The following is a 57054-nucleotide window of genomic DNA, read 5'->3' as shown; positions in this document are numbered from 1 at the left end:
GTTTCACCATTCTGGTGCCGACCCTTGACGACAGCGAGGTCGAAAACGCGGAAAGCCTGGTGCTGAACGTGGGCGGCGTGGCCGCCACCGGCACCATCACCGATAACGACAGCATCGGCGTGAGCGCGGTGCTGGCCGAGGACGCGGCCAATGCCGGCGCCATTCCGCTGGACAGCGCCGTCATCGAAGGCGCGGCCCTGCAGTACACCGTCACCCTGAGCGCCGCCGGCCCCTACCCGCTGGAACTCAGCCTGGCGCTGGGCGGCAGCGCCGACGCCACCGACCTGGGCGCCATCAGCTTCAGCGACGGCGTCGCCTGGAAGAATGGCGATCCGGGCACCGGCCTGCTGGTGGTCCCGGCCGGTATCGGCAGCTTCCGCATCCTGGTAGCGACCGTGGACGACAGCGCCGTCGAGGCGAACGAATCCCTGGTCCTGACCGTGGGCGGAGTGCAGGCCACCGGCACCATCACCGACAACGACGCCGTGAACGTGGCCACCGTGATCGCGGAAGACGCTGGCAACGTCGGCCTGTCGCCGGCCGATTCGAGCATCGTCGAGGGCGGCATCCTGCGCTACAGCGTGCACCTGAACACCGCCACCATCGCCGCCACCGAGTTCACGCTCGCGGTCGGCGGCACCCTGGCTGCTTCCGAGCTGGCCGGCATCGTGTTCAGCGACGGCGTGACCTGGAAAAACAACGATCCGCTCAGCGGCATCGTGGTGGTGCCGTCCGGCGTGGGCAGCTTCAAGGTGACCGTGGGCGTCTTCGACGACGCCGAGATCGAGCTCACCGAATCGCTGGCCCTCACCGTCGGCGGTGTCATGGCCTCCGGCACCGTCACCGACAACGACAGCCAGAGCATCGCCAGCCTGGTGGCCGAGGACAGCGCCCACCTCGGCGCCACCCCGGTCGACAGCAGCGTGGTCGAAGGCACGGCCCTGCTGTTCACCGCGCGCCTCAACAGCGCCAGCCCGGCGCCCACCGAGTTCACCCTGAGTCTGGGCGGCAGCGCATCAAACGCCGACCTGGGCCAGATCGTCTTCAGCGCCGGCGTGGCCTGGAAGAACGGCAACCCGGCGAGCGGCATCATCGTGGTGCCGCCGGGCGTGATCGGCTTCACCGCCACCCTGCCGACCGTGGACGACGCCCTGATCGAAGCCACCGAAAGCGCCATCATGAGCATCGGCGGCGTGGCCGCAAGCGGCACCATCGCCGACAACGACAGCCTGAACGTGGTCTCGGTGGTGGCCGAAGATGCCGCCAACCTGGGCCAGAACCCCTTCGATTCCGTGGTGACCGAGGGCGCCACCCTGCTGTATACCGTCACGCTCAACGGCGCGGCGGTGGCGCCGGCCGAGTTCAGCCTGGTGCTGGGCGGCACCGCGTCCGCCAGCGACCTGGGCGCGCTGGTCTTCAGCAACGGCGTGAGCTGGAAGAATGGCGATCCGGCGACCGGCATCGTGGTGATCCCGGCCGGTGTGGCCGGCTTCACGGCCACCCTGGCGACCGTGGACGACAGCCTGGTCGAATCCTCGGAAAGCGCGCTGCTGTCCGTCAACGGCGTGCATGCGACCGGCACCGTGGTGGACAACGACTCCCTGCCGCCGGTGGTGCAGCCTCCGGTCGTACAGCCTCCAGTGGTGCAGCCCCCGGCCCTGCAGACCGGCCTGGATCCAGACACCGACGACGGCGCCAGCAACACCGACGCCGTCACCAGCATGCGCACCCCTGAGTTCAGCGTCGCCGCCGGCCAGCTGCTCACCGCGGGCGGCAGCGTGCGCCTGCTGGCGCCGAACGGCGCCGTGGTCGGCACCAGCGCCGTCACCGCCGCCGACATCGCCGCCGGCAAGATCAACGTGGCCCCGGGCGCCCTGGATGACGGCGTGTATACATATACCGTGCAGATCATGGACGCCAGCGGCCAGGTGGTCGGCTCGGCGCCGGTGAGCGTGACCATCGTCACCGACCGCGACGGCGTCATGCCCTCGGTCGAACTGGCCGCCTACAACGGCGACTACAACAAGGACGGTGTGCTCGACTGGCAACAGAACGGCGTCGCCCTGCTGCCCCTGGGATCGCTGGCCGACTTCGCCAAGGGCGTCAACGCTCCGCTGTCCTCCTTCGGCGCCGTGATCGCCGGCTCGGTGAGCGGCGAACTGGACGCCGTCCAGCTCACCAGCGGCGCCCAGTTGCGCGACCTGAGCCTGACCGACTTGCCGGCCGCGCTGCCGCAGGAGCAGCGCGCGGCCTCGCCGGTGTTCAACTTTACCGTCACCGCCGCCGAAGGCGTGGCCGGCCTGCCCGATCTCGCCCCGAACCGCGCCGGCCTGCAGACCCGCGTGGTGATCGAACTGGGCCAGACGGGCGTGGCCTCGAACGACTTCCTCAAGTTCGACAAGGCCAGCGGCGCCTGGTACAGCTTCCTGGACGACCAGGATCTGGCCACCTTCGACGACGGCGCCACCCTGGTGGACCTGAACAACGACGGTCGCGTGGACCGCATTGTGATCACCCTGACCGACGGCGCGCGCGGCGACGAGGACGGCATCGTCAACGGCGTCATCGTCGACCCGGGCCTGCTGTCCTTCGACAAGACCTTGCCGGACCAGGTGTACAGCGTGCGCATGGCAAACGGCGAGCTGTATTACACCGGCGACGTCAAGGACGCCATGAGCCACGCCAGCGGCACCGGCAACGTGTTCCAGGGCGTGGTCTTCGATTCCATGGTCGGAGCGCCGAGCGGCAAGCACGCGTCGGCCTATTACCAGCCCTTCACCCAGGACACCACCTTCGCCATCGACGGCGGCGCCATGCCCTACGCCTGCTACGAGCTGGTCAAGGGCTCGCCGGGCTTCACGGTCCTGGGCGCCAACAGCGGCCTTGGGGTCAACGTGAACCTGTACCAGGACGCCTTGGGCCGCACCGAGCTGGCGACCGTGGCCCAGGCGGCCCAGCTGGGCCTGGGCGCCAAGGGCTACGCCAACCGTGGCGCGGTGTTCAGCGCCACCATGGATAATGCCTTCACGTTCGACGCGGAAGGCTACCTGATCGCCAACCACGACAACGCCTCGGTGCAGGCCCTGGTCCAGCAGCTGGCGGCGACCTACCAGTCGACCAGCGCGGCCGGCTTCATCGACGCGGTCGAACAAAATTACTTCCAGCAAATCCAGCTGGTCGGTGTCGCCCACGGCACCGCGGCCACTGCCGCGGACCTGAACGCGATGTTCGGCACCGGTTTCGGTATCTAAGGAGGACGGATGAGCAACTTGAAACTTGCAGGCCTGGCGCCGGTGGTCTCCCTACTTGCGCTGGTCTCCGTGCAGGCCAATGCGGCCGAGCCGGTGAAGTACTGGGGCGTGCACGCGGGCGCGAACACGCTGGACGAGATGAATGCGCGGATCGACTTCGGTTCCGGCACGCCCTTCGACGGCCACGCGGACCTGAAGCGCGGCCTGCACGGCGGCCTGATGGTCGGCCGCCAGTCGGAGCATGCGCGCTACGAGCTGGAGGTCGAACAGGGACTGTTCAAGGTGGAGCGCCTGAGCCTGGGCGCGGTGAGCGAGCCGAAGGATGCGCGCGGGCGCTACCAGGTGCTGTTCGCCAATGCCTACCGCACCGACCGGCTGAGCGATTCGATCGACAGCTTCTTCGGCGCCGGCATTGGCTGGGGCAGGATCAAGCTGCCGCGCCTGGGGCTGGGCGCCAATTGCGACTGCTTCGGACCGGCCTCGAAGAGCGGCTTCGCCTGGCAAGTGCGCGCGGGGCTGGGGTACAGGGTATCGGAGCAGGCCAGCGTGTCCTTGCAGTACACGCTGCTTAAGCTGCCGACCCCGGAAGCGGGCGGGCCGCCGGAGATCCGCTACGAACGCAAGCGCTTCGGAGCGGTCTCGCTGGGCTACTCGCGGCAGTTCTGACGCACGGCGGACCGTCTTCCTTTTGTCGATATCACCTGGCTTCGTTCCCCTGTAGCGGTACAGCAGAAAAGAACAGGCCATTGTTATCTTCGATAAGGATGCGCTTCCGGCTGACCGGATAGATGGTCCCACATTCCGTTGCGACGGCAGTCAGCTTGTCGGGCAACGGTAGTCTCGCAAAGTCGCTCCGCCAGTCGCCGCGGAAATACGCGCTCTTTGTCTCCTGGCTTCGCTTGTAGGATGGCCGGTCGCAGACGTGCTCGTAGTAGACGAATCTGCCGGCATCGATATACACCGGCATCCCCATCAGCATCTTCGCCTGTTTCTGAGTCAGTACACGTCCCTTTTCCCACGTCACCCCATCGATAGTCCAGGCGCCGAAGATATCGGCATTCACACCGCTGTCCGCTTTGGCTCGCATGGCCGATGCGGTGCCGCCGCCAGCCGCAGCGCCAAGCCGTACCGCCTCGAAGAAAACGCCGTCCATCGCGATGATCAGGCGATTCTTGTCTATCGGGTATATGAGATAGTGATCGCACGTGACATCCACAACAGTGACCCTGTCACCCAAGGGGAAGTCGCTGGAACTCACACGCCACTCTCTATAAAAATACTCAACGGTATCGTCGACACTACGCTTATATTCCGGACGACGGCACTCGCTGCCATTGAACGCAAATTTATCAGGACCGATCGCAGCTGTTTTTCCAATCACGGCACGGATCTGCTGCTCGCTCTTTGAAGTGATCGAACCTTCCGGAGTCAGATCCTTGATGACTCGCCACTTGCCGTAAACGCCTTCATTTGCCTCGTCGGCTTTGGCCCAGCCGAAGCCGACGAGGCAAAGCGGCAGCAGGAAGATCCGGAGTAGCCGCACCCAAAAGATTCTCATGGTGTAAGGTTCCTTTGCTTCTGGGTCGGCGCCGTCAAGAAAGGCGCACTCTCCTCGTTGCGACGGTCTATCAGACCACGTGCAACGATCGAGACTAACTTCCCCTTCTTTCGGACTCTGACTGCTGTACTCTTGAGCATCTCCTGTCCAGCTGCATGCAACTCTCCACGGTTGATCAGCCTATAGACCGGTCGCGCTCCGGTCGGGCCGCGGTTGAAGGTATAGCTCACCAGTGCATCAAACTGAGCCTGCGTAAGCGATACCTGCACATTCCTCTCGACCGCCCGTTCCGCCTCCCTCAGGTTGGCGGAAAAAAGGCTCATCACCAGCTCGTGGGTTACGGGCGTCTTTAACTCTTCATCTGTGCATGGATTCTTATGGACCAGAGAACCGTAGCCGACAGTACAGTTACCCTTGCCCGGCCCCATGTCGTCGTAATAGGCCATGACTTTCTTCTCGCGATTCTGCAATCTCAGTTTTCCGGCGCTACTCATGTTCATGATGCCCTCCTGTGCTCGCGCTGCACGGCGATCAGACTATTTTGTTGGCGGCAAGGTCCCAGCCCCCGGCAGTATTACCGCCGGAACCTCCGCCGATTTTCTGCTGCGTGTATTTCCACCTGATCTTGGAGAACTTCAGTCCAATGCTCTCGGCCAGGATGTCGCCGGGCTGGATCGCCGCTTGCACGTGCCCGATCAGCACATTCTCCAACTCGACTTCGAAATATTTAATCCGCACACCCTGCCCATCGGCGCGCATGAAGTCGAGTCTCGCTTTTGGGATGGTTTTGCCCATCGAGCAGGTCTGCATGAGGATGGGAGATGCCAGGTCAGCGTATTTGACGAGGGTCACTTCATCCATGACGACCCTTTCGGCGGTGTGGCCACCGCCCGTCGAAGCGGTGGCGCTTCTCGGCTGCAAGACACCCCATTCGGCTGAGGTGCATTCGATCCAGTCGTGGTGCTTGTCGTCACTCGACTCACCTTTGATACCGTCGATTTGCAGATACACGTCGATTGCCATCGCTGCCACCCCATCAGAAAGTCCAATGACCGGCAGAGATTGTTATTCGATTGGAAGGGAAGCAGATTGGTGCGCGTCAATGATGAGTGAGCGCCATTGAGGGGTGCCGGGTGCACGGTGCTGGTCACCTGCAGCACCCGGTGAAACGATGATCAGTTCAGCGGCGTCAACGCTTCGGCGCCACGCGCCACACCACGCCGCCGGCGTCGTCGACCACCAGCAGCGCGCCATCGGCCGCCACTTCCACGCCGGCCGGTCGACCCCACACGTCGCGGTCGCTCAGCACCATGCCCGTCATGAAGTCCTGGTACTGCCCGGTGGGTACGCCGTTCTTCATGAACACCCGCACCACCTTGTAGCCGGTGCGCACGCCGCGGTTCCACGAGCCGTGCAGGGCCACGAACACATCCCCTTCATATTCCTTCGGGAAGGCGTTCTTCGCGCCTTTCGGCGCGTGATAGACCGCCATGCCCAGCGGCGCGGAGTGCGCCTGCAGCAGCACGTCCGGCGCGATGGCCTTGCCCTTCAGGTCGGGACGCTGGCCCGCCAGGCGCGGGTCTTCGTGGTCGCCGATGTAGTACCACGGCCAGCCGTAGAAGCCGCCCTGCTTCACGCGCGTGACGTAGTCCGGCGGCAGGTTGTCGCCCAGCGCGTCGCGCTCGTTGACGTTGCACATCAAATCGCCCGTGGACGGATAGACCAGCATGCCGACGCAGTTGCGCAGACCGGTGGCGTAGGTGCGGCGGTTGCGGCCGTCCAGATCGAAAGCCATCACGGTGGCGCGGTCGGTTTCCACGCCCCAGGCGCCGCCGACGCCATGCTTGGCTTCCCATTGCGGCAGCGGTTCCGGCGGCGTGGCGCCGATCTCGGTGGCGATGTTGGTCGCCGAGCCGATCGATAGCAGCAGGGTCTTGCCATCCTTCGAGAAGGCCAAGGTGCGGGTGGTATGGCCGCCGCTCGTGTCGCTCAGGTGCGGCACCACGACTTCGGGCTCGCCGCGCGCCTTCAGGTCGCCGTTGCGGTAAGGGATGCGGACGATCGAGTTGACGTTGGCGACGTACAAGTATTGCGGGTTGGCGCCCGATGGGTAGAGGGCCATGCCGTAGGGGCGCGACAGGCCGCTGGCGAACACCTCGGACGTATCCGCCTTGTCGCCCTTCTTCGACCGCAGCACCTTGATCTCGCCCTTGGCGGTGGCGGCCAGGAAGATGTCGCCGTTCGGAGCGCGCAGCGGCAGGCGCGGCTTGTCGGCGTCGCTGGCGAACACGCCGACCGTGAAGCCGCTCGGAACGACGGGCATGGAGCCGTTCGGACGCGCTTCGACGCGCGGGCCGTTGCCGGCGCTCGCGGTGGCGAATGGCTTGGCCAGGTCGCTGACTTTGATGTGGTGGATCTTGCCGGGCTGGTTCTCGTCCCAGGCGCCGTCGCGTTCGGCCGGCGCGGCGGCTGCCGGTGCGGCTGCGGCGGTCACCGCTCCCTGCAGGCTCGCCAGGTAGTCGATCAGCGCGGCGCGGGCCTGCTTGTCCGGCACGCCGACCGGCATCGTGGTGCCCGGCACCGCCTTGCCCGGATCGAGCAGGAAGACGTCCAGCTCCTCGCGGGTCCAGGTCTTGCCGGCGGCGCCGGCCTTGCTCAATGCGGCCGAGTAGTTATAGCCGGGGACGGCCGCCGCCTTGCGTCCGACGAGGCCGAACAGGCCCGGACCGGCGCGCGAGGACAGGTTGGCGTCGACGCTGTGGCAGCTGGCGCAGTTGTTGTCGAAGACAGTTCGGCCACTGAGGGATTGCGGGGCGGCGTGGACGCTAGTTACCGCTATCATACTGGCGAGCAGCAGGGCGTGCGACGGCGAAGGCTTGGCTTGCAAAGACGTCTCCTGATTTGAATAAATGGCAATCCGTCATGATAGGACAGATCGCGCAGTCCGTCAGCCGTTTGCCAGATAGCCGTCCAGTTCGTCCCTGCTCAGGCTCCGCTCGGCCGTTCCGTGGAAGGCGCAGGCAAAGGCCCCGCTGATGGCGCCGGCCCGCATGCAGGCGTCCACCGGCTGGCCGGCGCGCCAGGCGTGCAGGAAGGCGGACGAAAAAGCGTCGCCCGCGCCGTTGCTGTCCACGACCGGCAGGTCGAGCCGGGCGGCCGCCGTATGGCGCACCTCTTCGCTCCCGCGTTCCAGCACATAGCTGCCGTCCGCGCCGGCCGTGGCCACCACCACCTGCGCCCTCCCCTGCCGGAGAATGGCGCGCATCACCTCGAACACGCCCGCGCCCAGTACGGCGCTGCTGAGGAAGACCAGGTCGGACCGGTAGGCGAAGTCGTGGTAATAGGGATTGCAGCCGTCCCAGTCGTGCAGGTCGGTCGATACCGGCAGGCCGAGCGCCTGGGCATCGTCATAAAGTTCGCGCGCCCAGGGCACGATGCTCAGGTGGACGTGCTCCGCCTCGCGCATGCGCGGCAGGTAGAACGCGCGCGGCATGCGCAGCGTGTCCGGATGGCGGCCGTCGTACAGCGACAGGCGGCGTCCGTCCGGGCCCACCAGGTTGACGCTGCGCCGGGTGCCGCTCTCGTGGACCAGGTAATCGAATTCCAGGCCGCGCTCGCGGTAGCGGGCCAGGATCAGCTCCGCCTGGGGATCCTCGCCGATGAAGTCGATCAGCAGGGGGCGGTGGCCGAGGGCCAGCAAGCCCAGGGCCACGCCGTTGCCGGTATGCGCCACGTAATCCATCACGGGCGGCACGTGGATCGAGTCGGCCATCGCCAGCGGCAGCGACGGCACGCGCACGATGGTGTCGATGCCTACGCCGCCCGCCACCAGCACGTCTACCATTCGATGACCGCCGAGGTCATGGGCGGCAGGGCCAGCGGCGCGTTGAGGTCCACGCTGGCGCCGGTCAGGACGTTGCGCGCCTGGCGCGCCTTGCCGATCACGCCGGCGAAACGCTTCAGGTCGAGCTGGGTTGGTCCCGCGTTTTTGTTCAGCACCACCATCACCGTCTGCTTGCCGTCGTGGCGGAAGTAGACATAGGTCCCGTCGGCGGGCAGGTAATGGGTCAGCTTGCCGTGCTTGACGGCGGAGCTGGTCTTGCGCCAGTTGAACAGAGTGCGCACCAGCTGCTGCATGTCGCGCTGGCTGGGGGACAGGTTCGCGCCGGTGAAGGCATTGGTCGTATCGCCCGCCCAGCCGCCCGGCATGTCGGCGCGCAGCACGCCGTCCTCGCGCTGCTTGGGACTGCCGATCAGGATCTCGGTGCCGTAGAACATTTGCGGGATGCCGCGCGTGGTCGCCATCAGGATCAGATTGGTCTTGGCCAGATCTATGTTGTTGTCGACTTGCGCCAGGATGCGCGGGCGGTCGTGGTTGTCCGGGAAGACCATCAGCTTCATCGGATCGGCGTACAGGTAGTCGGCCGCCAGGATCTCGTAGATCCGGATCAGGCCCTGGCCGCTGGACTCCGGCGCGGTGAGGGCCAGGGGCGCCGTGTCGCTCAGCGGGAAGTCCATCACGGTCGGCAGTTCGGACTTGTAGCCGTCGCGGTTGACCACGCCCTTCTGCCAGTAGGCGACCATGTGCGGCCGCGCATCCATCTCCTCACCGACGATGTTCAGGTTCGGGTATTCGTCGAACACGGCGCGGTTCCACTCGTTGAGGAAGGCCGGGTCGGAGTAGGAATAGGTGTCCTCGCGGATGCCTGCCAGGTTCGCGTACTCGATCCACCACAGTGTGTTCTGGATCAGGTAGCGCGCCACCAGCTTGTTGCGCTGGTTCAGGTCCGGCATGGTCTCGACGAACCAGCCGTCGAAGAAGCGCGCCTTCTCTTCCGGCGCCACGTGGATGTCCTGGGCGACGGTGTGCTGGTTGTTGGTCGGCTTGAAGGTCTTGCCGTGGTTGATCCAGTCCTTGGCCGGCATGTCCTGCATCCACCAGTGACCGGTGCCGATGTGGTTCAGCACCACGTCGTGGATCAGGCCGATGCCGCGTTCATTGGCGGCCTTAACGTAGTTGCGGAAGTCCTCGTTGCTGCCGAAGCGCGGGTCGATCTTGTAGTAATCGGTCAGCGAATAGCCGTGGTAGGAGTAGGTCGGCTGGTTGTTCTCCAACACCGGCGTCGGCCAGATCATGGTGAAGCCGAGGCCGCGGATATAGTCGAGCTGGGCCTGCATGCCGGCCAGGTCGCCGCCGTGGCGCACGTTAGGCTGCTTGCGGTCGACGCCTTCCAGCATGCCCGCCTGGTCGTTGGCCGGGTTCGCGTTGGAGAAGCGGTCCGGCATGATCAGGTAGATCGCATCGGTGGAATCGAAGCCGCGCCGCTGTGCCGAGCCGGGGCGGCGCTGTTCGAGCCGGTAGGGATGGCTGGCCACTGCTTCCTTGCCGCGCATGAGCTGGAGCGTGAATTCGCCGGGTTTGGCCGAGCGCTCGATCTTGAGGTTCACGAACAGGAAGTTCGGGTTGTCGGTGCGCTCGGTGCCGACAATGCGCACGCCGGGGTAGGACAATTTCGGCTGCAGCTCGGCGATGCGTTCGCCGTGCACCATCAGCTGGAGGTCGGTGCGCTTCATGCCTGTCCACCAGTTCAGCGGTTCCACGTGCTGGATCTGGTATGGCGCGCCATGGGCGCACAGGGCGGTCGTCTGGGCTGAAATGGCGACTACGAATTTAAGCACGGCTCCTCCAGTTGATTGTTATAGCGATCCCTTGTAGTAAAGTAACACGAAGGAAAGCAGGTATTCAACCAACTTTAGCCATAAATGTAGTTTTACTTCTTATGAATACGGCGGGAGCTGATCGGTCACCTTGACGATCAGTTTGCCGAAATTGCGCCCTTGCAGGAGGTCGATGAAGGCTTCTGGTGCACGTTCCAGGCCGTCGACGATGTCTTCCCGGTAGCGCAGCTTGCCGTTGGCGATCCACTGCTCCGCCTCGCGCAGGAACTCGGGGCGCAGGTCGGCGAATTCGCGCTGGATGAACCCGCGGATCAAGAGGCTTTTCTTCAGCACGTCGCGCATCAGCAGCGCGAGCCGGTCCGGACCCGGTTCGGCCTGCGGCAAGGCGTTGTACTGGGAGATCAGTCCGCACACGGGCACGCGGGCGAAGTCGTTCAGGAGCGGGATCACCGCATCCCAGATCTTGCCGCCGACGTTTTCAAAGTAGATGTCGATGCCCTGCGGGCAGGCGTCCGCCAGCCTGGCGGCGAAATCGGGCGCGCGGTGGTCGATGACGGCGTCGAAGCCCAGCTCGTCGTGCACGAAGGCGCATTTGTCCGGCCCGCCGGCGATCCCTACGGCGCGGGCGCCGCGGATGCGGGCGATCTGCCCTACCACCGAGCCGACCGCACCGCTGGCGGCGGCCACCACCACGGTCTCGCCGGGCTTGGGGCGGCCGATCTCCCTTAATCCTGCCCAGGCGGTAAAACCCGGCATGCCCAGCACGCCCAGCGCCGTGGTGGGCGGCACCAGGGTCGGGTCGAGCTTGCGCAGGTTCTCGCCGTTCGACAGCGCATAGCGCTGCCAGCCCGCATGCGACAGGACGATATCGCCCGCCACGAATCCGCCGTGGCGCGACGCGGCCACGCGCGCCACCGTGCCGCCCTCCATCACCTCGCCGATGCCGGCCGGCCTGGCGTAGGACTTCGCATCGTCCATGCGGCCGCGCATGTAGGGGTCGAGCGACAGGTAGAGGATTTCCAGCAGCAGCTCGCCGTGGCCTGGAACGGGAATGGGTTCCTCGACGAGCCGGAAATTCTCCGGCCGCGGCAGGCCTTGGGGGCGGGAAGCAAGCACGATCCGCTGGTTCAGCGCTGGGTTCATCGTCGGTCCTCCTGAAGAGCTGGATCGGACATGGTACGCCGGATCGGCGTTTTCTTCAGATGGCTCCCTGGAATGAAAAAACGCCCGGCTGGCGTCGGCCAGGCGGGCGTTCTCGGGTGCGTGTTGGACGCTGATCAGTCCCAGCTCAGGGTACCGCCGGTCTGGTACTCGGTCACGCGGGTCTCGAAGAAATTACGCTCTTTCTTCAGGTCGATCATCTCGCTCATCCACGGGAACGGGTTCTCTTCGTTCGGGAACAGCGGATCCAGGCCGATCTGCACGGCGCGGCGGTTGGCGATGAAGCGCAGGTAGCTCTTGAACATCGGGGCGTTCAGGCCCAGCACGCCGCGCGGCATGGTGTCTTCGGCGTAACGGTATTCCAGTTCGACGGCTTTCAGGAACAGTTCCTTGATCTCGTCGCGGAAGGCCGGGGTCCACAGCTGCGGGTTTTCCATCTTGATCGTGTTGATCAGATCGATGCCGAAGTTCACGTGCATGGACTCGTCGCGCAGGATGTACTGGTACTGCTCGGCGGCGCCAGTCATCTTGTTCTGGCGGCCCAGCGCCAGGATCTGGGTGAAGCCGACGTAGAAGAACAGGCCTTCCATCATGCAGGCGAAGACGATGATCGACTTCAGCAGCTTCTGGTCGTTTTCGACGGTGCCGGTCTTGAAGTCAGGGTCGGTCAGGACGTCGATGAACGGGATCAGGAACTGGTCCTTGTCGTGGATCGATTCGATCTCGTTGTAGGCGTTGAAGATCTCGCGCTCGTCCAGGCCCAGCGATTCGACGATGTACTGGTAGGCGTGGGTGTGGATCGCCTCTTCGAAGGCCTGGCGCAGCAGGTACTGGCGGCATTCCGGCGCGGTGATGTGGCGGTAGGTGCCCAGCACGATGTTGTTCGCGGCCAGCGAGTCGGCGGTCACGAAGAAGCCCAGGTTGCGCTTGACCAGACGGCGCTCGTCTTCGGTCAGGCCGTTCGGGTTCTTCCACAGCTCGATGTCGCGCTGCATGTTCACTTCCTGCGGCATCCAGTGGTTGGCGCAGCCGGCCAGGTACTTGTCCCATGCCCACTTGTACTTGAACGGGACCAGCTGGTTCACGTCGGTCTGGCCGTTGATGATGCGCTTGTCGTCGGCGTTGACGCGTTTCGCCACTTCGGCGGCCGGTGCTGCGCCTTCCGAGGCTGCGGTTTGCGGGGCGCGCGGGGCGCTGGTCGGTTCGTCGTCCCAAGAGAGCATGTCTTTAATCCTTCAGTCGAAACCTCGTCGCGGGGAATCGCGCATGAGGTCACGGGTATATGTTGATAGTCGTCGGTTTCTGGTGAACCCCAAGCGCTGGCGGTGTGCTGCGAACTTGGGTTCCGGCCTACGCCGGAACGACGGTTTTACGGGTAGTGGTACTAACGGGGAAGCCTGCGTTCAAGCAGGCTTCCCCTATTCAGCGAATTACTGGCAGGCTTCGCACTCGTCGAAGCCGGCGTCGCCCGGACGCAGGTAGCAGGCGGCGCCTTCCACCACGTCGGCTGCCGGAGCAGCTGCCACCGGAGCGGCGGCTGCCGGAGCGGCGTGACCGGCCTGGATGCCGCCCGAGACCGGCACGGCGTTCAGGGCGCCGGTGCGGGTGGTCGACTTCTCCATGTGGGTCGCGGCGATGGTGCGCAGGTAGTAGGTGGTCTTCAGGCCACGCAGCCACGCCAGCTTGTAGGTCTCGTCCAGCTTCTTGCCCGATGCGCCGGCCATGTAGATGTTCAGCGACTGGGCCTGGTCGATCCACTTCTGGCGGCGCGAGGCGGCTTCCACCAGCCACTTCGGCTCGACTTCGAACGCGGTGGCGTAGATGTCGCGCAGGTCTTGCGGCACGCGGTCGATCTTGCTCAGCGAACCGTCGAAGTACTTCAGGTCGGCGATCATCACTTCGTCCCACAGGTCGCGTGCCTTCAGGTCGCGCACAAGGTAGGAGTTGATCTCGGTGAATTCGCCCGACAGGTTCGACTTCACGTACAGGTTCTGGAAGGTCGGCTCGATGCAAGCCGACACGCCGATGATGTTCGAGATGGTCGCGGTCGGGGCGATCGCCACGCAGTTCGAGTTACGCATGCCGAACTGCTTGATGCGCTTGCGCACCACGCTCCAGTCCATCGATTCGCTGGTGTCCTGCTCCAGGTAGCCGCCGCGCTCTTCCGCCAGCAGCTTGATCGAGTCCTGCGGCAGGATGCCGCGGTCCCACAGCGAACCTTCGTAGGTGTCGTAGCGGCCGCGCTCTTCCGCCAGCTCGGTCGACGCCAGGTAGGCGTAGTAGCAGACGGCTTCCATCGACTTGTCCGCGAATTCGACGGCCTTGTCCGAAGCGAACGGCACGCGCATCATGTGCAGGCAGTCCTGGTGACCCATGATGCCCATGCCCACCGGACGGTGACGCATGTTCGAGTTGCGCGCCTTGTCGACAGCGTAGTAGTTGATGTCGATGACGTTGTCCAGCATGCGCATCGCGGTGCGGATGGTCTTCTGCAGCTTGACGTGGTCCAGGCCATCGCCCTTCATGTGCTGCGGCAGGTTCACCGAGCCCAGGTTGCAGACGGCGATTTCGTCGGCGTTGGTGTTCAGGGTGATCTCGGTGCACAGGTTCGACGAGTGCACCACGCCCACGTGCTGCTGCGGCGAACGGATGTTGCACGGATCCTTGAAGGTGATCCACGGGTGGCCGGTCTCGAACAGCATCGACAGCATCTTGCGCCACAGGTCCAGCGCTTCGATCTTCTTGAACACGGACATTTCGCCGCGCTCGGCCTTGGCTTCGTACGCAACGTAGGCTTGTTCGAAGGCCTTGCCGGTCAGGTCGTGCAGGTCCGGGGTTTCCGACGGCGAGAACAGGGTCCAGCTGCCCTTTTCCATCACGCGCTTCATGAACAGGTCCGGAATCCAGTTCGCGGTGTTCATGTCGTGGGTGCGGCGGCGGTCGTCGCCGGTGTTCTTGCGCAGGTCCAGGAATTCTTCGATGTCCAGGTGCCAGGTTTCCAGGTAGGCGCAGACCGCGCCCTTGCGCTTGCCGCCCTGGTTGACCGCGACAGCGGTGTCGTTGACGACCTTCAGGAACGGGACCACGCCCTGCGAACGGCCGTTGGTGCCCTTGATGCGCGAACCCAGCGCGCGGACCGGAGTCCAGTCGTTGCCCAGGCCGCCGGCGAACTTCGACAGCAGCGCGTTTTCCTTGATCGCGTCGTAGATGCCTTCGAGGTCGTCGCCGACGGTGGTCAGGTAGCAGGACGACAGCTGCGAGCGGCGGGTGCCCGAGTTGAACAGGGTCGGGGTCGAGCTCATGAAGTCGAACGACGACAGCAGGTTGTAGAACTCGATGGCGCGGGCTTCGCGGTCGGCTTCGCGCAGGGCCAGGCCCATCGCGACGCGCATGTAGAAGGCCTGCGGCATTTCGATGCGCACGTCGCGCACGTGCAGGAAGTAGCGGTCGTACAGGGTCTGCAGGCCGATGTAGCCGAACTGCAGGTCACGGTCGGCGACCAGGGCCTTGGCCAGGCGCTCCAGGTCGTACTTGCCCAGCTCTTCGTCCAGCAGCTCGTTCTCGATGCCCTTGGCGATGTACTTCGGGAAGTAGGTGATGTACTCGGCGGCGGCGGCGGCTTGCGCGACTTCCTTGCCGAAGACTTCCTTGCGGATGGTGTGCAGCAGGATACGGGCGGTCACCTGGCTGTAGGCCGGGTCCTTTTCCATCAGCGCGCGGGCGGCCAGGATGGCGGACTTGTGCAGCTCTTCGACCGGCACGCCGTCGTACAGGTTCTTCATGGTCTCGGCCAGAATCGCGTCGGCGTCGACGTGCTTTTCCAAGCCGGCGCAGGCGGCGTTGATCAGGCTCGAGACGGCGTTCAGGTCCAGCGGACGGCGCTCGCCGCCGTCGACCACGTGGATCTGCGGAGCCACGACGGCGGCACCGCCGGCGGCTTCCTTGGCGGCGCGGCGCTCTTCCATGCGCTTGGCGCGGTACAGCACGTATTCGCGGGCGACATCGTGTTCGCCCGAACGCATCAGCGACAGCTCGACCTGGTCCTGCACGTCTTCGATGTGGAAGGTGCCGCCATTCGGCTGGCGGCGCACCAGCGCGGCCACGACGTTGTTGGTCAGCTGTTCCACCAGCTCGCGGATGCGGGCCGAGACGGCGCCCTGCCCGCCGGCGACGGCGAGGAAGGCCTTGGTCATCGCGACCGAGATCTTGTTCGGCTCGAACGCGACCACGGCGCCATTGCGGCGGATGACACGGTAATCACCGCGCGCGACGACGTCGGCCGGCGTGGCGCCGTTCGACGTCGTTCCTGGGGTGACGTGCGGGTTGATCGAGATGTCTTGTGCTGTTTGCATTGAGCCTCCAGGATGGCAGCCGTTGCCGCCGATTTGTTATCGCTTCAGACCGTCGTGCGGTCCGTTGACAAAATTAAAAGCAAAACGATACCCCGCCAGCCGGTGGCCTAAGCTGGCAAACCAGATATGCAGGGTAAAGGTTACGTCAATGATTCGTGCCGGAAGCTGAGCTTGCCGACTGCCGGAGGACCTAGTTGCTTGTTGTCTACTACCACTAGATCTAGTGTCCGGCCTTGAGATGAGACTAATTGTAGTACCTCGTTTGCGATACAGGCAAGTAAATAAATTCTCAATTTTTGAGAGGAATCGTGGTGCGGAGTCTTGACTTTTGCAGTCATCCGAAAGATGCGGAGCGCGCGGTGAGCGAGCACTAACATCAGTGTTTTCGGCTGCCTAAGCGGTAATCAGAATAGGTCGTTGTTGCACTGCAGAAGTGCATTTTGCACCAGATTAATTTCAAGATAATGAAGGGGTCAGCGGACCCCAGCCACTAGATATAGGGGTGCGGCCCGGTGAGGCCTCCGTATGTACAGCGGTCATGCTTGCTGCATTCAATCTTCCGGCGCGCTGATCTCCAGTTTTTGCATCGAATAGCGCAGCTGGCGCACGCTGATGCCCAGCAGGCTGGCCGCCTGGGTGCGGTTGAACTGGGTCTGCTGCAGGGCGCGCTGGATGACCTCGCGCTCGACCTGCTCCAGGTAGGCCGGCAGGTTGCTCGGCAGCTCCGCCGGTCCCAGGCTCACCGGTCCTGGCGCCGGAACTGTGGCCGCGGCCGGCACAGCCGGCGCCGGCTCGGGCGTCACCGGCAAAGCAGGGATCACGGGCGGCGCCACCGGCTCGCGCACACCCGGCTCGCCGGGCCGCGCCGCCTTCAGCGACAAGTCGCCGACTTCGATCACGCCGTCATTGGCAAAGGCCAGCGCCCGCTCCAGCACGTTCTCCAGCTCGCGCACGTTCCCCGGGAAGGAATAGGCGCGCAGCGCCTCAAGCACGCCCGGTCCGAGCGCAGCCTTGCCCGGTCCCGCCAGCCTGGCCAGGATCGCGTCGGCCAGCAACGGCAGGTCGTCCAGGCGCTCACGCAGCGGCGGCAGCGCCAGCTCGATCACGTTCAGGCGATAGAACAAGTCTTGCCTGAATTTGCCGGTCTCGACGCAGCGCGCCAGGTCCTGGTGGGTGGCGCTGATGATGCGCACGTCGACCGGCTCTTCGACGGTGGCGCCGATCTTGCGCACGCGCCGCTCCTGGATCGCGCGCAGCAGCTTGACCTGCATCGCCAGCGGCAGGTCGGCCACCTCGTCCAGCATCAGGGTGCCGCCGTCGGCCGCCTGGAAGAAGCCTTCGCGCTCGTCCGCTGCGCCGGTGAAGGCGCCCTTGCGGTAGCCGAAGAACTCGGCCTCCATCAGGGTCTCGGGGATCGCGCCGCAGTTCACCGCCACGAAGGGCTTGGCGGCGCGCGAGCTTTGCGCATGGATCTCGCGCGCGGCCAGCTCCTTGCCGGCGCCCGATTCGCCGGTGATCGACACCGGCGCGTTCGAGCGCGCCAGGCGCGCGATCTGGGCGCGCAGCGCTTGCATGGCCGCCGAATTGCCGATCAGGCGGGAGGCGCCGGCGTTCGCTTCCGGCTGCCCCGCTCCGCCTTCGGTCAGTTTCAGGGCCGAGCGCACCATCACGCGCAGGGCGTCCAGCGCCACCGGCTTGGCGATGTAGTCGAAGGCGCCGGCCTTGAGCGCCACCACCGCGTTCTCCGCGCTGCCGAAGGCGGTGATCACGGCCACCGGCGTGCCCTTGCCCGAGGCGCTGATCTCGCGCACCAGTTCGATCCCGAGCCCGTCGGGCAGGCGCATGTCGGTCAGCACCAGAGAATAGTCATGTTCCTCGAACAGGCTGCGCGCCTGGCGCAAGGTGGCGGCGCTGTCGACGTCCAGGCCCATCTTGAGCAAGGTGATCTCGAGCAGTTCGCGCAGGTCGGCTTCGTCGTCGACGACCAGGATACGTGGTGCGGTCATGGCTCTCCCTGTTGGTCCTTGGTTCTTCAGGCCGGCTGCACGAAGCTGATGACGAAACGGCCGCTGGCCTTGCGCGGTCCCATCGCGGCCTGGTCGAAGCGGTATTCATAATCGAGTTTCGCATCGTTGTTCAGGCACAGCTCGCGCGCCAGGTAGAGTCCCAGCCCGGTGCCCTTGCTCGATGTCGTGTAGAAGGGCTCGAACAGGTGGGCGCGCACTTCGGGCGTGATGCCGGGGCCGTCGTCCTGCACGTGCAGCTCGAGACGCCCGGCCGCGTCGCTGGACGGGAAGATCCGGATGCTGGCCGGCTTGCGGCTGGCGTAGCGGATCGCGTTGTTCAGCAGGTTGAGCAGCACTTCGTGCAGGTGCAGCGGATCGAAGCGCACGGTGGCGCCGCCGGCGTTGCCCAGCCAGACTATATCACCGTCCAGCGCATGGATTTCGCAGAATTCGGCCTTCAGCTCGGCCAGGAAGCTGCTCAGCTGCACCGGCTCGGTGTGCGGCTGGGCCTTGCGCGACAGCTGCAGGATGTCCTCGACCATGCGGTTCACGCGCGCCACGTTGTCGCCCACGATCTTCAGCAAGCGCACCTCGGCCGGCCCATGCAGGTCTTCAGCCAGCAGCGCGGTGGCGTGGCCGATCGCCGACAGCGGGTTGCGCACCTCGTGGGCGATGCTGGCGGTCAGGCGTCCCATCGAGGCCAGCTTCAGCTGCTGCGCCTCGTTCTCGATGGCGCTCACGTCCTGCATGAAGATCACGCTGCGCCCGCCCGCCTGGTTGCCGGTGTCGACGCGCGCGAAGCGCAGCTTCAGGTGCACCGGCTGGTCGCGCCGGCCGCGCACGACGGCGGCGCCGCCGTCCTCGCTGTCGCCCTGCTCGTGCCAGGGCTTGATGGTGACGAAGGCCGCTTCCTCGTTCGGCGCCGCGCGCCAGCCGGCGTAGGCCTGGGCCACCGGCTCCAGCGCCGGAACCTCGCCCAGCAGGAAGCCTTCGGCCTCCCCTTCCAGGCCCAGCATGCGCCGCGCCGCCGGGTTGCCGGTGTACAGGCGGCCTTCGTCACCGACCACAAGGATGCCGTCGCCGACGTCGGCGATCACGATGTGGTTGATGGCTTGCTGGATGCGCAGGTCAGCCCCGCGCTGGGCCGCCAGTTCTTCCTGGCCGAGCAGGCGCGCCGCCAGCCGGTTCACCATCAGCACCGCCGCGAAGAAGGCGGCGCCGTACATCCCGGCCTGCATCAGCGGCGGTTCGCGGTCGCTCATGAAGATCTGCCAGACACTCTCCAGCAACAGGAAGATGGCCGCGAGCGAGGCCGAGAACAGCGCCAGCACCAGCGGCGCCAGGATGGCGGCGCCGGCCAGCGGGAACAGATACAGGATGCCCAGGCCGCTGCGCATGCCGCCGGCGGCCAGGTAGAGCAGCGAGATCGCCGCCAGGTCGGTGGCGATCTGCGCGCCCAGCTGGACGATGAAGCGGCGCCGCCAGCGCGCCGCCACGACCGCGAACACGAGGGCCGCCGCCGCGTAGGCGAAGCAGGTTTCGGCGTTGACGGGATCGGTCTTGATGCGGCCGCTCTCGACATCGAAGCCGAGGTAGAGCAGCAGCACCAGCGCGATGACGATGCGCGTGACCGTGAAGGTCTGGAGCGAGCGCCACAGGGTGACGTGCGCCTCCGCCGACAGCGCACGCGCCAGCACCTTCGAAGCCGCCATCGGGGCTTACCGGGGCGGCAGGCGCACGTGGCCTGGCGAGCAGTAATCGAGGCCGTCGGCGCGCACCGCTTCCGACGAGGGGAAATACATGCCGCAGTGGGCGCACTGGGTCATGGCTTCGATCTCGGCCGGGTGGGACGGGGCTGGGCGCTGCTGTTGTTGCGCTTCCATCTGGCTGCGGCGCACGGCGGCGCGCAGCTTGCTGCGCACGGCCATGATCACCAGCGCGATCAGGGCGATCCAGAACAGGATGCGGCTCATGCTACCCCCCGGTGCAGGACGACTTCCAGCACGAAGCGGCTGCCGACATAGGCCAGCGCCAGGGTGGCGAAGCCCGCCAGGGTGAAGCGCAGCGCCGTCTTGCCGCGCCAGCCCTGCCATTTGCGCCCGGCCAGCAGCGCGGCGAACAGCGCCCACGACAGCAGCGCGAAGATGCTCTTGTGGTCGAGCAGCATGGGGCGGCCGAACACCTGTTCCGAGAACACGATGCCCGACAGGACGGTAAGGCTGAGCAGCACGAAGCCGATCCAGATCACGCGGAACAGCAGCTTTTCCATGGTCAGCAGGGCCGGCAGCTGGTCGAGGGCCGATCCGAACCAGCCGGCATTGGGGCCGGCCGGGCGGGTATGCAGCCGGGCTTCCTGCAGCGCCATCAGGACGGCGTGGAAGGCGGCGATGGTGAGGGTGCTGTAGGCCAGCACGGCCACGGCGATGTGCCAGCCGAAGGCGGCCGGTCTGCCGGCCAGCGGCATCAGGCTGCCCGGGAACAGCACCGGCAGCAAGGTCGCGCCGAAGGCGAAGGGCATCACCAGGCGGCGCAGGCCGTCGAGGGCGAAATTGCGGTTCTCCAGCCAGTAGGCGGCCACCGAGACCCACAGCGCGGACGACAGCATGACGGCGAAACCGACGCGCAGGTTGCCCGGCAGGACCACGTCGAGGCCGAGCGCCGCGCCGTGGATCAGCCAGGCGAGCGCGGTGACGGCGGAAATGGCAGCGCCCTGGCGCGACGGCAGCAGGGCGCAGACCGCGTACAGCAGGGCCGCGGCGAAAAAGAGGGTGTTCTGCATAATGGAAGTCTACACCATCGGCCAGCGCCGGTGGCACCCTGCCCCCCTCCCTGGCAGCCGGCTTCAGTCGACGGCCGCCATCTTCAGCTCGTCGGTATGATGCCGCTGCTGCTCTTCCATGACCAGCATCCCCAGCTCGCGCTTGAGGGCGTTGAACTCGGGCGCGGCCGGGTCGCGCATGCGCGGCAGGCCCACCAGCAGGTCGCGCTTCACCGTGCCCGGGCGGTAGGTCATCACGACGATCCGGTCGGCCAGGTAGATCGCCTCTTCGATGCTGTGGGTCACGAACAGGATCGTCTTCCCGAGCTCGGCCCAGATGCGCAGCAGCTCGTCCTGCAGGTTGCGCCGGGTGAGCGCGTCCAGCGCGCCGAAAGGCTCGTCCATCAGCATGATCGGCGAATCCAGCGCCAGCACGCGCGCGATCGCCACCCGCTGGCGCATGCCGCCCGACAGGTCCTTGGGATAGCGCTGGCGGAAGTCCAGCAGCGACAGCATCGTCAGCAGCCGCTCCACGGCCTCCGCTACCTGGGCCTTGGGCATGCCCCGGATCTCCAGGCCAAAGCCGATGTTCTGGGCCACCGTCATCCAGGGAAAGAGCGCGTACTCCTGGAACACCATGCCGCGCTGCGGTCCGGGCGCGGCCACCGGCGCACCGTCCACCGTGATCGCGCCGCTGCTGGGCGGGGCGAAGCCGGCGACCGCGTTCAGCAGGGTCGACTTGCCGCAGCCGGAAGGCCCCAGCAGGCAGGTGAACTGCCCGCGCGGGATCTCGAGATGGATGTCCTTCAGCGCATTGATCTCGCGGCCATCGCTGGCGAAGACCTTGTTCACGGCGTCGATGCGGATATGCGGTACGTTCATGTCAGTGCTCCAGGCCGCGGTGCCAGCGCAGCAAGTGTTTGTTCAAACGGTCCATGCCCAGGTCGATCGCCAGGCCGAGCAGGCCGATGCTGATCATCCCGGCGATGATCTTGTCCGACCAGAAGTACTCGCGCGCCTCCAGGATGCGGAAACCCAGCCCGCTGTTCACCGCGATCATCTCGGCGACGATGACGACGATGAAGGCGGTGCCGATGCCGATGCGTACGCCCGACAGGATGTAGGGCACGGCCGCCGGCAGGATCACGCGCACGAACATGGTGACGCCGCCCGCGCCCAGGTTGCGCGCGGCGCGCAGGTAGATGCCGTCCACCTGGCGCACCCCGGCGATGGTGTTCATCAGGACCGGGAAGAAGGCCCCGATCGCGATCAGGAACACGGCCGGCGGGTTGCCCAGCCCGAACCACAGGATGGCCAGCGGGATGTAGGCGATCGGCGGAATCGGCCGCAGCAGCTGGACCAGGGGATTCATCCAGGCATAGACGGCGCTGCTCGCGCCCATCGCCAGCCCGAGCGGCAGCGCCAGGCCGGCGCCGATGGCGAAACCGACCACCACCCGATACAGGCTGTTGGCGGTATCGACCACCAGTTCGCCCGACAGCGCCCAGGCCAGCCAGCCGGCCTGGCCGCCATGTCCATCATAGGCGTCGAGCGGAAGCAGGTAGGCGATCCACTTGCGCGCCACCTCCAGCGGCGCCGGCAGCACCTGCGGGTTCACCAGCCCCGCCTGGGCTACCGCATGCCAGAGCGCGATGGCCAGCACCGGCGCCACCAGGCCCACGCCAATCTCGTTCCAGTTGCGCGGTGTTGCGCGTGCGCGGCGGCGGCGTTCAATCAACATGTGCGCTCCTCCTGGCCGAGGCCAGCAAGTCCAGTTTCACCCAATCCGCCGCCACCGGCGGCCTGGCCATGCGCCCTACCCCGGTCTTGGCCATGATGTCGGTCGTCACCTGGATGTGCGAGGACGTGATGTCGAGCGTGTAGGGCGAATTGGCGATCGCATCCCGGAAGTCTTCCGATGAAATCTGGTTCTTGAAGATCGTCTCGCGCACGTACTTCTCGGCCTTGTCCGGATGGTCGATGAAGGTCCGGGTGGCCTGGACGAAGCAGCGCATGAACTTCTCGGCCAGCGGACGGCGCTCGCGGTAGAACTTCTCGGTCATCACCAGGGTGCGCACCGGCTCGCCGATCAGGGTGCCGTAGGGCTTGAGCACCTCCACGCCGAAACCCTTGTTGATCGCCTGCGAGGACTGCGGTTCGGACTGCATCATGGCGTCGATCTGCTTGCCGAGCAGCGCCTGGTTCAGGTCCGGGTAGGACAGGTAGACCAGCTGCACGTCCTTGCCCGGTGCGGCGTCCGCCTTCAGGCCGTAGCGGGCCAGTTCGGCCATCAGGAGCACTTCCTGGATCGCGCCGCGCGTCACGCCGACCCGCTTGCCCTTCAACTGGAGCACGTTCCTGATGTTCAGCTCGGGCCGCGCCACCAGGCGCGCGCCGCCCTTGGCGAAGCCGGCCACCACCAGCACGGGCGCGCCGCCGGCCCGGCCCTGGATCGCCGCTTCCGAGGCGGTGCCGCCGACATCGAGCTCGCCGGCGATGATGGCCTGCATCACGTCCAGTCCTTTGGGGAAGACCCTTTCCTCGACCTTGATGCCGCAGCTCGGAGCGATTTCCTTGATGTACGAGACGGCGCCGAAATGCGCCAGCTTGAGGTTCCCGAGCCGTACCACGTCCTGGGCCTGGACCTGGCTGGCCGCCAGCAGGGAGAGTGCCACGAGGGCCTTGCGAAACACCTTGCTCATGCCTATCCTCCATTCAACTTCAAATGCTCAGTGGAAACACGAGGGTGCATGAGAGGAGGACTTGGAAACTTGCGTTGAGACAACAAACCCGGGAATTGCTGAAAATTTGTGCTCTTGCCGGCCCTGGAGGCGAACGGCGGAGCCTGCGCAAGGTAAAATGGAGGTTTGACTCAACTCGCCTTATATATATTAGGTAACCATGCTAGATAATCTGACCCAACGCCTTGCCAAGGTCGTCAAGACGATGCGCGGCGAGGCTCGCCTGACCGAGGCGAACACTGCCGAGATGCTGCGCGAAGTGCGCATGGCCCTGCTCGAGGCGGACGTGGCGCTGCCGGCGGTGCGCGAATTCATCGCCAAAGTGAAGGAAAAAGCGCTGGGCGAAGAAGTCATCGGTTCGCTCAGCCCCGGCCAGGCGCTGGTCGGCGTGGTGCAGCGCGAGCTGGCCGCCCTGATGGGCGCCGACCTCGGCCCGGACGCCACCCAGCTCTCCTTCGCCCAGCAACCGCCGGCGATCATCCTGATGGCCGGCCTGCAGGGTGTCGGTAAGACCACCACCGTCGGCAAGCTGGCCAAGTACCTGAAAGAGCAGAAAAAGAAGAAGGTGCTGACCGTGTCGGCCGACGTCTACCGTCCGGCCGCGATCGCCCAGCTGGAGTCCGTCACCAAGCAGGTCGGCGCCGACTTCTTCCCCACCACCGCCAGCGACAAGCCGGTCGACATCGCCCGCAATGCGCTGGACTGGGCCAAGAAGCACTACCACGATGTCCTGATCATCGACACCGCCGGCCGCCTGGGCATCGACGAAGCGATGATGCAGGAGATCGCCGCGGTGCACACCGCCGTCAAGCCGGTCGAGACCCTGTTCGTGGTCGACGCCATGCTGGGCCAGGATGCGATCAACACCGCCAAGGCCTTCAACGACGCCCTGCCGCTGACCGGCATCGTGCTGACCAAGCTCGATGGCGACTCGCGCGGCGGCGCGGCGCTGTCGGTGCGTCACGTGACCGGCAAGCCGATCAAGTTCGCCGGCGTGTCCGAAAAGCTGGACGGCCTGGAAGCCTTCGATCCGGCGCGCATGGCCAACCGCGTGCTGGGCATGGGCGACATCCTGGCGCTGGTGGAAGAAGCGCGCAAGGGCGTGGACGCCGAAGCCGCGGCCGAACTGGCCAACAAGATCAAGGTCGGCGGCCGTTTCGACATGAACGACTTCAAGGCCCAGCTGACCCAGATGAAGAAAATGGGCGGCATGTCCGGCCTGCTCGACAAGCTGCCGGCCCAGTTCCAGCAAGCCGCGGCGGGCGCCAACATGGACCAGGCCGAGAAGCAGGTGCGCCGCATGGTCGGCATCATCGACTCGATGACGCCGGCCGAGCGCGCCAAGCCGGAGCTGATCAAGGCCAACCGCAAGCGCCGCATCGCGGCGGGCGCGGGCGTGCAGGTGCAGGAAGTGAACCGCATGCTGACTCAGTACGATCAGATGCAGACCATGATGAAGAAGCTCAAAGGTGGCGGCCTGATGAAGATGATGCGCGGGATGAAAGGCATGATGCCCGGCCTGCGTTAAGCTTCGGCCGCATCAAAGTAACCGTGTACGGCGCTGGCTGTACACGGTTTTTTTACGTCTTTTGTCAGCGCTTTCCGCTTTAAATGCGTTCGTAGGTGCGATGGCACGCATTTCGGAGCGTTTCAGAGTGAAAAAATGTCGAAAAAGACTTGCATGAACAGTAAAACGCCACCAATATAAGCCGTGCGTTAAATTGCGCAACTTTCCAATGTGTCCGTTTTAGGAGGCTCGAAGATGGCAACAGCCAAAAAATCCACTGCAGCGCCAGCCAAGAAAGCCGCTGCCAAGCCAGCTGCAGCGGCCAAGCCCGCAGCAAAGAAGGCAGCACCAGCAAAAGCAGCAACCGCCGCCAAGCCGGCCGCGGCACGTAAGCCGAACGCCGCTTTCATGAAAGAGATGACTCCGTCGTCCACCCTGGCCGCCGTCGTGGGCGACAAGCCGCTGCCACGCACCGAAGTCACCAAGAAAGTCTGGGACTACATCAAGTCCAAGGACCTGCAGGACGCATCGAACCGCCGCATGATCAACGCCGACGACAAGCTGAAGGCTGTCTTTGGCGGCAAGGCGCAGGTCTCGATGTTCGAGATGACCAAGCTGATCTCGGATCACCTGAAGTAATCGCTGGCTGGCTGTCCAGCACTGGCCCGAGCAAAAAGGCCCCGGTTGATGCCGGGGCCTTTTGTTTTTGGTATTGGCTGCGCTGAGAAACTTGGGTTCCGGCCTTCGCCGGAACGACGGCTCGAAAGTAAATGGCAAGCGCCAGCACGGCGCCCCGGCGAAGGCCGGGACCCAAGTTCGCACCATAGCCGCGATCAAAACCCGAAGGCCGCCTTCATCAAGTGAAACACCTTCGTATTCTCGATCGTCCCCTTGAACGGCGCCGACCCCGCCCCCACCGCATACAGCTTCACATCCCCGCCCCCGTGCGATTCCCACTCCGCGCGCACGCCGGCTTCCTGGTGGTAGCTGTCGCTCAGCACCGTCGCGCTGTCCACGTCGGCCCTGACATCCGGCCGGTTCGGCCCATTCCCGAACAGCAGCGTAGTGAAGGTCTTCCCATCCGCATCCTTCTTCGGCTGTCCGCTGGCGTAATCGCGCAGCACGTCGTGCACCGGGTTGCCGCGCTTCGGATAGCCGCTCATGACCATCGTGTGGTCGTGATCCGCCGTCACCACGATCAGGGTGTTTTCCAGCCCCGGATCGATGGCGCGCATGCGCTCGAGCGCGGTCTGGATCGCTTCGTCGAAGGCCACGGTCTCGGCCAGCGCATCCTTGGCGCGCGTGTCGTGCAGCGCGTGGTCGATCTTGCCGCCTTCGACCATCAGGAAGAAGCCGTCCGGGTCTTTCGACAGCAGCTCGATCGCCTTGGTGGTCATCTCGGCCAGGGTCGGCTGCTCCGGCCGGCGCGCGCGCGCGTAGTCGAGGTGGCTGGTGGCGCTGTAGACGCCCACGAACTTGCGGCCAGGGCGCGCCGACATCATGTCCGCGCGCGTGTTGGCGACGAAGTAGCCCTGTGCCGCGAACTCCTTCATCAGGTCGCGCCCGTCCGGACGGCCCTTCGGATTGCCGGCGCCGCGCGGCGTGAAGTGGTCGCGCCCTCCTCCCATCAGCACGTCCACGCCGTCGCCAAGCGCCGCGTTGTAGCCGGCGCCGCCCGGCACGATCTGCTGCGCGATGGTGTACACGGCGTCGCGGTGGCACACGTGCGAGAAGGTCGAGGCGGGCGTCGCGTGGGTCAGCTCGGTGGTCGTGACCGCGCCGACAGCCTTGCCGCGCGCCTTGGCCAGTTCCAGGATGGTCGGCGCGGCCGCGCCATTGCCGGCGCCGCATTGGTCGACGCCGTCGCTGGACGGGTCGATGGCGCGCGCGTCCTTCATCGAGATCACGTCGTTGTTGATCTTGATGCCGGTCATGTACGAACCCATCGAGGGCGCGCTGTCGGTGGTCTGGAAGTCGTTGGAATAGGTCTTGATGCGCGCGGTGCGCTCCAGCCGCTCGAAGTTGAGCAGGCTGTCCTCGCCGCCTTTGTAGATGCGCGCGGCGGTGATGGTGGTCGGGCCCATGCCGTCGCCGAGGAAGAAGATGATGTTCTTGGCCTGCGGCGCGGCGCTAGCATTGGCGGCGGCCAGGGTGCAGGCGGCCAGCAGCGGAGAGAATCGTCGGAATGTCATGATGGCTCCTCGAGGCTTACAGACCGGCCGCGGTCTTGATCAGGCTGAACACGCGGGTGTTGTCGATGGTCCCGCGGAACAGTTCGGACCCGGCGCCCACGGCGCCCAGGTAGACGTCGGCGCCGCCATGGGTCTCCGCGCCCTTGTTGGTGCGGACCACGGCTTCCTGGTGGTAGTCGTCGCGCGTGACGATGTCGTCGGTCAGCGATCCCTGCTTGGCGCGGTTGCCGGCGTAGCGGTTCTCGCCGGTGCCGAAGCCGATGATCGTGTAGGGCATGCCGTCCTTGTCCAGCTTCGGCTTGCCGTCCAGGCCGCGCACCAGTCCCAGCACGCCGGGGTTGCCCGGCGTGGTCTTGCCGGTGCGGGCGGTGTAGCCGTTCAGGAGCAGGGTGTGGTCATGGTCGGCGGTGGCGACGATGAGCGTGTTCTTCAGGCCCGGATCGATGGCCTGCATGCGGTCGATGGCCGCCTGCAGCGCGGCGTTGTAGACCACGGTTTCCTGCAGCGCGCGCTTGGCCAGGGTGGCGTGCAGCGCATGGTCGATCAGGCCGCCCTCGACCATCAGGAAGAAGCCGTTCGGGCTCGGGGCCAGCATGTCGATGGCCTTGCGCGTCATGTCGGGCAGGCCGGGCTGGACCATCGGGTTGCGCGCCTCGTGGTAGTCCAGGTGGTTCTGGGCGAACAGGCCGATGACCGGCTGGCCCGGGCTCAGGGCGTTGAACTGCGCGGTGTCGCGCGCGACGCGGAAGCCCTGGGCGCTCAGTTCGCCCAGCAGGTCGCGGTTGTCGGCGCGCTTGCCGCCGGCCGCGAAAGGCGTGAAGAACTGCGCGCCGCCGCCGAACACCACGTCCAGCCCGCGCGCGCCGAGCGCCCCGTTGTAGCCGGCGCCGCCCGGCACCAGCGAGGCCGCGATGTCGGTCTCCAGCTTGCGGTGGCAGGCGTGGGCGTAGGTGGAGGCCGGGGTGGCGTCGGTGACGCTGGTGGTGGTGACCACGCCGAGCGCCATGCCGCGGCGCCTGGCCAGTTCCAGCAGGGTGTCGACCCGGCTGCCGGTGGTGCAGCGGCTGACCAGGTTGTTGCCGTTGGCGTCAGGGCCGGGCGAGACCGAGATGGTGTCGGTCGACATCGAGATCACGCCGTTGTTCTGCTTCACGCCGGTCATATAGGCCGCCATCGAGGCGGCGCTATCGGTGACCTGGGCGTTGTTGGAGAAGGTCTTCACGAAGGCCGATTCGGGCAGCGAGTCGATGGCCAGTTCGCCGTCTTCGCCGACGGAATAGATGCGGGCCGCGGTCAGGGTGTTGATGCCCATGCCGTCGCCGAGGAAGAAGATGACGTTCCTGGCGCGTTCGGCGGGCTGGGTGCCGGCCTGCAGCGTCGGCGCGGCGGGCGGGGTGGCTGCGCAGCCGGCAAGGAGGGCCAGCAGGGCGGCGGTGGCGAGAGTGGTCGGTCGCATGGGTGCCTCACGGGGGAAAGCGGTGAGTCTACACTGTGCGCGGTGGGGATGGCGGGATGATATGTTGCGGGTTTGTATAGCGTGGGCTGGTCGTTACGCGTTTAGTATCCGCAGCCTCAAAACCGTCATTCCCGCGCAGGCGGGAATCCAAGTTTTACGCGCACCCACTACCATCAAGCGTAGTAGGCGGCGCAACGAACTTGGATTCCCGCCTTCGCGGGAATGACGGTTCAAAGGGTGACGGGAGGAATAATGGTGCGGCTGTTCAAACAGAGGGCTTGAATTCCCACTTCTTCCACGCCGCGAACACCGCATTCGGATACTGCGGCTTCCCCCGGCTGCCGTTATACCTCCCCAGCGCGAGGTAAAGATCGCCCTTCTCCATGTCGATGTACATGCGCAGGATCGAGCAGCCGTAACGCAGGTTGGTCTGCATGTGGAACAGCTTGCGCCGGTCCCCATCGCCGATCACCCTGGTCCAGAACGGCATCACCTGCATGTAGCCGCGCGCTCCCGCGATCGAGATGGCGTACTTGCGGTAGGCCGACTCCACCTGGATCAGCCCCAGCACCATCGCCGGATCGAGCCCGGCGCGGGTCGACTCGTACCACACCGTTTCGAGGAATTCGGTGCGCGAGAATGCGTCCGGGATGCGCTTGGCCAGACGCCGCGACATCTCGTCGAACCACTGCTGGTAACGCTGGCGCGCCGCCTCGGTGCGCAGCACCGGCTTGGGAGGACGGGCGTCGGCGATGGCATTGGCCAGCGCCAGGCGCACCGAGTCGGCCATCGCCTCCTCTTTCTGGTTACCGGCGTGCGCCGCCCCGCCGAGCACGAGCCCGGCTGCGAGCAGCACGCCTCCCAGCCAGGAGGCAGGACGGACAAGCATCACTTGCCCAGCTTGTCCTTGATGAAGCCGACCATGTCGCCGACGGCCACGCTGGTCGCTTCGGCATCGCGGCGGCCCTGGTATTCCAGGTTGCCTTCCTTGAGGCCGCGCTCGCCGATCACCACGCGGTGCGGCACGCCGATCAGCTCCCAGTCCGCGAACATCGCGCCCGGACGCAGGCCGCGGTCGTCGACGATCACGTCGACGCCGGCCGCCTGCAGTTCGGCGTACAGCTTCTCGGTCTGCTCCTTGACCATCTCGCTGCGATCCAGGCCCATCGGGCACAGGACCAGCTCGAAGGGAGCGATGGCGTCCGGCCAGACGATGCCCTTGTCGTCGAAGTTCTGCTCGATCGCCGCGCCCAGGATGCGGGTCACGCCGATGCCGTAGCAGCCCATCTGCAGCGCCACCGGCTTGCCGCCTTCGTCCAGGTAGGTCGCGCCCATCGCTTCCGAGTAGGCGGTGCCGAGCTGGAACACGTGGCCCACTTCGATGCCGCGCTCGATCGCCAGCACGCCCTTGCCGTCCGGCGAGGCGTCGCCCTCGACCACGTTGCGCAGGTCGGCCACGATCGGCTCGGCCACGTCGCGGCCCCAATTGGCGCCGGTGTAGTGGTAGTCCGCCTCGTTGGCGCCGCACACGAAGTCGGCCATGTTGGCGACGGTGCGGTCGGCCACGACCTTGACCGGCAGCTTGGTGTTGATCGGGCCCAGGTAGCCCGGCACGGTGCCGTAGGCTTCCTGGATCTCGGCTTCGGTCGAGAAGCGGAAGTCCTTCAGGCCCGCCACCTTGGTGACCTTGATCTCGTTCAGCTCGTGGTCGGCGCGCAGCAGCAGCAGCCAGTATTCCTTCTTGCCTTCGTTCTCGACGGTCAGGGCGATGCTCTTGACGTGGTGCTGGAGCGGGATGTTCAGCAGCTCGGCCACGGCTTCGCACTTGGTCTTGCCCGGGGTCGAGGTCTTGGTCAGCTGCTGGGCGGCCGCGCCGCGTTCGCCCAGGGCCAGCGCTTCGGCGGCCTCGATGTTGGCCGCGAAATCGGAGGTCGGGCAGTACACCAGCGCGTCTTCACCGGTGCTGGCGATGACGTGGAATTCATGCGAGCCGGTGCCGCCGATGGCGCCGTTGTCGGCCGCCACCGCGCGGAACTTCAGGCCAAAGCGGTTGAAGATCCTGGTGTAGGCGTCGAACATGGTCTGGTAGGACACCTGCATGCCGGCGACGTCGCGGTCGAAGGAATAGGCGTCCTTCATCGTGAACTCGCGGCCGCGCATCAGGCCGAAGCGCGGACGGCGCTCGTCGCGGAACTTGGTCTGGATGTGGTAGAAGTTGATCGGCAGCTGGCGGTAGGACTTCAACTCGCTGCGCACCACGTCGGTGACGACTTCTTCCGAAGTCGGCTGGATGGCGTAGTCGCGGCCGTGACGGTCTTTGACGCGCATCAGTTCCGGACCCATCTTGTCCCAGCGGCCGGTTTCCTGCCACAGTTCGGCCGGCTGGACGACCGGCATCAGCAGTTCGATCGCGCCTGCACGGTTCATTTCCTCGCGGATGATATTTTCGACCTTGCGGATGATGCGCAGGCCCATCGGCATGTAGGTGTAAATACCGGAGCCCAGGCGCTTGATCATCCCGGCGCGCATCATCAGCTGGTGACTGACGATCTCGGCATCGGAAGGCGCTTCTTTAAGAGTTGAAATAAAAAATCGTGAGGCGCGCATATCGGTGAATTCTTTTTAAAAAGAGAGAGTTATAATCGACCTTAATTTTAAAGGATTAGCCGGCTGATGCGTCCAAACTTTCTACAAATGGGTTCGAGACAGGCAGCGCCTGCCGCGCAAGCGGTGCGGGCCCTTCCAAGGGCGCTGTATTTGTAGGTAAAAATATAAGGATCGTACCGCCGGCAGAAAGTTTCGAGGTGCACTTATGCTCGATCGTGAAGGGTTTCGCCCCAACGTCGGCATCATCCTGCTGAACGCCAACAACGAGGTGTGGTGGGGCAAGCGGGTGCGCGAGCACTCGTGGCAATTTCCGCAAGGGGGTATCAAATACGGCGAGACGCCGGAACAGGCGATGTACCGCGAGCTGGAGGAAGAAATCGGCTTGCGCCAGGAACATGTAAAGATCATTGGCCGCACCCGCGACTGGCTGCGCTACGAAGTGCCCGACCACTTCATCAAGCGCGAGATTCGGGGGCACTACCGCGGCCAGAAGCAGATCTGGTTCTTGTTGCGCATGGTAGCGCGCGACAACGACGTGAACCTGCGCCTGACCGACCACCCCGAATTCGACGCCTGGCGCTGGCATGACTACTGGGTGCCGCTGGACGTGGTGATCGAATTCAAGCGCGACGTCTACCAGCGCGCGCTGCAGGAATTGTCGCGTTTTATCACCTGGCCGAAGGGTGGCCATGGCGAGCGCCGCCATTCGGCGCGCTACCTGCGCCAGCCGCACGGCCGTGGCCAGGGGGGCGCCAAACCGTCCCAGCAGCAGCCTGCCATGGCGGCTGCCGCGGCGGGGCCGGCAGCGCCGGACTCGCTGGTGTTGGCGCCGGACAAGTAATTAGGCGCCAACAGTCATTCATGCGCGCGCCGCATGATCGGGAGTGAGGCAGGCAAGACCGCTTCATTCCCTTCTTCTCTGGGATTCCGCTCGGAATCTCCGGATGCCCTTCCTTACGCTCAGCTGAGTCGGGAGGGAGGAGCCGGCAGCCGGCGCGCCATCGCGCTACAATGCCGGCTTCCCGTCTTTTTACACTCCCCCAGCCATGTTCACACCGTCCTCGCATGACGTGCGCCGCTTTTTCTGCGAAGCCCTGCGCAAGCACCGCAACGGCGAGATCCTGACCCCGATGGACGCGATCGCGGCCGACTGGATCGCCCAGCATCCCGAATACCACGAGGAGCTCGAGGACATCGAGGCGGCCATCGCGCGCGACTATTCGGTCGAAGGCGGCAAGCCGAATCCCTTCCTGCACCTGTCGATGCACCTGTCCATCGTCGAGCAGGTCTCGATCGACCAGCCGCGCGGCATCAAGGCCGCGCACGACGCCCTGGTGGCCAGGCGCGGCGAGCATGACGCCCACCACGAGATCATGGAATGCTTGGGCGAGATGATCTGGGCTTCGCAGCGCAACGGCGTCCCCCCGGACACCGAGAGCTACATCGAGTGCGTGCGCCGGCGCGCCTTCGCCTGATGTCGTTCAGCCCAGCTTATTGTCCGCGACGTGGTAGCGCGGATCCTCCAGCACGTTGACCTCGACCATGTCCCGCGCCTTGTCCAGCAGTTCCCGGCAGTCCGGGCTCAGGTGGCGCAGGTGCAGGCGCTTGCCCAGCTGGCGGTAGCGCTCCGCCAGCGCGTCGATGGCCTGGATGGCCGAATGGTCGGCCACGCGCGCACGGCGGAATTCGATCACCACATCCTCGGGATCGTCCCTGGGCGTGAACAGCTGCTGGAAGTTGCTCACCGACGCGAAGAACAGCGTGCCCTCCAGCTCATAGACCTTCCATCCCTGCGCGTCGGCGAAGGCCCCCGCCCTCACCTGCTTGGCATGCTGCCAGGCGAACACCAGGGCCGAGACGATCACGCCGGCCAGCACCGCCACCGCCAGGTCGAAGGCCAGGGTGACGCCGGCCACCAGCACGATCACCAGCGCATCCGCGCGCGGCACCTTGCCGAACAGGCGGAAGGTGCCCCATTCGAAGGTCTTTTCGCACACCACGAACATCACGCCGATCAGGGCCGCCAGCGGGATCTGCTCGATCCAGCTCGAGCCCACCAGGATGAAGGACAGCAGGAACAGCGAGGCGGAGATGCCGGACAGGCGCCCGGTGGCGCCGCTGTTCACGTTGATCATGCTCTGGCCGATCAGGGCGCATCCGCCCATGCCGCCGAACAGCCCGGTGACCACGTTGGACGCGCCCAGCGCCAGGCATTCGCGGTTCGGCTGGCCGCGGGTGTCGGTGATCTCGTCGATCAGGGTCAGGGTCAGCAGCGACTCGATCAGGCCGACGCCGGCCATCACCAGCGCGTAGGGGAAGACGATGCGCAAGGTCTCGAGCGTGAACGGCACCTCGGGCAGCGCGAAGGACGGCAGGCCGCCAGCGATGGAGCCGAGGTCGCCCACGGTCTTGGTCTCGATGCCGAGCAGCGCGCAGCCGGCGGTGGCGGCCAGGATGCCGACCAGGGTGGCCGGCACCGCCTTGGTGATGCGCGGCGTCAGGTAGATCACGGCCATGGTCACGGCCACCACGCCGAGCATGGTCGCCAGCGCGGCGCCTTCCATCCACTGGGGCGCGCCGTCCGGGCCGGGAGTCTTGAAGTGGCCGAACTGGGCGATGAAGATCACCAGCGCCAGGCCGTTGACGAAGCCGAGCATGACCGGATGCGGCACCATGCGGATGAACTTGCCCAGACGTGCGGCGGCGAACAGCAGCTGCAATACGCCCATCAGGACCACGGCGGCGAACAGGTATTGGGGGCCATGCTGGACCACCAGCGCGGTCATGACCACCGCCAGCGAGCCGGCGGCGGCGGAGATCATGCCGGGGCGGCCGCCGAAGGCGGAGGTGATCAGGGCGACCAGCACGGCGGCATACAGGCCGGTGAGCGGCGAGACGTGGGCGACCAGGGCGAAGGCGATGGCTTCGGGGACCAGGGCCAGGGCGACGGTGAGGCCGCTGAGCAGGTTGGTTTTGAGGTGGGTGGGGGATAACACGGGGACTCCAGGTGATTCGGTGCGCGCAAGAGCTGGCTGTATTTACGCAAACCAATACCGTCCGCAGCAAAGGGCCCGTATGTTACCAGCCCAACGCCTTCCGAAACGCCAGATAATCTTCCGCCACCTGCCGGTCCCGCTCCAGCATCGGCAAATGTCCCACCCCCGGCATGACGATCACCTTCGCCTGCGGCATCGAGCGCGCGAGCGCCGCGGCCCCCGACACGTGCAGCACGCGGTCCTGCGCTCCCCACACGATCAGCGCCGGCGCCTTCACGGCGCCCGGCGCCGGGCTGCGGTTGACGTCCACGAAGATCCGCTCATGCAGCGCCTGATAGCGCAGCGATTCCTGCGCGATCACATTCCTGACGAAGCCCGGCATGAAAGGCGGATCCGCCATCACCACCTCGAACAGCTCCGCGAACTCCTCCTCGTTTTTGGCCATCAGCACATTGCGCCCGCCCGCCGCGACGCTCCTGGCCACTTCGCCCGGCTCGGCCCCCGGCACGCCGTTCGGCGCCAGCAGCCACAGGCTGCGCGTCTGTTCCGGATACAGCGCGGCATAGTGCAGCGCGATCTGCCCGCCCATCGAGCTGCCGCCCAGGTGCGCGGCATCGACGCCAAGCTGCCGCAAGAACGCATGCATCCTGCGCGCGTGCGCCGCCGGCGTGTAGTCGGCTCCCGGCGGATGACCGGATTCGCCGAAGCCCAGCAGGTCGGGCACGATCACCCGGTAATGCCCCGTGAGGGAACGCGCCGTGCGCGTGAAGTGGTCCTTGTTGCCACGGAATCCGTGCAGCAGCAACAGGGGTTCGCCCTTCCCGCCCTCCAGGTAGACGATGCGCTCACCACCGGGCAGCACCAGCTCCTTGCGCTCGAGTCCCGACAGCTTGCGGTCCAGCGTGAAGAGGGTTTCGGCCACCTGTACCGGCGTGAAAAAGGCCAGGGCGGCGAAGGCGGCCAGCACCGCCACGACGAGGAGATGGATCGAAGGCAGGCGCGTCATGGGCTTATCCCGAATGAATGGAGCGTAAAAACGACAAACCCCTCCGGTGGAGGGGTTCGCAGTGCCGCAGCCGGAACAGCCGGCTTATTTGCTCGTGACGAGCTGCGACGGCAGGCTGGCCAGGTAGGCGCCGATGTCGGCCATGTCCTGGTTCGACAGCGGCTGCACCTGGGCCGCCATGATCGGGTTGACGCGGCCGTTGGTGCCGTTGCCGCGCTTGTAGGCGCGCAGGGCGTGGGCCAGGTAGTCCGCATGCTGGCCGGCCAGCTTCGGATAGGTCGGGTCGATCGGCTTGTTGTAGTCGGCGCCATGGCAGGCGGCGCAGTTGTACTTCTTGACCAGGTTCTCGCCCTTGGCGACGTCGGCCGCCGATGCGGCGCTCATGCAGAAGGCGCCAACGATCAGCGCGGAAATCAGTTTTTTCATGGCTGTCCTTATCGCTTGGTGGCTTCGGTCTGCTGGGCGTAGTAGGCCGCCACGTCGGCGATGTCCTGGTCGCTCATGGACGAGGCGATGCCGGTCATCGAGGGATGCTTGCGGTCGCCCTTGCGGTAGGCCTTCAGGGCGGATTCGATGTACTTGGCGGACTGGCCGCCGATCTTCGGAACCTGGTACACCTCGGGGAAAGCGGTCTTGTAGCCGCCGGGGATACCGTGGCAGCCGATGCACATTTCGATTTTGCTGCGTGCGGACTTCGGGTCTCCGACGACGTCCGCTGCTGCCGCGGCGCTGGCGCACGCGGCCAGTACCAATACTGCTACAAAGTTTTTCATGGTGTGGCTCGTTAGTTGTAATTCGAATACCGCAAACGCACAAAAAGTTAGCAAATGGTCCACCAACCTGTCGATTCTATCTGAAGAGTTGGCACCAGTCTACAAACCGTGCGTAGGGTAACGGGGTCCGTTCTGGCATATACTCGATGTCATTTCATTCTCATTTGTCACCCGCGATGCAAGCTTCCCAACGCTTCGAAGGCAGCGACAACTACGTCGCCACCGCCGACCTGAAACTGGCCGTCAACGCCGCGCTCACCCTCGGCCGTCCCCTCCTGATCAAGGGCGAACCCGGCACCGGCAAGACCATGCTGGCCGAGGAAGTGGCGGCCGCGCTCGACATGCCGCTGCTGCAGTGGCACGTGAAGTCGACCACCAAGGCGCAGCAGGGCCTGTACGAATACGACGCCGTCTCGCGCCTGCGCGATTCGCAGCTGGGCGACGAGCGCGTGCGCGACATCCACAACTACATCGTCAAGGGCGTGCTGTGGCAGGCCTTCACCGCGCCGGAGCCGGTGGTGCTGCTGATCGACGAGATCGACAAGGCCGACATCGAGTTCCCGAACGACCTGCTGCGCGAACTGGACCGCATGGAGTTCTATGTCTACGAGACCCGCGAAATGGTCGTGGCCAGGCACCGCCCGCTGGTGATCATCACCTCGAACAACGAGAAGGAACTGCCGGACGCCTTCCTGCGCCGCTGCTTCTTCCACTACATTAAATTCCCGGACCGCGAGACGATGGCCGACATCGTCAAGGTCCACTTCCCGACCCTCAAGCAGGACCTGCTGGCCGCGGCGCTGCAGAGCTTCTACGAGCTGCGCGAGGTCGCCGGCATCAAGAAGAAACCCTCGACCTCGGAATTCCTCGACTGGCTCAAGCTGCTGCTGGCCGAGGACATCCCGGCCGAGGCCCTGCGCAGCCAGGATGCGAAAGCCGTGGTGCCGCCTTTGGCCGGCGCCCTGCTGAAGAACGAGCAGGACGTGCACCTGTTCGAGCGCCTGGTCTACATGTCGAGGACCAACCGATGATCCGCGTGACCCCGGTCACCCTGGAATTCAACGGCGTCCGCCTGGAACCGCTGGCGATGCACCACGCCGAAGCCTTGCGCGCCGCCGCCAGCGACGGCGAACTGTGGAAGCTGCGCGTCACCAGCGTGCCGGAACCGCACGACACCGAGCAGTACATCGCCACCGCGCTCGACACGCGCAACCGCCTGGCCTTCGCCGTCATCGATGCCGCATCAAGCACGGTGCTGGGCACCACCAGCTACCACGACATCGTGCCGGATATCGGCCGGGTCGAGATCGGCTACACCTGGTACGCCAAGCGGGTGCAGCGCACCCACGTCAACACCAGCTGCAAGCTGCTGCTGATGTCGCACGCCTTCGACACCCTCGGCTGCGGCGTGGTGGGCTGGCGCACCGACTGCGAGAACTTCGCCTCCCAGGCTGCCATCGAGCGCCTGGGCGCCAAGAAGGACGGCGTGCTGCGCCACCACCACATGCGGCGCGACGGCACGGTGCGCGACACCGTCATGTACAGCGTCGTGCGCGCGGAGTGGCCGGCGATCAAGTCCTACCTGCACGAGAGGCTGGCGCGCCACGCGAGGTAAGCACATGCTGATCGATTTCTTCTACGCCCTGCGCGACGCCAAGGTGCCGGTCACGATCAAGGAATTCCTGACCATGCTCGAGGCCATGCAAGAGCAGGTCATCGCGCCCTCGCTCGACGAGTTCTATTTCCTTGCGCGCCTGACGCTGGTGAAGGACGAGGCCCACTTCGACAAGTTCGACCGCGCCTTCGGGGCTTATTTCAAGGGCGTGAACGCGGTATTCGACGAGAAGGCCGAGATCCCGCTCGACTGGCTGCTCAAGCGCTTCGAGCGCGAGCTCACGCCCGAGCAGAAGGCCCAGCTCGAAAAGCTCGGCTACGACAAGCTGCAGCAGCGTCTGGAAGAACTGCTGAAGGAGCAAAAAGGGCGTCACGAAGGCGGCAACAAGTGGATCGGCACCGGCGGCACCTCGCCCTTCGGCAACGGCGGCACCAATCCGGAAGGCATCCGCATCGGCGGCCAGGGGCGCAACCGCACCGCCGTGAAGGTGTGGGAGCAGCGCAGCTACCGCGACTACGACGACGAGCGCGAGCTCGGCACGCGCAACATCAAGGTGGCGCTGCGGCGCCTGCGGCGCTTCGCGCGCACCGGCGCGGCCGACGAACTGGCGCTGGACGACACCATCCGCGCCACCGCCAGCAATGCCGGCTACCTCGACATCCGCATGCAGCCCGAGCGCAAGAACCGCATCAAGGTGGTGATGCTGCTGGATGTCGGCGGCTCGATGGACGACCACATCGAGCGCGTGGAGGAACTGTTCTCGGCGTCGAAGAACGAGTTCAAGAACATGGAGTTCTATTACTTCCACAACTGCGTCTATGACTACCTGTGGAAGAACAACCGGCGCCGCCACAGTGAGCGCTTCCCGACCTGGGACGTGCTGCGCAAGTATCCGTCCGACACCCGCGTGATTTTTGTCGGCGACGCCACCATGAGCCCCTACGAGGTGCTGGCGCCGGGCGGTTCGGTCGAGTACAACAACGAGGAAGCCGGCGCGGCCTGGCTGGCGCGCTTCACCAATGCCTTCCCCAAGTTCGCCTGGCTGAACCCGGAGCCGGAGAGCCTGTGGCAGTACCGCCAGTCGATCGCCGTGATCCGCCAGATCATGAATAACCGGATGTTCCCGATCACCCTCGAAGGCCTGGAACGGGCCATGCGCCTGCTGAGCAAATAGGCAGCAAATAAGCAGCAGATAAGAGCACTCCTACGCGCAATCGTGCGCGCGGGCTTCCTTGTAAAATTGGCAAAACCTTATTCCGGGGGATGCCAATGCCTGACCTGCTGTCCGTGTTGACAAGTCTTGCGTGGCCGCTCGCCATGGCGCTCGCCTGGCTGGCCGGCGAATTCGGGCAGCGCTGGACCGGCCTGCCGCGCATCAGCTTCTATGGCCTGGTCGGCTTCGCGCTGGCCCATCCGCAGATCGGCGTGCTGCCGATGCCGGACGCGGGCGCCATCTCGCTGCTGGCGGACATCGCCTTCGGCCTGATCCTGTTCGAACTCGGCTACCGCATCAACCTGCGCTGGCTGCGCATCAATCCCTGGGTGGGCGTGGCCGGGCTGGCGGAAGCCGGGCTGACCTTCATCGCCGTCTACCTGGTCGCCATCGCCTTCGGCAGCGCCGAGATGACGGCCCTGATGATGGCCGCGCTGGCGATGGGCACTTCGCCCGCCACCGTGGTCCGCATCGTCAACGAACAGCGCAGCTCGGGCCAGATGACCGAGCGCGTGCTGCACCTGTCGGCCCAGAACTGCGTGCTGGCGGTGTTCGCCTTCAACGCCATCGTCGGCTACTGGATCTTCCGCACCTATGAAGCGGTGCCGGAAGCGCTGTGGCAGAGCACCGTGATGCTGGCCGGTTCGATCCTGGTGGGCGCACTCTTCGGCATCGTGGTGCCAGCCCTGCTGCGCGCGATCCGGAACCCGGGCCACGACGCCACCGTCGCCTTCGCGCTGACGGTGGTGCTGGTCGTCGCGATCTGCGACGTCGCCTCCCTGTCGCCGGTGGTCGCTTCGCTGGCCTTCGGCCTGGCCGCGCGCCACCGCCGCATCGCCTTCAGCCAGGCGCAGCGCAACTTCGGCCCGCTGGGCGAACTCCTGACCGTGCTGCTGTTCCTGTACGCCGCCTCGACCCTGAACTGGCGCACCGTCATGGAAGGCAGCACGCTCGCGGTGGCCGTGGTGCTGGTGCGCATGCTCACCAAGACTGTCGGCGTGACCGCCTTCGCGCACCTGTCGGGCATATCCTGGCGCAAGGGCGCGCTCACGGGCCTGGGCCTGGCGCCGCTGTCGGTGTTCGTGATCCTGCTGCTCGAGCATGCGCGCCATGCGGGCGTGACGGTGGTGGAAGAATTGCGGGCGATGGCGGGAGTGACCATGCTGCTCGAAGTCTTCGGCCCGATCATCATCCAGCGCGCGCTGTTCTGGGCGCGCGAAGCACCGGAGCCCAACCATGCCGCTTGAAGCCTTCGCCGCCTCCCAGCCGCTGACCTTCGGGGTCGAGCTGGAACTGCAGCTGGTCAGCCTGTCCGACTTCGACCTGACCGCGGCCAGCCCCGACCTGCTGCACCTGCTGAACCGCAAGCCCTTCCCGGGCAACGTGACGCCCGAGATCACCGAGAGCATGATCGAGATTAACTCGAGCGTGCAAACCGCCTACGGGCCGCTGCTGGCCGAACTGATCGAGATCCGCGACACCCTGGTGGCGGCCAGCGACACCCTCAACATCGGCATCGCCGGCGGCGGCACTCACCCCTTCCAGCACTGGTCGGAACGGCGCATCTCGGCCAAGCCGCGCTACGAATACCTGTCGCAGCTGTACGGCTACCTGGCCAAGCAGTTCACCGTGTTCGGCCAGCACGTGCACATCGGCTGCGCCAGCGGCGACGATGCGCTGTTCCTGCTGCATGCGCTGGGGCGCTACATCCCTCACTTCATCGCCCTCTCAAGCTCCTCGCCTTTCGTGCAGGGGCACGACAGCGGCTTCGACTCGGCGCGCCTGAATTCCGTGTTCGCCTTTCCCATGAGCGGACGCGCGCCCTTCATGCTGTCCTGGCAGGAGTTCAACGAGGTCTTCTTCGCCAAGATGGAACGTACCAAGATCATCAAGAGCATGAAGGACTTCTACTGGGACCTGCGGCCCAAGCCCGAATACGGGACCATCGAGCTGCGCGTGTGCGACACGCCGCTCACGGTGGAGCGCGCCGCCGCGCTGGCCGGCTACCTGCAGGCGCTGTGCCGCCACCTGCTGGCGCGCGGCGAGGAGGCGCCGGTGGAGGACGATTACCTCGTCTACAACTACAACCGCTTCCAGGCCTGCCGCTTCGGGCTGGAAGGGACGGTCACGCTGCCCAAGAGCTACGAGAACGTCTCGCTGCGCGAGGACATCCTGGCGACCCTGGAAAAGATGGTGCCGCATGCGGAGGCGCTGGGCAGCATGGATGCGCTCCAGCACCTTGCCGCGGCGGCCAGGGAAGGCACGGACGCCTCGCTGCTGCGGCGCTATTACGAGCGCGATGGCAGCGTGGAGGCGATGGTGAATGCCGCCATCGGGCGTTTCAGGGGCGAGCGGCGTTTTCGCTGACCTTCGCTCTACCTATGCGCCAGCCGCGAATCCGGCGGCGCCTCGTCGCGCTCGTGCAGGCCGTAGTCGCGCAGTACCGCGGCCACGCGCAGCCGGTAATCGCGGAAGATGCCTCCCCGCCCTGCCGCCTGGGCTTCGCGGTGCGCGTCCAGCGTGCGCCAGCGCTTGACCGCTTCCTCGTCGCGCCAGAAGGACAGCGACAGGATCCTGCCTGGCCGCGACAGCGATTCGAAACGCTCGATCGAAATGAAGCCGTCGATGGTTTCCAGCTGCCCTTTCAGGCGCGCCGCGATGTCGAGGTAGGCCTGGCGCTGCGCCGCTTCCGGCTCGACCTCAAATATGACCGCGATCACGCCAGCCTCCCGGGCGCAGGGTGTTGTCGACCACCTCGGTGAAGGTGCGCTGTTCGCGCAGGATGAAGCGCTGCTCCTGGGCCATGGCGAAGTTGGCGCGCGCTTCCTCGTCCGTCCTCAGGCGGGCGCGGTAGGCCTCGTAGGCGGCCAGGCTGTCGAAGGCGATCAGTCCCCACGCCTCGTCGTTGGTGCCTTCGTGCGGCAGGAAGTAGCCGAGCAGGTCGCCGCCGCAGCGCGGAATGATGCGGCCCCAGTTTTCGGCGTAGCGGCGGAATTGCTCCTTCTGGAAGGGATCGATCTGGTAGCGGATGAAGCAGGTGATGGTCATGTGGACTCCTTGTGTTCTGGAGGCACTACTGTAGCCCTTGGCCCCTGCGCGATGCTTCGGCTAAGATCGAAGCATGAGAGACGGACCAAACATCACTGCCATCGCCGCCTTGATCGGCGACCACGCCAGGGCCCAGGTGCTCAACCTGCTCATGGCGGGGAAGGCGCTCACCGCGACCGAGCTGGCCGACGCGGCCGGCGTCACGCGCCAGACCATCAGTACCCACCTGGCCAAGCTGGTCGATGCCGGCTTGCTGGAGGTCGAGGCCCAGGGGCGGCACCGCTACTTCCGCATCGCAGGCGCCGACGTGGCGCAGATGCTGGAGTCGCTGATGGGCGTGGCCTTTGGCGTCGGCTCGCTGCCGCTCCAGCCGGGGCCGCGCGAACCCGCCTTGCGCAAGGCGCGGGTGTGCTACGACCACCTGGCGGGGGAGCTGGGGGTGTTGGTCTATGAACGGCTGGCGGCGCGCGGCGCATTCGGCATTGGGGCGGACGGCATCGTGCTCACGGAAACGGGAGAACGCATGGCCGCCGAACTCGGGATTGAACCGGGAGCGTTAAGCAAAGGACGGCGGCCGGTTTGCCGCACCTGCCTGGATTGGAGCGAGCGGCGCCATCATCTGGCCGGGCTGCTCGGCGGCGCGATCCTGGATCGCTGCGAGCAGCTGGGTTGGGCGCGGCGGCTGCCGCAAACGCGGGTGATGACGTTCAGCGCGGCCGGTGAGGCGGCCTTGCGCGATTGGCTCGGTTAGCGTTTCCCAACTTACATTTCTACCTTTAACCTCAAGACCGTCGTCCCGGCGAAGGCCGGGACCCAAGTTTTGCGTGCGTATCGGCTGCTCAACGAACTTGGGCCCCGGCCTTCGCCGGGCGACGGTCTTACTGCTAATGGACAAAAATAGGTCAGCTAGCCTGCGACCGCAGCAGCCTTTCCCGGCCACGCGCCCTTCATGAACCGCGCCAGCAGCGGCGTCTTGCTTGGCGCCGGCAGCTTGGCGTCAACCAGCGCAGCCCACTTCTCCGTCAACTGCTCGCACGTCGCGCGCAGCACCGGATCGACATCCGGCAAGCGCGCCAGCGCACACAGGTGGCGCTCGATCACCGAAGCCAGCTTGACGCAAGGCGCTTCCCCCTCTTCCCGCGCCGTGTAATGCGACATCAAGTGCAACAAAGATGCGACCAGCAGTGCGTCCTGGCTGCGCCCGGCCGGTGCCGCTGGTAGTTCGTCTGCAAAGAAAGAATTCATGCAAGCCTCTCTGGAAAACATTGCCGATTCATTTGATGAGAATGATTCTCATTCAATTATGAAGCGAAAGCAAGCGTTTTCGACAAGGCGATGGGGATTACAGCCGGGTTTCGCGGGCCGCGCGCAGGAATTCGTCGAGCACGGGCGTGCAGTCCAGCAGGTCGACGCCGCCGGCGCGGTGGAACTCGGGATGCCACTGCAGCCCCATGACGAAATCGGCGCGGCGGTAGCGGATGGCTTCGACGATGCCGTCCGGTTCGGAATAGGCCTCGACCACGATGTCGCGCCCCAGTTCCTTCACCGCCTGGTGGTGGATCGAGTTGACCACCGCCTTCTTCACATCCGGGAACATGCGGCTCAGCGACGAACCCTGGGGGAAGACGATGTCGTGGCGGTGCGCGTCGTACAGGTCGTGCACGTGAGCCAGTGCGTCCGGCACATTGGTGGCCACGTCCTGGTACAGGGTGCCGCCGAAGGCGACATTGATCAGCTGGCAACCGCGGCACACACCCAACACCGGTTTGCCGGCGTCGACGAACTCGTGCAGCAGCTCCAGCTCGTAGACGTCGCGCGCGCGGTCGCCCGCCCATTCGGGCCGGGTCGGGGTTTCGGAATAGGTTTGCGGCGCCACGTCCGCCCCGCCCTGCAGCACCAGCCCGTCCAGGTGGCGCGCATAGTGGCGTAGCGTAATGTTGCTCGGGTGCAGAAGGCCGCTGGTATTGACGGTCGGGATCATGAACACCAGCACGTCACGCGACATGACCCATTGGGCGATCGATTCTTCGAGGTATTGCAGGTTCTTGCTGAGCAGGCCGCGTGCGCCGGGTTCCGGATGGAAGATACGGGCCGAGACGCCGATGTGCAGCGTGCGCTGCATGAAGTCGCGGTTGAAGCGTTCGCGCAAGGCGCGGAAGCGCGAAGTCAGCACACGGCCGGCGAGCGCCAGCGGGGTGTCGCCGTCGCGCTGGTAGCGGGCGCGTCCGCCCCGCCCCGGGCCTTCGGTGGCGCGCCGGTCGGGGATGCGCACGGGCGTGTCCGGATCCTTCGGGATTGGAGGACCAGGTTCTTCGTCGTCCTGCTTGTGCATGTGTTCCGCCATAGCCATCAATATAACGTCGCGGCGGCCGCGCACGATTTAATGTTGCAAAAATCCCATCGTTCCCGCCATGCCACGCCGCCAAATCGCAGCTTGCGGAATTTCCAATTTCGGATAATACTGTATGCAATTACAGTGGTTTTGATGTCGGTAGCGCTAGCAGCTTCTGGAAAGTCGCCACGAGATGGCGGTCCGCCACGGGTTTGTCGAGCAAGCCGCGCACCCCCGCATCGCGGGCGCGCAGGCTGTCGTACTTGAACGATTGACTGACCAGGAAGAGTACGGCGGTACGTCCGGCCCCTTGCTGGGACTTGATGGCGCTGCTCAGGCTGTAGGGTTCGATGCCGGGGGCGCAGGTATTGATCATGACCAGCGAGACCGGTGTTTCGTCGCACAGGCGCACGGCGGCGCGGCTGCTGTCGGTCCACTCGACCGGTCGGCCGCTGCCGGATCGGCCACAGCCGGGCGGGCCGCTGCCGTGCTGGCCTGGTGGCGCACCGCCAAGCTTGGTGCCGACCACATAGGCCACATGGTCGCGGAAGGCGCCGCCCTTGTCGATGATGAGCACGGCGCCGTCGGGCGGTCCCTGGCGCATGCGCTGGTAGAACTCCGGCGCCTCGGTGTCCGGCTCCAGCCTGGGCCTTCGGCGGCGTTCGGGCTGGCTGCATTCGCCGCGCGCGGTCAATTCGGCCAGCGCCTGCACCCTTGTGTCGAGCAGTTCGGCCAGGGTTTCGCACAGGCGGGCCGGGTCGACGGGGCGCGGCAGGGTGCGCCGGCTGCTGGCGCCGTCGCCGCCGATCAGGAGGATGGGCTGGAGGGCGCAGGGCGGCAGGCAGCACAGGCGCGCCAAGGCGGCGGGGTTGCCGCCGTCGGCGATATACAGGTCGGGTTCTTGCAAACTGTCGTCGTGCAGGCAAAAATACGACGGCCCCAGCTCCGGAGCTTGCGCGAGCAAAGTCTCCAGCTGCGTGCTTTCGGCCGGCGAGAACCCCATCAGGCGGACTGTAAATGGATACCTGGACACGTGCATCGGAAACGCCCTTCCTTTTGCAACTGCCAATTCTTTTTAATCTAGCATAAGCGTGCAAAGTAGCAAGCACGAATCCGGGCGGAACGAAAAGTTCGATTTTTTTTCTGCTCGACAAGATAGAATGCGCAAGCATTCGATAAATGAACATCAGCATGGCCTCTAAGAAACCCGCATCCGATTACAGCGAATCATCCATCCGCGTCCTCAAGGGACTCGAACCTGTGAAACAGCGTCCGGGCATGTATACCCGGACCGAAAATCCGCTCCACATCATCCAGGAAGTGATCGACAACGCCTCGGACGAGGCGCTTGGCGGTCACTGCAAGAACATCGGGGTGACGCTCAACACCGACGGCTCGATCACGGTCGAGGACGACGGCCGCGGCATTCCCGTGGGCCTGCACCCGGAAGAAGGCGTGTCCACGGTCGAGATCGTGTTTACGCGCCTGCACGCCGGCGGCAAGTTCGACAAGGGCTCGGGCGGCGCCTACGCCTTCTCGGGCGGCCTGCACGGCGTCGGCGTGTCGGTGACCAACGCGCTGTCCAAGCGCCTCGAGATCACCGTCTGGCGCAAGGACGACCAGGGCAACGGCGTGCACCAGCTGGCCTTCGAGGCCGGCGACGTGGTCGAGCCGCTGACTTCCAGCCCGGCTGAGCGCGGCGGCAAGAAGAACGGCACCCGCGTCACCGCCTGGCCGGACGGCAAATACTTCGATTCCCCCAACATCCCGATGTCCGAGCTGCAGCGCCTGCTGCGTTCGAAAGCGGTGCTGCTGCCGGGCGTGACCGTCACCCTGACGATCGAAAAGACCGGCGACGTCCAGACCTGGCGCTATGACGAAGGCCTGCGCGGCTACCTGACCGAGGCGCTGAACCAGAGCTCCAGCGGCCAGACCCTGATCCCGCTGTTCGAAGGCGCGCAGTTCGCCGCCGCCGGCGACGAAGGTTTCGCCGAAGGCGAAGGCGCGGCCTGGGTGGTGGCCTGGACCGAGGAAGGCGGCGTGGTGCGCGAGTCCTACGTCAACCTGATTCCGACCCCGAGCGGCGGCACCCACGAATCCGGCCTGCGCGACGGCCTGTTCGGCGCCGTGAAGAGCTTCGTCGAGCTGCACTCGCTGCTGCCGAAAGGCGTCAAGCTGCTGCCGGAAGACGTGTTCGCACGCGTTTCCTTCGTGCTGTCGGCCAAGGTGCTGGACCCGCAATTCCAGGGCCAGACCAAGGAGCGCCTGAACTCGCGCGACGCGGTCAAGCTGGTGTCGACCTTCACCCGTCCGCCGCTCGAGCTGTGGCTGAACCAGCACGTCGAATACGGCAAGAAGCTGGCCGAGCTGGTGATCAAGCAGGCCCAGTCGCGCCTGCGTTCGCTGCAGAAGGTCGAGAAGAAGAAGTCGTCCGGCGTGGCTGTCCTGCCGGGTAAGCTGACCGATTGCGAATCGAGCGACATCACGCGCAACGAACTGTTCCTGGTCGAGGGCGACTCGGCGGGCGGTTCGGCCAAGATGGGCCGCGACAAGGAATTCCAGGCCATCCTGCCGCTGCGCGGCAAGGTGCTGAACTCCTGGGAGACCGACCGCGACCGCCTGTTCGCGAACAACGAGATCCACGACATCGCGGTGGCGATGGGCGTCGACCCGCACGGCCCGGACGACAATCCGGACCTGAGCGGCCTGCGCTACGGGAAGATCTGCATCCTGTCCGATGCGGACGTCGACGGCTCGCACATCCAGGTCCTGCTGCTGACGCTGTTCTTCAAGCACTTCCCTGCCCTGTTCAGGAACGGGAACATCTGCATCGCGCGTCCGCCGCTGTACCGCGTGGACGTGCCGGCGCGCGGCAAGAAGCCGATCCAGAAGCTGTACGCGCTGGACGACGGCGAACTGCTGGCGATCGAGGACAAGCTCAAGAAGGAAGGCTTGCGGGAGGGTACCTGGAGCATCTCCCGCTTCAAGGGCCTGGGCGAGATGAACGCCGAGCAGCTGTGGGAAACCACGATGAATCCGGATACCCGCCGCCTGCTGCCGGTGTCCTTCGGCGAGTACAACCTGGCCGAATCGGCATCGCGTTTCAATATGCTGATGGGTAAGGGTGAAGCGGCCGCGCGACGGGCGTGGATTGAGGAACACGGGAACGAGACTGAGGCGGATATCTAATCAGGTAGTGGTCGTTTAAGCGCACCGCAGCCACAAACTCCGCCAGAAACGAACAAACAAACATGTCACAAGCAAGCCTCTTCGAACAACAACACGAGCCCTCCGACCAGGAAACGCTCACCCTTTCCACTTTCGCCGAGCGCGCCTACCTGGACTACGCGGTCTCGGTCGTGAAGGGCCGCGCGCTGCCGGACGTGTCCGACGGCCAGAAGCCGGTGCAGCGCCGCATCCTGTACGCGATGAATGAACTGGGCCTGGGCCCGACCGCCAAGCCGCGCAAGTCGGCTGCCGTGGTCGGCGACGTGCTCGGCAAGCTGCACCCGCACGGCGACCAGTCGGTCTACGATGCGCTGGTGCGCATGGCCCAGGACTTCTCGCTGCGCTATCCGCTGATCGACGGCCAGGGCAACTTCGGCTCGCGCGACGGCGACGGCGCCGCGGCGATGCGTTATACCGAAGCCCGCCTGACCCCGATCTCGCGCCTGCTGCTCGACGAGATCGACATGGGCACGGTCGACTACCAGCCGAACTACGACGGCTCGACCGACGAACCGCGCACCCTGCCGGCACGCCTGCCGATGGTGCTGCTCAACGGCGCCTCGGGCATCGCGGTCGGCCTGGCCACCGAGATCCCTTCGCACAACCTGCGCGAAGTGGCGCAGGCAGCCGTGGCGATGATCCGCAATCCCAAGATCACCCACGCCGAGCTGATGACCCTGATCCCGGGTCCGGACTTCCCGGGCGGCGGCCAGATCATCACCCCGGCCTCGCAGGTCGCCGACATGTACTCCACCGGCCGCGGCTCGATGAAGGTGCGTGCGCGCTGGAAGATCGAAGAACTGGCGCGCGGCCAGTGGCAAGCCGTGGTCTACGAACTCCCGCCGGGCGCGTCCAGTCAGCGCGTGCTGGAAGAAATCGAAGAACTGACCAACCCGAAGATCAAGCTGGGCAAGAAGGCCCTGCTGCCGGAGCAGCTGGCGCTCAAGCAAACCATCCTCGGCGCGCTCGACACCGTGCGCGACGAATCGGGCCGCGATGCGCCGGTGCGCCTGGTGTTCGAGCCGAAGTCGAAGAACCAGGACCAGACCGAATTCATGCTGATGCTGCTCGCGCACACCTCGCTCGAGAGCTCCAGCCCGATCAACCTGGTGATGATCGGCGGCGACGGCCGTCCGCGCCAGAAGGGCCTGAGCGCCATCCTGCAGGAATGGATCGACTACCGCTTCGTGACCGTGCGCCGCCGGACCGAATTCAGGCTGGGCAAGGTCAATGACCGCATCCACATCCTGGAAGGCCGCGAGATCGTCCTGCTGAACATCGACAAGGTGATCGCCATCATCCGTAATTCGGACGAGCCGAAGGCCGCGCTGATCGAGGAGTTCCGCCTGAGCGACCGCCAGGCCGAGGATATCCTCGAGATCCGCCTGCGCCAGCTGGCGCGCCTGGAAGCGATCAAGATCCAGCAGGAGCTGGCGGACCTGCGCTCGGAAAAGGAAAAGCTGCAGGACATCCTGGACAATCCGTCCACCATGAAGCGCGTGATCATCAAGGAGATCGAGCAGGACGCCAAGCAGTTCGGCGACGACCGCCGCACCCTGATCGAGGAAGCGCAGAAGGCCGTGGCCGAGCAGAAGGTCATCGACGAGCCGGTCACCGTGATCGTTTCGGAAAAGGGCTGGGTGCGCGCGCGCACCGGCATCGGCCACGATCCGGCGCAGTTCACCTTCAAGGCGGGCGACTCGCTGTACAAGGCCTTCGAATGCCGCACCGTCGACCACCTGCTGGGCATCGGCGACAACGGCAAGCTGTATTCGGTGCCGGTGGCGGCCCTGCCGGGCGCGCGCGGCGACGGCGTGCCGATCACGACCCTGGTCGACCTGTCGGGCGGCGTGCGCATTCTGCACTACTTCGCCGGCAATCCGGACACGCGCCTGCTGCTGGCCACCTCGAACGGCTTCGGCTTCATCGCCAAGGCGGGCGACATGGTCAGCCGCCTGAAGGGCGGCAAGTCCTTCATCACCCTGGACGACGGCGCCGTACCGCTGCCGCCGCGCGTGGTGACCGACACCGCGGGCGCGATCGCCTGCCTGTCGGAGAAGGGCCGCGTGCTGGTGTTCGGCATCGACGAGATGAAGGTGCTGACCAATGGCGGCCGCGGCGTCACGCTGATGGAGCTGGAGCCGAAAGAAACGCTGCTGGCGGCGCAGCCGATCAGCCAGAAGGGACTGAATGTGATGGGGACCTGGGCGGGCTCGAAGGAGCGTGTCGTGGAACTGTTCGCGTCGGGGCTGGAGCCGCACTTCGGCAAGCGGGCGCGCAAGGGCAAGCCGCTGTCGGCGCGTCTCAAGGCGCTGGACTTGGGGATGCGGGAGACCGAGGCAAGCAAGGCTGCTGCTTGATGGGAACGCCGGCTTCGCGCCGGCGTTTTTTATTGTGGGGCGGGAACCCAAGTTTGTCCGCACACCGATAGCGCATAAAAAACGCCGGCATCAAGCCGGCGTTTTCCGTTACAGCAAGAGGCTTAGTGCTTCGCCGCAGCCTTATGCACATCGGCAGCCGCCTCGGCACGCACCTGCTCCGTCTTGGCCGCAGCCTGCGCCTTGTCCGCCGCCGCATCGACCTGGACCTTGAGCAGCTTCTCATCAGCCTTGATCATCTTCTTCTCGGCCTTCAGGTTGGCATCCGCCACCTTCTCTTCGGCCTTGGCCATGGCCTTGGCGCGGTCTTCCGGATCGGCCTTGGCCACTTTTTCAGCCGCATCGGCGTGCTGCTCGACCAGCTTCGAGTGCGCCTTGGCCTTCTTCTCGGTCGCGTCCGCCACCGCCTTGTTCACCTTCTCGTCAGCCTTGGCAGCCTTCTTGACTTCCTTGGCTTCCGCCTTGGCAACATCCTTCTCGGCCTTGGCTTCCGCTTTCACGACTTCCGCGCTGGCAGTGGCGTTGACGGTGGTCTGAGCATAAGCGCCGGTAGCGAACAGGCCTGCAACGAGGGTAGCGATCAGTTTGTTCATGATGTTTCCTTTCCGGTGGGTCCCGCAAATATATTCATTTGCGAAATAATTTTTGTTAGACAACGCCTCCAGAATAGGCACTCCCCTCGCCCCGGTCTGTTAAGCAAGCAACTTAGGCTGAGCCAAGTTGTAAGCAAAAATTACCGGGATGCAGCCCCAGCGTACAGGTCGATGATCTCGCTGATCCCGTCCTGGCACACCGGGCAGAAGGTCTCGCTGCGGTCGAACATCAGGCACTGCATCGCCGGGCGGTAGTAGCCGCTGGCCTCGTAGTTCGCGCCCTCGAATGCACCGATGGAATGGCGGTGCGGCTGCTTGTCGAACAAGGCCCTGGAGCGCGTCAGGTCTTCGCGGAACAGCGCATTCATCTCCGACTCAGGCCGGTTGGCCGCGCGCAGAGCCGCGCGCTTCTTCTGGTAGGCGCGCGAGGCTTCCTCGTACTCGGCCTTCGGCCAGGGCGTCGGCAGCGGCGTGCCGGCCTTCACATGGCGCTTCCATTTCAGCTGCGCCGGATCGCGCAGCGCGGTCACGTTCGGCTCCCAGGGTTCCGGACGGCCGCTGGCGCTCTGGTAAGCCACCGGCGAGGTGTAGTACTCGTCCGCCAGGCCCGCGAAGTGGTGGCCGAATTCGTGCACGAACAGATAGTTGGCCCACTCGTTGCTGGCCGCCGCGGTGCTGAACTGGCCGAAGATGCCGCCGCCGCCGTAGGTCTCGTTGTTCACCAGGATCTCGATGAACTCGTAGGACGCGTGCTGGGCGATCTCGCGCAACGCGCGGTTGTCGAGCGTGAGCACATAGCGCTCGCTGCCGAAGATGTCGTAGCGCGTGCCCAGCGCGGACGGATGGTGCACGCCGGTGGACGGGCGCGTGATGCCCGATTTTTCGGTCGGCACCGCCATCGCCCAGACGTTGAAGTCCCTGGCCCGCTCGCGGAAGGGCGAGACCGAGAACAGGTGGGCCGACAGGCGCCGTGCGTCCGCTTCGAATTTCTTCATGTCCGCCTGGGTGTAGCCGTCGCCCAGGATCAAGAGGTCGACCTTCTCCGGCGAGGGGCCGCTCACGTGGATGGGAATCGGCTTGGCCGGTGCCGGAGGCTGCTGCTTGACCACATCTTGCGCGTCGGTGTCGACCTCCACGCTCCAGGACACCGAGAACTGGTTGCGTTCGTCGCGCTTGAGGATGCGCACGCGCACCGGTTGCTGCGGCTTGGGAAAGCGCACCGATTCCTGGAAGCTGCGGCTGATCTTGCCCGCCTCCTCGGTCGTGCGCCATTCGCCGAAGACGGTGGAGAAATCGCGCGAATACAGCAGGTCGCCGGTCTCGGCGTCCACCACCTCGACCCGGTTCTGGCCGCGGTTGCTGTTGTCGAAGTTCTTCGCCAGGTTGCCCGGCCACGGCAGGGGCTCGACCACGACGCGTTCGAGCGCGTACTGGTCGGACAGCGCGTTGCCGCTGTGGGTGTAGTCGACACGGATGGTGGCCGGCTGGGCGGCCTGGGCGTTGGCTGCGCCAAGCATGAGCATGGCGGCGAACAGCTGCAAAGGAAGAAGGCGCATCGCGATTCCTGTGTGATGGTATCGCGACATTGTAAGCCTGACAGGCTCAGCGCATGGGCTGGCGAATGATGGTCTTCCATCGCGACGGCTCGCCACGGCGGATGTCGCTCAGGTAGATCTCGTGGTGCTTGCCCGCCAGGGCGGCGCGCGTCTCGATGAAATCGTGCACCCGCTGGATCGTCGGGCCTTCTTCGCTGAAGGGCCCGACGTGCAGGATCTGCGCGCATCGCCCTTCCGCGAAGTGCTCCAGCCTGAGTGCGTCGAGCGCGGGCAGCCCCTTGGCGCGCTTCACTTCCGCGATCGCCGCGCGGATCACCGTTTCGCCGGCGAACTCGGGCTGCATGATCATCATGGTCCACCGCCACTGCGAGCGGTCGTTGCCGGCGAAGGCGGACAAATCGTCGGCCCACCACAGGCCCTCCAGCGGCATGACCGCGTAGTCGACGCCCTGCTCGCCCTTCTTCACCATGAACTTGGTTTTATAGGACACCGAGAACAGCGCCTCGACGGCCGCGGCATACTGTGGCGAGGTGTTGGGATCGCCCTGGCCGTCAATCATCAGGAAGCGCATGGACGGCACCTCGACCTCGGCCACCTCCTTGGCGGACGGACGGTAAAGATGCTTCAGTTCGAGCTTGAGTTCGCGTTTGGACATGGGCAATCCTCATGGCGGAGTTTGCCATCTTGCCATACTCGACTGTTGGAAAGCGAGGGGAGAGCCCGCGTGCCGCAGGCTAGGCGCTGACGCCGATCAGCGTATCGCGCCGCAGGCGCATGCGCGTGTAGGGCGTGCGGATACCGGCGGACATGCCCCAGGCGGCGGCCCAGCGCAGCGCGCGGTCCGTCTCCGGCCCGAACGGCCTGGCGGCCGAAGCCCGCTTGAGTGCGACGGACATGCGCTGCATGGCATACAGCTTCCTCGGTGAAAAACCCTTCGTCATGGCTTCACCATAACGGCCCCGCCCCGCACGCTCCGTGCCCTACCTAACCGATACCGGAAGCGGCAACTGGAACACGCATTGATCAGCTTAACCGGAATGCATAATCGATTGACGCCTGCCGGTTTCAACACCAGAATCGGCGGATCGCCATTTCGCAGAGGAGTTCCCGTGCCCCGCCTGAGACCGTGCCTGACCCTACTGTCCCTGCTGCCTTCCTTCGCCCTCGCCGCCCCGGCCTGCCAGCCCGGCCAGGCGATCGACGAAAGCGGTTTCCTGAACATCGGCGGCATCGAGCAATGGGTGACCATCCAGGGCGACAACTGCGCCAACCCGGTGCTGCTGGTCGCGCATGGCGGTCCGGCCAATCCCTACACGCCCTTCGGCGGCGGTCCCTACGCCGCCTGGCGCAAGGACTACACGGTGGTGCACTGGGACCAGCGCGGCGGCGGCATGACCTATGGACGCAACCGCCCTGCCGAGGACGAGCCGCTGACGGTGGAGCAGATCCGCGACGACGGCCTCGAACTGGCGCGCCACATCCGGCAGCGTTTCAACAAGCGCAAGCTGATCCTGATGGGCAGCTCCTGGGGCTCGATCGTCGGCGCCAACATGGCCAGGAAGGATCCCGAACAGTTCTGCGCCTGGGTCGGCGTGGCGCAGGTGGTGGGCGGGCGCCAGAACAGGGGCAACTGGAACACGGTGCTGGAACGCGCCCGCGCCGCCGACGACAAGGCCACGGTCGCGCAGCTGGAAGCGCTCGGCCCGCCGCCCTGGACCAACCCGCGCAACTTCGGCATCCTGCGCCGCGCCACCCGCAAGTACGAGCTGCAGGTGACCGAGCCGACTGTGGCCTCCTGGTGGAAGGTGCTGCCCGCCTACGCCACGCCGCAGGCCAAGGCCGACTACGATGCGGGCGAGGATTACTCCTTCATCAACTTCGTCGGCTGGAAGGGCGACGGCATGCTGTCCAAGGTGGATATGTACAAGCTGGGTACGCGCTTCGCGCTGCCCGTCTACATCGTCCAGGGAACGGAAGACCTGCTGACCGAAGCGAAGGTCACGCGCCCTTACTACGAGGCCATCTCGGCCCCGGACAAGGCCTATATCGAAGTGCCGCGCGCCGGCCACGACCCGAACGGGCCGCTGATCGAGGCGCAGAAGCGCGTGCTGGACGAGCGCGTGCGCTCCAAGTGCAGCTGATTACTTGTATTGGTACAGCGGGCGCTGGACCACGATCGGCCGGATATCGAGTCGCACGTTGTAGACGGAATAGGCTTCGCTGAGCGGAGACATATAGCCCACGCTCTCGATGGTGCGCGACAGCTTGAACTCGAAGCCGAGGTCGGGCTGCACGCCATGGGGGCTGTCGAGCGACAGCCCGATGGCTTCCGGCTGGTCGCTGTCGATCAGCCGCGCCATCAGGTCCACCACCGTGCTGTTGCCGAGGATGTCGGCCGAGAACAGCGGCTCGCGGTAGTAGGGCTTGCCGGGATCGATCCGGCCGTCGGCCTTGTCCGTGGCCGGCGTGAAGGTGCGGGTGACGAGGTTGAAGCGGTCGCCGTTGTCCAGGTAGCTCAGGCGCGCGTTGCTGACGTTGAACAGCCCGTCCTTGAACTTCGCCTCGCTCAGATCGACCAGCAGCGCCCCGCGGTAGCCCACCACTTCCACCTCGCGCGAGGGGCCGACCACCATGGCGGTGTTTTCGTCGATGCCCAGCCCGGTCTTGTAGCCCTTCTTGAGCATGGCCGGCAGCATGCGCGCGAAGCGTCCGCGCACCAGCAGGTGCTGGTCGATGAAGACGTCGTCGCCGATGAAGCCGAGGCCGGGCGCGATCTCGTGTTCGTCGTCGAGGCCGAGCTTGAGGGTGGTCAGGACCGGCTTGGGATAGCCGAACATGGTGCTGCTCATGATGGCCGCGCCGGCGCTGGAGCCGGCGATCACGCCGCCGCGCCGGTACATGTCCCACAGGGCGTCGAGGATGCGGGTGTTGCTGCCGTCGGGACGGCGCAGCGCGCGTGTGATGCGGCCCTGGTCGCCGCCCGCGAAGTAGGCGCCGCCGGCGGCGCGCACGGCGGCGGCCAGCACCGGGTCTTCGGCGGCGACAGTGTAGTCGGTGCCGCTCAGGCGCACCGCGACCGGAACGAAGAAAGCCTTGGCGCCGTAGTGGTTGAAGCGGTCGACCAGGAACTTGCCGGCCCGCTCGGGATTGGCCGAGGCCGAGGCGAACACCGCGATGCGCGCGCCCTTGCCGCCCGCCAGCTGGACGATGCGCTCCCAGACCGCCGCGTTGTCGGCGCGCAGGGCGCCGCCGATGATGACGAGCGAACCTTTCGGCAGCGGCTCCGCTGCGATGCTGTAATTACTCGCCAGCAATGCCAAGGCGAGCAAGCCACGGACAAGGAACTGGACCATTCGGCTTTCCTCTGGTTACCACCATCGTAAGCCTGATTCCAGTCGCTTGTCGCCGTGTTGAGTCTGCTCAGGACAAATAGATGTTAGGAAAGTATCGCTCCATCAGCGTCTGTGGCTGCTGCGGCGCGGTGAAGCCGAAGCGTTCGTAGAGGCCGTGCGCATCGCTCGTGGCGAGCATGAACCGGCGCAGCTTTTGCAGGCTGGGGTGGCGCAGCACCACCCCGATCAGCTGCTTGCCGTAACCGTGCCCGCGGTACTCGGGCACGACGAACACGTCCACCAGGTTGGCGAACGTGGCGTAGTCGGTAATCACTCGCGCGAATGCGATCTGGCGGCCATCCAGGTAGCCGCCGAAGCACAGCGAGTTTTCGATCGAGCGCTCGACCACCGGGCGCGAAATCCCGACCGCCCAGGTGCTCTGCTCGCTCAGGAAGCGGTAGATCATCGGGATGTCGAGCTTGCTCTGGTCGGTGCTGACCTGGAAGCTGGAATCGTTGGTAATCATGGAACCCATGGCGATGGCAAAAAAGTCATTCTAGCGCTGTTTGCAAGTTGCATAAGTCCGATTGAGACTGGCCTCTTCAGTGGCCGTCAGCGGCTTTGCAGGTAACGTTCAGGCAAGGGCAATTGTGGGTCTTCGGCACGCCAGACCAGGCTCAGGACATACCAGCGCTTGCCGTCGTTCACCAGCTGGATGCTGTTGATTCCACGCATGAAAGGCTTGGCGTCGGACGGCGCATGGCGCGCTTCGTAGGTGCTGAACACGTGGGCGACCTGGCCGAAGGTCTCGACGGTGCGCGCCAGTTCGGACTCGAAGAAGCCCATGGTGGCGAAATTCTTGGTGTTGCGGGCGATGTAGTCGTCCGGCGTCATCTGGCGCATCGCGTAGCTGCCGTCGGGGCGCTGGCCGACCGCCATCATGCGGCCTTCCGGGGCGAACAGGGAACGCATGCGGTCCCAGTCGCGCGGCGCGCCGGCGGGGCCGGAAATCACGTCGTACACGGCCTTGACGATGGCGTCGACCGAGGCGACATCGGCCGGACGGGCGGCGGGGATGGCCGGTGCGGCCGTGGCGCCTGGCGTTGCCGGCGCGGCCGGAGCAACAGGAGCTGCCGGCGCCGCCGGAGCCGATTGCGCCATTCCCATTCCGGGCGCCAGCGCTGCCGCCGCCAGTACGCCTGCCATCCCCGTGCGAAGCATTCGATACATACGTCTCCCCTGTTATTGTCGTTTGATGAAGCTTGTTACGTCATCATCACCCATTTCAGGGTGCTTGTCACCGTCCGGGGGACCGCCGGAAGCCTTCGGGCCGGCCGGTTTATAATCATTGGATACCTAACACGGATCCCACCATGACTGCACAACTCTCCAAGAAAGCCGAAGCCTGGTCGGCACGTTTCAACGAACCGGTTTCCGATCTCGTCAAACGCTACACCGCCTCGGTGTTCTTCGACAAGCGCCTGGCGCCGTTCGACATCCAGGGCTCGCTGGCCCACGCCGAGATGCTGGCCGCACAAGGCATCATCAGCGAGCAGGACCGCGCCGAGATCGAACGCGGCATGGCCCAGATCCGCTCCGAGATCGAGGCCGGCAGCTTCGAGTGGCTGCTGGACCTGGAAGACGTGCACCTGAACATCGAAAAGCGCCTGACCGAACTGGTGGGCGACGCCGGCAAGCGCCTGCACACCGGCCGTT

General features: G+C 65.5%; 52 protein-coding genes (2 of these 52 only partly in view). 16 read left to right on the top strand and 36 right to left on the bottom strand.

Translation table 11 applies throughout. The features are described from left to right. Positions 1-3251, top strand: partial view of a Calx-beta domain-containing protein gene (locus J8847_RS07980; protein WP_211524151.1) — the 3' portion only. It extends 1438 nt beyond the left edge of the window; the window shows 3251 of its 4689 coding nt (coding positions 1439-4689); its start codon lies off the left edge, out of view; it ends in the stop codon at positions 3249-3251. A gap of 9 nt (positions 3252-3260) precedes the next feature. Continuing rightward, positions 3261-3917: an outer membrane beta-barrel protein gene (locus tag J8847_RS07975; protein ID WP_211524150.1), complete on the top strand. Its 657-nt coding sequence runs from the start codon at positions 3261-3263 to the stop codon at positions 3915-3917. 31 nt (positions 3918-3948) lie between these two features. Here the strand turns inward: J8847_RS07975 and J8847_RS07970 are convergent, their stop codons facing one another. The 16 genes from J8847_RS07970 to J8847_RS07895 form a co-directional block, all read right to left on the bottom strand. Then, positions 3949-4809, bottom strand: coding sequence for a hypothetical protein (locus tag J8847_RS07970; protein WP_211524149.1), 861 nt, complete (start codon positions 4807-4809; stop codon positions 3949-3951). Continuing rightward, positions 4806-5309, bottom strand: a complete 504-nt coding sequence (locus J8847_RS07965) for a lysozyme (protein ID WP_211524148.1) — start codon at positions 5307-5309, stop codon at positions 4806-4808. The genes J8847_RS07970 and J8847_RS07965 overlap by 4 nt, the downstream gene beginning before the upstream one ends. 31 nt (positions 5310-5340) lie before the next feature. Continuing rightward, positions 5341-5832: a type VI secretion system tube protein Hcp gene (locus J8847_RS07960; protein WP_211524147.1), complete on the bottom strand. Its 492-nt coding sequence runs from the start codon at positions 5830-5832 to the stop codon at positions 5341-5343. 166 nt (positions 5833-5998) lie between these two features. After that, positions 5999-7696, bottom strand: coding sequence for a PQQ-dependent sugar dehydrogenase (locus tag J8847_RS07955; RefSeq protein WP_229512619.1), 1698 nt, complete (start codon positions 7694-7696; stop codon positions 5999-6001). 60 nt (positions 7697-7756) lie between these two features. Beyond that, on the bottom strand, positions 7757-8653 hold the full coding sequence (locus J8847_RS07950) for a carbohydrate kinase family protein (RefSeq protein WP_211524146.1): 897 nt from the start codon (positions 8651-8653) through the stop codon (positions 7757-7759). Next, positions 8647-10488 carry a glycoside hydrolase family 13 protein gene (locus J8847_RS07945; protein WP_373999858.1) on the bottom strand — a complete coding sequence of 614 codons (1842 nt, stop codon included), beginning with the start codon at positions 10486-10488 and terminating at the stop codon, positions 8647-8649. Before J8847_RS07945 ends, J8847_RS07950 begins: the two co-directional genes overlap by 7 nt. A 99-nt stretch (positions 10489-10587) precedes the next feature. Further along, the gene (locus J8847_RS07940) at positions 10588-11631 is read right to left on the bottom strand and encodes an NADP-dependent oxidoreductase (protein ID WP_211524145.1); all 1044 of its coding nucleotides are present in this window, start codon (positions 11629-11631) and stop codon (positions 10588-10590) included. Positions 11632-11765: 134 nt separating this feature from the next. Continuing rightward, positions 11766-12872, bottom strand: a complete 1107-nt coding sequence (locus J8847_RS07935; protein WP_211524144.1) for a ribonucleotide-diphosphate reductase subunit beta — start codon at positions 12870-12872, stop codon at positions 11766-11768. Between the two features lie 207 nt (positions 12873-13079). Continuing rightward, entirely contained in the window at positions 13080-16001 is a 2922-nt protein-coding gene (locus J8847_RS07930) for a ribonucleoside-diphosphate reductase subunit alpha (RefSeq protein WP_211524143.1), read from the bottom strand. A gap of 551 nt (positions 16002-16552) precedes the next feature. Then, positions 16553-18007: a sigma-54 dependent transcriptional regulator gene (locus J8847_RS07925; RefSeq protein ID WP_211524142.1), complete on the bottom strand. Its 1455-nt coding sequence runs from the start codon at positions 18005-18007 to the stop codon at positions 16553-16555. 26 nt (positions 18008-18033) lie between these two features. After that, the gene (locus tag J8847_RS07920) at positions 18034-19719 is read right to left on the bottom strand and encodes a nitrogen regulation protein NR(II) (protein WP_211524141.1); all 1686 of its coding nucleotides are present in this window, start codon (positions 19717-19719) and stop codon (positions 18034-18036) included. A gap of 6 nt (positions 19720-19725) precedes the next feature. Then, complete coding sequence (locus tag J8847_RS07915) at positions 19726-19980, bottom strand: PP0621 family protein (RefSeq protein WP_211524140.1); 255 nt, start codon at positions 19978-19980, stop codon at positions 19726-19728. Continuing rightward, on the bottom strand, positions 19977-20786 hold the full coding sequence (locus J8847_RS07910) for an inner membrane protein YpjD (protein WP_211524139.1): 810 nt from the start codon (positions 20784-20786) through the stop codon (positions 19977-19979). Before J8847_RS07910 ends, J8847_RS07915 begins: the two co-directional genes overlap by 4 nt. 63 nt (positions 20787-20849) lie before the next feature. Further along, a complete protein-coding gene (locus tag J8847_RS07905) occupies positions 20850-21647 on the bottom strand; it encodes an ABC transporter ATP-binding protein (RefSeq protein WP_211524138.1) in 798 nt (265 codons plus the stop codon). A gap of 1 nt (position 21648) precedes the next feature. After that, positions 21649-22506, bottom strand: coding sequence for an ABC transporter permease (locus J8847_RS07900; protein WP_211524137.1), 858 nt, complete (start codon positions 22504-22506; stop codon positions 21649-21651). Continuing rightward, positions 22496-23467, bottom strand: a complete 972-nt coding sequence (locus tag J8847_RS07895) for an ABC transporter substrate-binding protein (RefSeq protein WP_211524136.1) — start codon at positions 23465-23467, stop codon at positions 22496-22498. Before J8847_RS07895 ends, J8847_RS07900 begins: the two co-directional genes overlap by 11 nt. 199 nt (positions 23468-23666) lie before the next feature. On the opposite strand from J8847_RS07895, the gene ffh reads away from it, so the two are divergent. Both ffh and J8847_RS07885 read left to right on the top strand, forming a co-directional pair. Continuing rightward, positions 23667-25034: a signal recognition particle protein gene (gene ffh / locus J8847_RS07890; RefSeq protein ID WP_211524135.1), complete on the top strand. Its 1368-nt coding sequence runs from the start codon at positions 23667-23669 to the stop codon at positions 25032-25034. Positions 25035-25268: 234 nt separating this feature from the next. Continuing rightward, complete coding sequence (locus J8847_RS07885; RefSeq protein ID WP_211524134.1) at positions 25269-25652, top strand: SWIB/MDM2 domain-containing protein; 384 nt, start codon at positions 25269-25271, stop codon at positions 25650-25652. A gap of 194 nt (positions 25653-25846) precedes the next feature. Here J8847_RS07885 and J8847_RS07880 read toward each other — a convergent pair whose 3' ends face one another. The 4 genes from J8847_RS07880 to J8847_RS07865 all read right to left on the bottom strand — a co-directional run bounded on the left by J8847_RS07880 (position 25847) and on the right by J8847_RS07865 (position 31268). Then, positions 25847-27205 (bottom strand): alkaline phosphatase, encoded by a 1359-nt coding sequence (locus J8847_RS07880; protein WP_211524133.1) that lies wholly within the window; start codon positions 27203-27205, stop codon positions 25847-25849. A gap of 16 nt (positions 27206-27221) precedes the next feature. Beyond that, entirely contained in the window at positions 27222-28661 is a 1440-nt protein-coding gene (locus J8847_RS07875) for an alkaline phosphatase (protein WP_211524132.1), read from the bottom strand. A 265-nt stretch (positions 28662-28926) separates the two neighbouring features. After that, complete coding sequence (locus J8847_RS07870; protein WP_211524131.1) at positions 28927-29550, bottom strand: lytic transglycosylase domain-containing protein; 624 nt, start codon at positions 29548-29550, stop codon at positions 28927-28929. After that, positions 29550-31268, bottom strand: coding sequence for a proline--tRNA ligase (locus tag J8847_RS07865; protein ID WP_211524130.1), 1719 nt, complete (start codon positions 31266-31268; stop codon positions 29550-29552). Before J8847_RS07865 ends, J8847_RS07870 begins: the two co-directional genes overlap by 1 nt. Positions 31269-31473: 205 nt before the next feature. Here J8847_RS07865 and J8847_RS07860 point away from each other — a divergent pair, with 205 nt between their 5' ends. Together J8847_RS07860 and J8847_RS07855 are read left to right on the top strand one after the other, a co-directional pair. Next, entirely contained in the window at positions 31474-32109 is a 636-nt protein-coding gene (locus J8847_RS07860; RefSeq protein ID WP_211524129.1) for an RNA pyrophosphohydrolase, read from the top strand. Between the two features lie 205 nt (positions 32110-32314). After that, entirely contained in the window at positions 32315-32743 is a 429-nt protein-coding gene (locus J8847_RS07855) for a DUF1841 family protein (RefSeq protein ID WP_211524128.1), read from the top strand. A 6-nt stretch (positions 32744-32749) separates the two neighbouring features. Here the strand turns inward: J8847_RS07855 and J8847_RS07850 are convergent, their stop codons facing one another. From J8847_RS07850 to J8847_RS07835, 4 genes are all read right to left on the bottom strand, one after another. Further along, the gene (locus tag J8847_RS07850) at positions 32750-34264 is read right to left on the bottom strand and encodes a SulP family inorganic anion transporter (protein WP_211524127.1); all 1515 of its coding nucleotides are present in this window, start codon (positions 34262-34264) and stop codon (positions 32750-32752) included. An 82-nt stretch (positions 34265-34346) separates the two neighbouring features. Next, positions 34347-35270: an alpha/beta fold hydrolase gene (locus J8847_RS07845; protein ID WP_211524126.1), complete on the bottom strand. Its 924-nt coding sequence runs from the start codon at positions 35268-35270 to the stop codon at positions 34347-34349. 84 nt (positions 35271-35354) lie between these two features. Continuing rightward, positions 35355-35696, bottom strand: a complete 342-nt coding sequence (locus J8847_RS07840) for a cytochrome c (RefSeq protein ID WP_211524125.1) — start codon at positions 35694-35696, stop codon at positions 35355-35357. Positions 35697-35704: 8 nt separating this feature from the next. Then, positions 35705-36043 (bottom strand): cytochrome c, encoded by a 339-nt coding sequence (locus J8847_RS07835; protein WP_211524124.1) that lies wholly within the window; start codon positions 36041-36043, stop codon positions 35705-35707. Positions 36044-36219: 176 nt separating this feature from the next. Between J8847_RS07835 and J8847_RS07830 the strand changes: the two genes are divergently transcribed. The 5 genes from J8847_RS07830 (at position 36220) to J8847_RS07810 (ending at position 41238) form a co-directional block, all read left to right on the top strand. Beyond that, positions 36220-37074: a MoxR family ATPase gene (locus J8847_RS07830; protein WP_211524123.1), complete on the top strand. Its 855-nt coding sequence runs from the start codon at positions 36220-36222 to the stop codon at positions 37072-37074. After that, positions 37071-37658, top strand: coding sequence for a GNAT family N-acetyltransferase (locus tag J8847_RS07825; RefSeq protein ID WP_211524122.1), 588 nt, complete (start codon positions 37071-37073; stop codon positions 37656-37658). Before J8847_RS07830 ends, J8847_RS07825 begins: the two co-directional genes overlap by 4 nt. A 4-nt stretch (positions 37659-37662) precedes the next feature. Then, on the top strand, positions 37663-38832 hold the full coding sequence (locus tag J8847_RS07820; RefSeq protein WP_211524121.1) for a VWA domain-containing protein: 1170 nt from the start codon (positions 37663-37665) through the stop codon (positions 38830-38832). 95 nt (positions 38833-38927) lie between these two features. After that, positions 38928-40118 (top strand): cation:proton antiporter, encoded by a 1191-nt coding sequence (locus J8847_RS07815; RefSeq protein ID WP_211524120.1) that lies wholly within the window; start codon positions 38928-38930, stop codon positions 40116-40118. After that, positions 40108-41238: a YbdK family carboxylate-amine ligase gene (locus J8847_RS07810; protein ID WP_211524119.1), complete on the top strand. Its 1131-nt coding sequence runs from the start codon at positions 40108-40110 to the stop codon at positions 41236-41238. The genes J8847_RS07815 and J8847_RS07810 overlap by 11 nt, the downstream gene beginning before the upstream one ends. Before the next feature lie 8 nt (positions 41239-41246). Here J8847_RS07810 and J8847_RS07805 read toward each other — a convergent pair whose 3' ends face one another. Together J8847_RS07805 and J8847_RS07800 are read right to left on the bottom strand one after the other, a co-directional pair. Then, complete coding sequence (locus tag J8847_RS07805) at positions 41247-41591, bottom strand: antibiotic biosynthesis monooxygenase (RefSeq protein ID WP_211524118.1); 345 nt, start codon at positions 41589-41591, stop codon at positions 41247-41249. Next, positions 41572-41919: an NIPSNAP family protein gene (locus J8847_RS07800; RefSeq protein WP_211524117.1), complete on the bottom strand. Its 348-nt coding sequence runs from the start codon at positions 41917-41919 to the stop codon at positions 41572-41574. Before J8847_RS07800 ends, J8847_RS07805 begins: the two co-directional genes overlap by 20 nt. Positions 41920-41992: 73 nt before the next feature. On the opposite strand from J8847_RS07800, the gene J8847_RS07795 reads away from it, so the two are divergent. Beyond that, positions 41993-42670, top strand: coding sequence for a helix-turn-helix transcriptional regulator (locus tag J8847_RS07795; RefSeq protein ID WP_211524116.1), 678 nt, complete (start codon positions 41993-41995; stop codon positions 42668-42670). Between the two features lie 155 nt (positions 42671-42825). Here the strand turns inward: J8847_RS07795 and J8847_RS07790 are convergent, their stop codons facing one another. The 3 genes from J8847_RS07790 to J8847_RS07780 form a co-directional block, all read right to left on the bottom strand. Further along, on the bottom strand, positions 42826-43164 hold the full coding sequence (locus tag J8847_RS07790; protein ID WP_211524115.1) for a hypothetical protein: 339 nt from the start codon (positions 43162-43164) through the stop codon (positions 42826-42828). Positions 43165-43261: 97 nt separating this feature from the next. Further along, a complete protein-coding gene (locus J8847_RS07785) occupies positions 43262-44251 on the bottom strand; it encodes a gamma-glutamyl-gamma-aminobutyrate hydrolase family protein (RefSeq protein ID WP_373999855.1) in 990 nt (329 codons plus the stop codon). Positions 44252-44390: 139 nt separating this feature from the next. Further along, the gene (locus J8847_RS07780) at positions 44391-45215 is read right to left on the bottom strand and encodes a two-component system response regulator (protein WP_229512617.1); all 825 of its coding nucleotides are present in this window, start codon (positions 45213-45215) and stop codon (positions 44391-44393) included. Between the two features lie 227 nt (positions 45216-45442). On the opposite strand from J8847_RS07780, the gene J8847_RS07775 reads away from it, so the two are divergent. Beyond that, complete coding sequence (locus tag J8847_RS07775; RefSeq protein ID WP_211524113.1) at positions 45443-47440, top strand: DNA topoisomerase IV subunit B; 1998 nt, start codon at positions 45443-45445, stop codon at positions 47438-47440. A gap of 62 nt (positions 47441-47502) precedes the next feature. Continuing rightward, a complete protein-coding gene (gene parC, locus J8847_RS07770) occupies positions 47503-49839 on the top strand; it encodes a DNA topoisomerase IV subunit A (RefSeq protein ID WP_211524112.1) in 2337 nt (778 codons plus the stop codon). A gap of 122 nt (positions 49840-49961) precedes the next feature. On the opposite strand, the gene J8847_RS07765 is transcribed toward parC, so the two are convergent. The 4 genes from J8847_RS07765 to J8847_RS07750 all read right to left on the bottom strand — a co-directional run bounded on the left by J8847_RS07765 (position 49962) and on the right by J8847_RS07750 (position 52911). Then, on the bottom strand, positions 49962-50450 hold the full coding sequence (locus J8847_RS07765; protein WP_211524111.1) for a hypothetical protein: 489 nt from the start codon (positions 50448-50450) through the stop codon (positions 49962-49964). A gap of 140 nt (positions 50451-50590) precedes the next feature. After that, on the bottom strand, positions 50591-52006 hold the full coding sequence (locus tag J8847_RS07760) for an IgA Peptidase M64 (RefSeq protein WP_211524110.1): 1416 nt from the start codon (positions 52004-52006) through the stop codon (positions 50591-50593). 46 nt (positions 52007-52052) lie between these two features. Then, complete coding sequence (locus J8847_RS07755; protein WP_211524109.1) at positions 52053-52661, bottom strand: GyrI-like domain-containing protein; 609 nt, start codon at positions 52659-52661, stop codon at positions 52053-52055. Positions 52662-52740: 79 nt separating this feature from the next. Next, on the bottom strand, positions 52741-52911 hold the full coding sequence (locus J8847_RS07750; protein WP_211524108.1) for a hypothetical protein: 171 nt from the start codon (positions 52909-52911) through the stop codon (positions 52741-52743). A gap of 204 nt (positions 52912-53115) precedes the next feature. Here J8847_RS07750 and J8847_RS07745 point away from each other — a divergent pair, with 204 nt between their 5' ends. Then, positions 53116-54147: an alpha/beta fold hydrolase gene (locus J8847_RS07745; protein WP_211524107.1), complete on the top strand. Its 1032-nt coding sequence runs from the start codon at positions 53116-53118 to the stop codon at positions 54145-54147. Here J8847_RS07745 and J8847_RS07740 read toward each other — a convergent pair whose 3' ends face one another. The 3 genes from J8847_RS07740 to J8847_RS07730 all read right to left on the bottom strand — a co-directional run bounded on the left by J8847_RS07740 (position 54148) and on the right by J8847_RS07730 (position 56568). After that, positions 54148-55359, bottom strand: coding sequence for a cyanophycinase (locus J8847_RS07740; RefSeq protein ID WP_211524106.1), 1212 nt, complete (start codon positions 55357-55359; stop codon positions 54148-54150). A 67-nt stretch (positions 55360-55426) separates the two neighbouring features. After that, on the bottom strand, positions 55427-55864 hold the full coding sequence (locus tag J8847_RS07735; protein WP_211524175.1) for a GNAT family N-acetyltransferase: 438 nt from the start codon (positions 55862-55864) through the stop codon (positions 55427-55429). 86 nt (positions 55865-55950) lie between these two features. After that, positions 55951-56568, bottom strand: coding sequence for a hypothetical protein (locus tag J8847_RS07730; protein ID WP_229429894.1), 618 nt, complete (start codon positions 56566-56568; stop codon positions 55951-55953). Positions 56569-56711: 143 nt separating this feature from the next. On the opposite strand from J8847_RS07730, the gene argH reads away from it, so the two are divergent. Further along, positions 56712-57054 carry the 5' end (the start) of an argininosuccinate lyase gene (gene argH, locus J8847_RS07725; protein WP_211524105.1) on the top strand. The gene runs 1055 nt beyond the window's last position, so only the first 343 of its 1398 coding nucleotides appear in the window; its start codon is at positions 56712-56714; the stop codon falls past the right edge of the window.

The sequence above is a fragment of the Massilia sp. AB1 genome (genome assembly GCF_018119385.1).
Lineage (GTDB): Bacteria > Pseudomonadota > Gammaproteobacteria > Burkholderiales > Burkholderiaceae_D > Telluria.
This window is presented reverse-complemented; position numbering and strand designations above follow the sequence as displayed.

Bases quoted from the DNA above. Each gene is read 5' to 3' on its own strand.
- J8847_RS07790 (WP_211524115.1), bottom strand. From the start codon at position 43,164: ATGAATTCTTTCTTTGCAGACGAACTACCAGCGGCACCGGCCGGGCGC.
- J8847_RS07800 (WP_211524117.1), bottom strand. From the start codon at position 41,919: ATGACCATCACCTGCTTCATCCGCTACCAGATCGATCCCTTCCAGAAG.
- J8847_RS07815 (WP_211524120.1), top strand. From the start codon at position 38,928: ATGCCTGACCTGCTGTCCGTGTTGACAAGTCTTGCGTGGCCGCTCGCC.
- J8847_RS07820 (WP_211524121.1), top strand. From the start codon at position 37,663: ATGCTGATCGATTTCTTCTACGCCCTGCGCGACGCCAAGGTGCCGGTC.
- J8847_RS07865 (WP_211524130.1), bottom strand. From the start codon at position 31,268: ATGCGCGCCTCACGATTTTTTATTTCAACTCTTAAAGAAGCGCCTTCC.
- J8847_RS07880 (WP_211524133.1), bottom strand. From the start codon at position 27,205: ATGACATTCCGACGATTCTCTCCGCTGCTGGCCGCCTGCACCCTGGCC.
- J8847_RS07795 (WP_211524116.1), top strand. From the start codon at position 41,993: ATGAGAGACGGACCAAACATCACTGCCATCGCCGCCTTGATCGGCGAC.
- J8847_RS07765 (WP_211524111.1), bottom strand. From the start codon at position 50,450: ATGAACAAACTGATCGCTACCCTCGTTGCAGGCCTGTTCGCTACCGGC.
- J8847_RS07845 (WP_211524126.1), bottom strand. From the start codon at position 35,270: ATGACGCGCCTGCCTTCGATCCATCTCCTCGTCGTGGCGGTGCTGGCC.
- J8847_RS07925 (WP_211524142.1), bottom strand. From the start codon at position 18,007: ATGACCGCACCACGTATCCTGGTCGTCGACGACGAAGCCGACCTGCGC.
- J8847_RS07825 (WP_211524122.1), top strand. From the start codon at position 37,071: ATGATCCGCGTGACCCCGGTCACCCTGGAATTCAACGGCGTCCGCCTG.
- J8847_RS07920 (WP_211524141.1), bottom strand. From the start codon at position 19,719: ATGGCGGCTTCGAAGGTGCTGGCGCGTGCGCTGTCGGCGGAGGCGCAC.
- J8847_RS07855 (WP_211524128.1), top strand. From the start codon at position 32,315: ATGTTCACACCGTCCTCGCATGACGTGCGCCGCTTTTTCTGCGAAGCC.
- J8847_RS07735 (WP_211524175.1), bottom strand. From the start codon at position 55,864: ATGATTACCAACGATTCCAGCTTCCAGGTCAGCACCGACCAGAGCAAG.
- J8847_RS07750 (WP_211524108.1), bottom strand. From the start codon at position 52,911: ATGCAGCGCATGTCCGTCGCACTCAAGCGGGCTTCGGCCGCCAGGCCG.
- J8847_RS07930 (WP_211524143.1), bottom strand. From the start codon at position 16,001: ATGCAAACAGCACAAGACATCTCGATCAACCCGCACGTCACCCCAGGA.
- J8847_RS07835 (WP_211524124.1), bottom strand. From the start codon at position 36,043: ATGAAAAACTTTGTAGCAGTATTGGTACTGGCCGCGTGCGCCAGCGCC.
- J8847_RS07775 (WP_211524113.1), top strand. From the start codon at position 45,443: ATGGCCTCTAAGAAACCCGCATCCGATTACAGCGAATCATCCATCCGC.
- J8847_RS07860 (WP_211524129.1), top strand. From the start codon at position 31,474: ATGCTCGATCGTGAAGGGTTTCGCCCCAACGTCGGCATCATCCTGCTG.
- J8847_RS07900 (WP_211524137.1), bottom strand. From the start codon at position 22,506: ATGTTGATTGAACGCCGCCGCCGCGCACGCGCAACACCGCGCAACTGG.
- J8847_RS07870 (WP_211524131.1), bottom strand. From the start codon at position 29,550: ATGCTTGTCCGTCCTGCCTCCTGGCTGGGAGGCGTGCTGCTCGCAGCC.
- J8847_RS07935 (WP_211524144.1), bottom strand. From the start codon at position 12,872: ATGCTCTCTTGGGACGACGAACCGACCAGCGCCCCGCGCGCCCCGCAA.
- J8847_RS07940 (WP_211524145.1), bottom strand. From the start codon at position 11,631: ATGAACCCAGCGCTGAACCAGCGGATCGTGCTTGCTTCCCGCCCCCAA.
- J8847_RS07730 (WP_229429894.1), bottom strand. From the start codon at position 56,568: ATGTATCGAATGCTTCGCACGGGGATGGCAGGCGTACTGGCGGCGGCA.
- J8847_RS07905 (WP_211524138.1), bottom strand. From the start codon at position 21,647: ATGAACGTACCGCATATCCGCATCGACGCCGTGAACAAGGTCTTCGCC.
- J8847_RS07960 (WP_211524147.1), bottom strand. From the start codon at position 5,832: ATGGCAATCGACGTGTATCTGCAAATCGACGGTATCAAAGGTGAGTCG.
- J8847_RS07785 (WP_373999855.1), bottom strand. From the start codon at position 44,251: ATGCACAAGCAGGACGACGAAGAACCTGGTCCTCCAATCCCGAAGGAT.
- J8847_RS07915 (WP_211524140.1), bottom strand. From the start codon at position 19,980: ATGAGCCGCATCCTGTTCTGGATCGCCCTGATCGCGCTGGTGATCATG.
- J8847_RS07760 (WP_211524110.1), bottom strand. From the start codon at position 52,006: ATGCGCCTTCTTCCTTTGCAGCTGTTCGCCGCCATGCTCATGCTTGGC.
- J8847_RS07965 (WP_211524148.1), bottom strand. From the start codon at position 5,309: ATGAACATGAGTAGCGCCGGAAAACTGAGATTGCAGAATCGCGAGAAG.
- J8847_RS07840 (WP_211524125.1), bottom strand. From the start codon at position 35,696: ATGAAAAAACTGATTTCCGCGCTGATCGTTGGCGCCTTCTGCATGAGC.
- J8847_RS07830 (WP_211524123.1), top strand. From the start codon at position 36,220: ATGCAAGCTTCCCAACGCTTCGAAGGCAGCGACAACTACGTCGCCACC.
- J8847_RS07875 (WP_211524132.1), bottom strand. From the start codon at position 28,661: ATGCGACCGACCACTCTCGCCACCGCCGCCCTGCTGGCCCTCCTTGCC.
- ffh (WP_211524135.1), top strand. From the start codon at position 23,667: ATGCTAGATAATCTGACCCAACGCCTTGCCAAGGTCGTCAAGACGATG.
- J8847_RS07895 (WP_211524136.1), bottom strand. From the start codon at position 23,467: ATGAGCAAGGTGTTTCGCAAGGCCCTCGTGGCACTCTCCCTGCTGGCG.
- J8847_RS07975 (WP_211524150.1), top strand. From the start codon at position 3,261: ATGAGCAACTTGAAACTTGCAGGCCTGGCGCCGGTGGTCTCCCTACTT.
- J8847_RS07910 (WP_211524139.1), bottom strand. From the start codon at position 20,786: ATGCAGAACACCCTCTTTTTCGCCGCGGCCCTGCTGTACGCGGTCTGC.
- J8847_RS07810 (WP_211524119.1), top strand. From the start codon at position 40,108: ATGCCGCTTGAAGCCTTCGCCGCCTCCCAGCCGCTGACCTTCGGGGTC.
- parC (WP_211524112.1), top strand. From the start codon at position 47,503: ATGTCACAAGCAAGCCTCTTCGAACAACAACACGAGCCCTCCGACCAG.
- J8847_RS07755 (WP_211524109.1), bottom strand. From the start codon at position 52,661: ATGTCCAAACGCGAACTCAAGCTCGAACTGAAGCATCTTTACCGTCCG.
- J8847_RS07970 (WP_211524149.1), bottom strand. From the start codon at position 4,809: ATGAGAATCTTTTGGGTGCGGCTACTCCGGATCTTCCTGCTGCCGCTT.
- J8847_RS07885 (WP_211524134.1), top strand. From the start codon at position 25,269: ATGGCAACAGCCAAAAAATCCACTGCAGCGCCAGCCAAGAAAGCCGCT.
- J8847_RS07740 (WP_211524106.1), bottom strand. From the start codon at position 55,359: ATGGTCCAGTTCCTTGTCCGTGGCTTGCTCGCCTTGGCATTGCTGGCG.
- J8847_RS07950 (WP_211524146.1), bottom strand. From the start codon at position 8,653: ATGGTAGACGTGCTGGTGGCGGGCGGCGTAGGCATCGACACCATCGTG.